The sequence below is a fragment of the Rathayibacter sp. AY1H2 genome (assembly GCF_002931985.1).
Lineage (GTDB): Bacteria > Actinomycetota > Actinomycetes > Actinomycetales > Microbacteriaceae > Rathayibacter.
In genome coordinates this window covers 1-56,365 of the sequence record NZ_PSUV01000001.1, presented here as the reverse complement: position 1 = coordinate 56,365, position 56,365 = coordinate 1, and the positions used below count along the sequence as shown (strand labels likewise).

Sequence of the window (56,365 nt, the reverse complement as noted above, 5' to 3'; positions counted from 1 at the left end):
GGAGTCGAGCGCGATGATCCGCAGCCCGTTCACGTCGTGCACGCGGTCGACCGGCTGCGTGGTCGGGAGCTGGTCGAGCAGCCCCGAGCGGAACGCGCCGCGGTCGTCGTGGTTGCCCATCACCCAGATCACCTCGGCGCCGAGGCGTGCGGCCGCGGGCTCGACGACGGCGCGCAGCTTCGCGTACGCCTCCGGCTCGCCCTTATCGGCGAGATCACCCGTGATGACGATGGCCTCCGGACGTCCGCCGGACGCCTCCAGCTCGTCGAACAGGAGCCGCAGCTGGGCCTCGCTGTCGACGTCGGAGCCGTACAGGCCGCCGTCTCCGGCGATGAAGTGGGTGTCGCTCAGGTGAAGGATGAAGTGGTTGGGCCGGGGGTACTCGGCCTGGCGGAGGGACATGATCCTCGGGTTCCACGATCGGCGGGAGCCGGATCACGCGACCCGGCGTCGGCACTTGCGCACTGCTCCAGCGGAGGCGACCCCGCTGCGATCAGTCCATCATCGCGGGGTGAACTCCGGGCCAACACCGGTCGGCGCGTCATCGAACGGTTCTCCCAGGTTGCCGGTCGCTGCGCGGTCCTCCCGGACCCCGGAGGACCGCCGCGATCAGAGCCGGGCGAGCAGCCGCGCGTAGAACTCGATGGCGCGCTCGAACTGGTCGGCCTCGACCGACTCGTCGACCCCGTGGATCCCGAGCTGCTGCCGCGGGCTGATCTCGAACGGGATGAAGCGGTAGACGTGGTCGCTGATGGCGTGGAAGTGCCGGGCGTCGCTGCCGCCGGTCTGCACGTAGGGGGCGACGACCGCGTCCGGGAACGACTCCTGGACGACCGCGCGGAGCAGGTCGTACGGCCCGCCGTCGCCGGGCTCGCCGGTGGGGGAGACGGGGGAGGGCTCGTGGGCGACCTTCACCTCGACCTCGACCTCCGGGTCGTCGATGACGGCGCGGATGCGCTCGACCACGCCCGCCACAGTGCCACCCGGGTTGATCCGCACGTTCGCGGTGGCGCTGGCGCTGGAGGCGAGGACGTTCGCTCCGGTGCTGCCGCGCAGCTCGGTGATCGCGACCGTCGTCCGCAGCATCGCGGCCGAGCGGTTGGAGTGGGCGGCGAGCGCGCCGACGACGGCGTCCGGGTGCTCGTGCGGGCGGGCGTACCAGACGGCGTGGGCCGCGTCCGCGTGGTCGGCCGCCGCGCGCACCAGCTGGGCGATCGGCTCCGGGAGGGTCGAGGGGAACGGGTTCTCGGTCAGGCGGTGGATCGCCCTCGCGAGCCGCTGGGTGGCGAGCAGCCCGGGCGGGGGCGGCGGAGCGGAGGCGTGGCCGCCGACGTCGCGGCAGGTCAGCTCGAGGTTCATGATCCCGCGCTCGGTGACGCCGATCACGGCGATCGGGGTGGTGACGCCGGGCAGGATGCCGCGCCGCACGTTCCCGCCCTCGTCGAGCACGAGGCGCGGGCGGACCCCGCGCGCGCCGAGCAGGGCGACGACCGAGGGGGCGCCGTCGCCCGCCGTCTCCTCGTTGTGCGTGGAGAGGAGGTACACGTCGTGCCGGGGCCGCTCGCCCCGCAGGACGGCCGCCTCGACCGCCTCGAGGAGGGCGACGAGGGAGCCCTTGTCGTCGAGGGCGCCGCGCGCCACGACGGAGGTGCGGCCGTCCGCGGCGACGATCGTCTCGGCCGCGAACGGGTCGTGCGACCACTCCGCCGCCGTCACGCTGACCACGTCGTAGTGGGCCATCAGCACGGCCGGCTCGCCCGGCTCCTCACCGCGCCAGCGCCAGAGGAGGGAGTGGCCGGCGACGGTCTCGGACTCCAGCGCCGCGTGCAGCGCCGGGTAGAGCTCGGCGACGAGCTCCCGGAAGGCGTGGAAGCGGCTCCAGTCGGTCGCCGACTCGTCCGAGTGGGACACGGTGTCGACGCGCAGCAGGGCCTGGAAGCGCTCGAGCGCGGTCGTCGTCACCGGGCTAGCCTACGACGGCGGTGCCGGGCCCCCGGCCCGTCGGAGCGGAGGTGCGCGGTGGGGCTGCCCGAGGTCTGCGTCGTCTACGTCCTCCGCGACGGCCCGCGGGGCGCGGAGGTGCTCCTCGGCTGCAAGCGCAGGGGCCTCGGCGAGGGCCGCGTGGTCGCCCCCGGCGGCAAGCTCGAGCCCGGGGAGTCGCCCGTCGACGCGGCCGTCCGCGAGCTGGAGGAGGAGGCGGGGCTGGTCGCCCTCCCGGCCGACCTGGAGCCGCGCGGCGTGCTCGACTACTCCTTCCCCCACCGGCCGGCGTGGAGTCAGCGCTCGCACGTCTTCCTCTGCCGCCGCGTCACCGGCGAGGTCACCGAGTCGAGCGAGCTAGCCGCCGCGTTCGTCCCGGTCGAGGAGGTGCCGTTCGAGCGGATGTGGGATGACGCCCGCCTCTGGCTGCCGGGCGTGCTGCGCGGGGGCGCGCCCGTGCGCCTCCGGGTCGAGTTCGGCGCCGACCTCGCGAGCGTGGCCTCGTGGGGGCCGGCCGACGCTCAGACGAACGTTCCCGCCACCAGCAGCGCCAGCAGCGAGATCACCGAGGCGATCGAGAGCGTCAGCGAGTAGGCGGTGAACGTGCCCCGCACGGTGAGGCCGAGCACGGACTTGAAGAGCCAGAACGCGTTGGCGTTGACCATCCCGAGGAAGAGCGCGCCGGAGCCGGCGGCCAGGGCGATCAGCGCCGGGTTCACGTCGAGCACGGGGATCAGCGGGGCGACGATGCCGACCGCGGTGATCGCGGCCGTCGAGACCGAGCCGATCGCCGCGTGCAGCACGGCCGCGACGACCCAGGTGAGCAGGATCGGCGAGAGGGCCCGCCCGTCGAAGGCGCCGGCGAGCGCGTCGCCGACCCCGGTTCCTCCGACCACGGCGGCGAGGCTGCCGCTGACCCCGGTCAGGACGACGATCGGGCCGCTGCGGGTCAGTGCTCCGCCCAGTGCCGTGGCCACGGCGCCCTTCGGGAGCGTCCGCAGTGCCGTCGCGTAGGCCAGCACCAAGCCGGCCAGCAGCGCGATGTGCGCGTCGCCGAGGAACCGCAGGAGGGGGACGTCGAGCTCGGCCAGCTGGGTGAGCGAGTTCGCGGCGATCAGCACGATGGTGAGGGCGATCGGAGCGACGGCCAGCGCGAGCGGCACCCGCCGCGTCGCGAGCGCCGTGCCTCCCGTGGCCGCGCCCGCCTCGGGCTCGAGAGCGGGCCCCGGGACCGCCCCGCCCTCGAGGTCGCGCTCGTCCCGCCAGCCGCCGCGCTTCACCAGGGCGCTGTACACCAGCACGGTCAGCACGATGGTGACGATGCCCAGCGGGGCGCCGATGGCGACCATCGACGGCAGGGGAGCGCCCGCGATGCCTGCCGTGGCCAGCGCGGCGGCTCCGGGGACGACGAAGACCACGCCCACGATCATCCCGACGATGGAGGAGCCGGCCAGCAGCCCGTAGCCACCGGCACCGAGCCCCCGCGAGGCCAGACGAGTCAGCGGTGCGCTCATCACGACCAGCACGTCGGAGTAGATCGAGGGGAAGGCGACGCCCAGGGTCAGCGCGTAGGCGACCGGGAGCGCGCGCCGACCGAAGCGCTTCACGAGCCAGCGGGCGAGCAGCGGGGCCACGCCCAGCGCCTCCAGGAGCGATCCGAGCAGCAGGCCGAGCGCGATCAGCAGGCCGATGTCGCCGAGGACCGCGCCGAATCCGGACGTCATCGCGGTCACAGTCCCCTCGCCGCCCTGCCCCGAGACGAGGCCGAGCCCGAGGGCCGAGACGAGGAGGGCGATCACCGGCTCGACCTTCAGCACGACGATCAGGACCACGACGGCCACGATCGTGAGCAGGATGAGGAGCGCGGGCCAGTAGTCGGTCATGGGCGGTCCTTCTGTCGAGGAGCGGGAGGGCCCGGAGACCGGGTCGCCGCGAGCCGTCCAGCCCCGGCCGTGGTGCGCCGCCAGACGGACGATCGCGCGGATCCGCGGAGCCGGGAGAACGCCGCGGAGATGCGGCGCGTCAGCGGAACATACCGATCCCCGACCCTGCTCCCCGACGTCGACGACTTCTTTCGTCATGCAGCGTCGCGAACACGAAGGGGCCGGATGCGCACCGTGCTACTTTCACCGGGCAGACGTCCTCGGGGGGAGGACGCAGCCGCATCTCTCCTCCGTGGTCACCCGCATCCGGACGGCCTCCGCCGTCCGACCCGCCAGGCGCCCTCCGTGGGGCGCCGCCGTCAGCGGGCCACACGACAGCGACGCGATCCGGCCCCGCCCGGACGCGCCCGAGCGCAGCAGGAGCACTACCCATGACGGCACAGATCATCGACGCGACCGATCTCGACGAGCTCCGGCGCGTCGGGCAGGAGCTCCGCGAGGGCGCGACCGTCATCGCGCAGACCGACACGAACTACGGCGTGTTCGCCAGCCCCTTCTCGCGCAGCGCCTGCTTCCGCCTCTACGACATGAAGAAGCGGGACGGCGCGAAGCCGCTCACCCTCTTCGTCTCCGCGCCCCGCGACTGGGCGACCTGGGCCTTCGCCCCGGAGACGGCCGACATGGACGCGCTCGTCGCAGCGTTCTGGCCGGGGCCGCTGAACGTCATCCTGCGCCGCAAGCCCGTCGTCCCGGACTGGGTCACCTCGGGCCAGGACACGGTGTCGGTCGTGCACAACCTCAGCGCCCCGATCAACCTGCTCTCGATATTCGCGGGCCTGCCGCTCGCGGCCACCTCCGCCAACATCAGCGGCACGGTGTCGACCGGACTCGTCGACTTCGACCTCGCCGCGGAGCACCTCGGCGGCGACAGCGACTACCTGATCCGCAGCACCACCGCCCCCGACTCCACGATGAGCAGCACGATCGTCTCCCTCGTGGGCGGCGCGTCGATCGTCCGTCAGGGCGACGTGGGCGCCGACGCACTGCGCGTCGTCGTGCCCTCCCTTGTCTGACCTCGGGCGCGGGGACGCCCCGCGCGGCCGCAGCGCCGCCGGGCTGATCACGGTCTACCGGATCGTCTCGCGCGCCTACTTCCACCTGCCCGTGGTCGCGGTGTTCCTGCTGGCGCGGGGCTACCCGATCCTGGCCGTGGCGCTGCTGCTGGCGCTCTACGGAGTGGTGGCGGCGCTCGCCGACGGCCCGCTCTCGCCGCTCACACGCCGCCTGTCCTCGGCGGGCGCGCTCGTCGTCGGCGAGGGCGTGAAGGCACTGGGCCTCGTCGTGATCGTGCTGGACGCGGATCCGGTCGCCGTCGTGATCAGCCAGCTGCTCGCCGGCTGCGGCTTCTCGCTGACGGCCGGGCGGGACGCCGCGCTGGCCTCCTCGCTGCGCGCCGGAGCCGATGCTCGCCGCCAGGAGACGCGGGTGCAGAGCGGAATGTTCCTCGCCTCCTTCGGCGCGGGAGTGCTCGGGGCCGCCTCGCTCGCGCTCTGGGACCGGCTGCCGTTCCTCCTCAGCGCGCTCGTGTCGTGCGCCGCGCTGGCCGTGGTGCTCCTTGCCCGCCTGCCGCTCGGCGCGAGCGCCGCCTCGGGAGTGGCGGCGCGCGCCGTGCGGCCGGCCGTCCTGCCCGCCGCGGTGCGCTTCTGGTCCCTCTACTACTCCGTGAACCGCGCCGTCCTGCTCGCCGCTTACACCTTCGTGATCCCGCTGCTGCTGTTCCAGGAGCTGCGTCTGACGCTGCCCGCGTTCGGCCTGGTGCTCGGCCTCTACACGCTCGCCGGCCTGGCCGCCGCCCGGCTCTCGCCGCTCATCGCCGGCACGCCCCTGGTCTTCCGGCTGACGGCGCTCACCCAGGTGCTGGGCCTCGCCCTGACCACCCTCGGGGTGCTCGGCGCCGCGATCGCCGGCCTGGCCCTGCTCGGGATCGCGGGCGGCTTCGTGCGGCCCGCGACGATGATCGCCCTGGCGCCGGCGATGAACGGGCTCGAGGACGGCGCCCGGGTCGCGGTGATGCGCGGACTGGAGCGCAACCAGGGGATCCTCCAGGCCGTCCTGCTCGTCGGCGCCGGGATACTCGTCCCCCTCACGGGAGGGACCGCGCCGACCCTCATCGTCCTCGTCGTCCTCGCGGTCCTCGCGCAGACGATCGGGGCCGTCTCGATGCGACGACAGGAGAGGAGGGCCGTCACCGCGGAAGCGGAGTGACAGAGGAAGTCCGGGACGAGCCCGCCGGCGGCGTCCCCCATCCACGTGCAAGGAGTGGAGCAATGCAGCCCATCTACACGTTCTCCGATTCCGACAGATCGACCCTCCAGCAGTCGCTGCTGGCGGTCGCCATCGACCCCTACAAGGACTACGACCGCTTCCGCGACGCGATCGCCGCGCTGATCGACAGCGGCGACGTCCCGCAGGGCTTCGTCGACGCGCTCGCCCGCATCCGGCGCGAGCGCGACGAGAAGATCACCTACGCGCACCTGATCTCGAACAACCCGGTCGACGACGAGATCCCCTGGCTCGACCAGGACGACGCGCTCGAGGACAAGTACCGCAAGAAGCTGACGTTCGTCGGCGAGGGCCTGCTCGAGCTGCAGTCGCAGTACCTCGGCTCGCCGCTGCTCGCGTACGCCACCCGCAACAACGGCGACTTCTTCCAGGACGTCTACGCCGACAACCGCTTCTCGAACACCCAGACGCAGAAGACCGACGGCGAGCTGTACTGGCACAACGAGCGGACCGCGCACCCGGTGCGCGCCGACTTCATCTCGCTCCTGGGACTGCGCACGCCCGAGACCGACCTCGTCTACACGAAGTACGTCGACGGCCGCGAGATCCTGCGCTTCATCTCACCCGAGAACCAGGCGCTCCTGCGCGAGGCGGTCTACATCACCCCGTTCGACGAGCTCTCGCGCGCCCAGAACAAGAACCAGATCGTGTCGGACCAGCACGCTCTGCTCGAGAACGAGCACAGCTTCCGCTACTACGACACCCGGACGGTGCCGGCCGACCCGGACGACCTGCCGCACCTGTGGGCGCTCTGGCAGTTCCGCGATGCGCTCTCGAAGGTCAGCGAGCAGTACCACCGGATCCGCGACGCGGACCTGCTGATCATCGCGAACCAGGACGGCCTGCACAGCCGTCAGCTCGTCGACGTCCAGGACCGCGACAAGACCCGCTTCCGCTGGCTGCTGAAGACGTACTCGTTCCGCGACGCGGCGACCGCGGACCGCCACTCCGACTACTGGCTCGACGGCGTCCGCGGCCGAGTCACCGACTGAGAGAGAAGGAGAACGACATGACCGATCTGACCAGGAGCACGCCCCCGCACCCGCTCGACTTCCTGCCCGCGACGGCGCCCCTGGAGGTGTCCAGCGACGACGTGACCGACGGCGAGCGGCTCGCCGAGGCCCAGGGGAGCGGCGACACCAGCCCGTCCCTGCGCTGGAGCGCCGGCCCCGAGGGCACGCAGTCGTACGCCGTGACCGTGTTCGACCCCGATGCGCCGACCCTCGGCGGCATCCACCACTGGGTCCTGGTCGACATCCCGAAGGAGGTCACCGAGCTGGCCGCCGGCTCGACGGAAGTGGGGCGCCCGGCGCTCAACGACCTCGGGTCGCTCGCCTACGCCGGTGCGGCCCCGCCGCCCGGTGACCGCCCGCACCGCTACCTCTTCACGGTGCACGCGCTCGGAGTGCCGACGCTGCCGGTCGACGAGTCGACTCCGGCCTCGCTGGTCGGCTTCCATCTGACCGTCAACACGCTCGCGCGAGGCTCGCTCACGGCCCTCGCCTGAGCCGTCCCGTCGGCGCGCGCGGCGCGGACGGGCGCGCACCGGGCACCGGAGTCGATCCGGAGCCCGGTGCGCGTCCGTTCGCGGCATCACCGCCGCGGACGACGGGAGGCGATCCGCTAGGCTTCCGCTCGGCCGGGGCCCCGCCCATGGCGTCTCTGGACACCACGAAAGGGAAAGAATGACCAGCACGACGGTGATCGAATGGCGTGAGCAGGCTCCTGCGGAAGCGGTGGACGCGCTCTACGCCCCCGGTGGACTGGTCGTCTGCGCGACCAAGGTCGGCTACATCCTGATGACGACCGACGGAGCGGGCCTCGAGCGCAAGTTCTCGGCCAAGCAGCGCAACCGCAACAAGCCGGGCGTCGTGCTCTGCTCCAGCATCGAGCAGCTCACCGAGCTCGCCGAGCTCAACGAGGAGGTCCTCGCCTTCTACCAGAAGCACTGGGACCAGGACGTCCTGCTCGGCTGCATCCTCCCGTGGAAGGCCGAGGCCGTCGACCTGATCGACGAGGACGCCCGCGAGCTGGTCCGCGACGGACGGGGCACCAGCTGCTTCGTCATCCGCTTCGGCCGCCCGGCCGAGCAGCTGGTCGCCACCATGTGGGAGCGCGACCGCACCCTCACCTTCGCCAGCTCGGCCAACCCCTCGGGCGTGGGCAACCGCGGCCGCGTCGCGAACATCGGCGAGCGGATCGAGAACGAGGCCGACGTCATCGTCTCGGCCGACTCCTACGTCTCCTCGATCCAGCCGGACAAGGACGAGGACTCCCGCCACGAGCAGGGCGTCATGGTCTCGATGGTGGACGCCTCGGGCGCCCTCATCCCCGTGCAAGGCGGCGAGCGCTCGATCACCCCGGGCCCCGTGCTGATCCGCCGCGGCCTCGACTACGAGCGCATCATGCTGAACCTCGCCGAGCAGTTCAACTCCTGGGACTACCGCCAGGGCGAGTACTACTGATCCGCTAGCGGATCGCGACGACGGCCGGGCCGGGGCTCGCCCCCGACCCGGCCGTCGTCGTCCCCGGCGTCAGAGCTCGAGCACGTCGCCGGGCTCGAGCGCGTGGTACTCCCCGCCCCCCTCGCGCACGGCCCAGCCGAGCCGGTCGTGGCCGAGCGCGCGTCCCGCCTCCGAGAGGACCTGCTCGTGGGTCGCGAAGGCGTGCCGCGGCGCGATCTCGAGCACGTAGTCCATCGCCTCGGCGATCTTCATCCACGGCGCGCCCGACGGGGCCGCGAGGACCTCGACGTCGACGCCCTCGGGGACGGTGAAGGAGTCGCCGGCGTAGTAGACGCGGCCGTCGACGAGGACGCCGACGTTGTCGATGACGGGGATGCTCCGGTGGATCACCGCGTGGCGGGCGCCGAAGAAGCGCAGCTCGAACGGGCCGACCGTCACCACGTCGCCGTCGGCGACCGTCTCGACGTCGAAGCCCTCGGCGGCGGCGGCGACCCCGGCCGGGCCGAGGATCCGCAGCGACGGGGCCGCGTCGCGCAGGCGCTGCAGCTGCTCCGGGGTCCAGTGGTCGGCGTGCTCGTGGGTGAGCACCACGGCGACGGTGTCGGTCGTCCCCTCGACGGGCCGGGTGAAGGACCCTGGATCGATCACCAGCCGGGCGCCGTCCTCCTCGATCAGGACGGCGGCGTGCTCGAGTTTCGTCAGTCTCATGCCCCGAGCCAACCGCCTCGGCGGGCGGCGGGCAAGGCCGGGGCCGAGCGGAGACCGGATGGGCCGGGCGCTCGATTTGCGTCGATGCGGATCCGTGTGCAACACTCTTCGAGTTGCAAAAACGCGGCCCCATCGTTTAGCGGCCTAGGACGTCGCCCTCTCACGGCGGTAACGCGGGTTCAAATCCCGCTGGGGTCACCACGGCAACACGAGAAGAACCCCCGGTCTGACCGGGGGTTCTTCTCGTTTAACACTCGGGTGCTCGCCACGCGGCACCCGCTCGACGCATCGCGCCGATCGCCTCGTTCCCGCTCCGCCTCCCCGGGGCCGCATCCCGCCGGATCGGCGCTAGGATCGCATCCGCGAAGGGGAGTATCCCGCCTTTCCGCTCCCGTCAGTACGCACCGCCCCTGCGCGGCGCCGGGGGCGGGACGGGTGACGCGGACCGGCACGGCCGTCCGCTCCCCGGGGAGAGACTTTCGGCCCCCACCCACTCGGAAGGCCCTCATGCTCGATCTGCCCGTCTGGTTCGTGATCGGCTCGTTCGTCGTCCTGAGCCTGATCCTCGCCGCCGACCTGCTGCTGGTCTACAAGCGCCCGCACGTGCCGAGCCTGAAGGAGTCGGGGCTGTGGGTCGGCTTCTACGTGTCGCTGGCGCTCGTGTTCGCGCTGCTGATGCTGATCCTCGGCGGCGGCGAGCTGGCCGGCCAGTTCGTCGCAGGCTGGCTGACCGAGTACAGCCTCTCGGTCGACAACCTGTTCGTCTTCGTCATCATCATGGGCCGCTTCGCGGTGCCGGCGAAGCTCCAGCAGGAGGTGCTGATGGTGGGCATCATCATCGCGCTGGTCTTCCGCGGCGTCTTCATCCTGCTCGGCGCGCAGCTCATCGAGAGCTTCAGCTGGATCTTCTACCTCTTCGGCGCGTTCCTGGTCTACACGGCCTGGAACCAGGCGTTCGGCGCGGAGGACGAGGACGAGGGCACCGACAACCTGCTCATCCGGCTCCTGCGCCGCCGCGTCAAGATCTCGGACTCGTTCGACGGCTCCAGGATCCGCACCACGATCGACGGCACGCGCCACTTCACGCCGATGCTGATCGTGTTCCTCGCGATCGGCTCGACCGACCTGCTCTTCGCGCTCGACTCGATCCCGGCGATCTTCGGCATCACCGAGAGCCCCTTCATCGTGTTCACCGCGAACGTCTTCGCGCTGATGGGGCTCCGCCAGCTCTACTTCCTGCTCGGCGGGCTGATCGACAAGCTCGAGTACCTCAAGTACGGGATCGCGTTCATCCTCGCCTTCATCGGCGTGAAGCTCGTCCTGCACGCCCTGCACGAGAACGACCTGCCCTTCCTCAACGGGGGCGAGCCGGTGCCGGTGTGGGACATCGACACGATCACCTCGCTCGTGGTCATCGTGCTGAGCATGACCGTGGCGACGCTGGCGAGCCTGGCGAAGATGCGCCGCGAGCACCGCCACATCCAGCTGCACGACGGGCACCCCGAGGTCGTCGCGGACGACGCCCGGTCCTCCGCCGAGGAGAAGTGATCCCGCGATGACGACGACCACGGTCGACCTGCCCCAGGGGGCGCTGCGGCTCGCCGTCAGCAGCAGCACCGACGTCGGCGCCGTCCGCCGCGTCAACGAGGACGCCCTCCTCGCCGACGAGCTGCTCCTGGCAGTCGCGGACGGGATGGGCGGGCACGCACGAGGGGACCTCGCGAGCGCAGCCGCCGTCGAGGCGCTGCGCGAGAACCGGCCGACGAGCCTGGGTCCGGTGGACGCGGTGTTCGACCTGGTGGAGGGCGCCAACACGGCCGTGCGCGCGCTCGACGTGGGCGGTGCGCTCTGCGGCACGACGCTGACCGGGCTGATGCTCGTGCTCCCCGAGCCCGCGGGCCCGGCCCGCTGGGCGCTGTTCAACGTCGGGGACTCCCGCGTCTACCGCTGGGACGGTGCCGAACTCCAGCAGCTGACGGTGGACCACTCCGCCGTGCAGGAGCTCGTCTCGGCCGGCCTGCTCACCCCCGAGTCGGCGGAGTCGCATCCCGACCGCAACATCGTCACCCGCGCCCTCGGCGCCGACGAGGAGGTCGAGACGGACGTCTGGACGCTGCCCGTCGTGCCGCGCGCCAGCTACCTGCTCTGCTCCGACGGGCTGACGAAGGAGCTCTCCGACCAGCGGATCGCCGCCCTGTTCGCCCGCCGCGACTCCGGCGACTCTGCCGACCTCGCTCAGGCGCTCGTGCGTGCGGCGGTCGAGGCCGGCGGACGGGACAACGTCACCGTCGTCGTCGTCGACGCCGTGCTCGACGCCCGCGCCTGAGCCGGGCGACTCCGTGCCTCGCCCGCCCGGGAGGCGGGGGAGCGCGGTGCTATTCTCGGTCCATGCTGAGTGGCCCGCGCCTCCTTCCGTGCCGCGACGAGACCTCGAACTGACGGCCTCCCTCGTCGCGGTGCCTCGCCCGGCCGAGCAGCGACTCCAGGAGGAGAAGGAACCGTCATGATCGAGACCACACCCGGCACAGCCGCGCCCGCGTCGAGTGGAGCAGGGACCGGCAGGAGAGCCGAGAAGCCGCGCACCCTCGCCGAGAAGGTCTGGGACGACCACGTCGTCGTCGCGGGCGAGAACGGCGCTCCCGACCTGCTCTACATCGACCTGCACCTGCTGCACGAGGTGACCAGCCCGCAGCCGTTCGACGGCCTGCGTGCCGCGGGGCGCCCGCTGCGCCGGCCGGACCTCACCATCGCCACCGAGGACCACAACACGCCGACCCTCGAGATCGGACGCCCCATCGAGGATCCGATCAGCCGCACCCAGATCGACGCGCTGCGCCGCAACGCCGGCGAGTTCGGCGTCCGCCTGCACTCCCTGGGCGACGTCGAGCAGGGCATCGTGCATGTCGTCGGCCCCCAGTTGGGCCTGACGATGCCCGGCGTCACGGTGGTCTGCGGCGACTCGCACACCTCCACGCACGGCGCGTTCGGCGCGATCGCCTTCGGCATCGGCACGAGCGAGGTCGAGCACGTGATGGCGACGCAGACGCTGCCGCTGCAACCCTTCAAGACGATGGCGATCACGGTCGAGGGCACGCTGAAGGAGGGGGTGACGGCCAAGGACATCATCCTCGCGGTCATCGCCCGCATCGGCACCGGCGGCGGCCAGGGCTACATCCTCGAGTACCGCGGCTCCGCGATCCGCGCGCTCTCGATGGAGGGCCGGATGACGATCTGCAACATGTCGATCGAGGCGGGTGCGCGGGCCGGCATGGTCGCGCCGGACGAGACGACCTTCGCCTACCTGCACGGCCGCCCGCACGCTCCGGCGGGCGAGGACTGGGACGCCGCGGTCGCCTACTGGCGGACGCTGCCGAGCGACGAGGGCGCCGTGTTCGACGCCGAGGTCGTGATCGACGCCGACGCGCTCGAGCCGTTCGTCACCTGGGGCACGAACCCCGGCCAGGGCGTCTCGCTCTCGCAGGCGGTACCGGACCCTGACGTCCTCGACGATCCGAACGAGCGCGCCAGCGCTCTGCGAGCGCTGGAGTACATGGCGCTGGAGCCCGGCACGCCGATGAAGGAGATCCCGGTCGACGTGGTCTTCATGGGCTCCTGCACCAACTCGCGGATCGAGGACCTGCGGGCCTTCGCTGCCGTCGTCGAGGGGCGCACCAAGGCCCCCGGCGTCCGCGTGATGGTCGTCCCCGGCTCCGCCCGGGTGCGGCTCGAGGCCGAGGCCGAGGGGATCGACCGGATCGTCACCGCGTTCGGCGCGGAGTGGCGCTTCGCCGGCTGCTCGATGTGCCTCGGGATGAACACCGACCAGCTCGTCCTGGGGGAGCGCGTGGCCTCCACGTCCAACCGCAACTTCGAGGGTCGTCAGGGCAAGGGGGCGAAGACCCACCTCGTCTCGCCCCTCGTCGCCGCGGCCACGGCCGTGCGCGGCACCCTCTCCAGTCCCTCCGATCTGGAGCCGGTCCGCGAGAGAGCAGGAGTCTGACCGTGCAGAAGTTCGAGACCGTCACCGCGATCGCCGCGCCCCTGAAGCGCGCCAACGTCGACACCGACCAGATCCTCCCCGGCATCTACCTCCGCCGCATCACGAAGACCGGCTTCGAGGACGCGCTCTTCCACGGCTGGCGGCAGGACGCGGACTTCGTCCTCAACCAGGAGCGCTACCGCGGCGCCGGCATCCTCGTCGCCGGCCCCGACTTCGCCATCGGCTCCAGCCGCGAGCACGCCGTCTGGGCGCTGCGCGACTTCGGCTTCCGGGTCGTCATCTCCCCCCGCTTCGGCGACATCTTCCGGGGCAACGCCGGCAAGCAGGGACTGCTCGCGGCCGTCGTCTCGGAGCCCGACGTCGAGCGGCTGTGGGAGATCATCGAGGGCACCCCGGGAATAGAACCGACGGTGGATCTGGTTGCGCGTACGGTCACCGCCGGTGGCGAGACCTTCGACTTCGAGATCGACGACTACACTCGATGGCGCCTGATCGAGGGCCTGGACGACATCGGCCTGACCCTGCGCGACGAAGCGCTCATTTCCGAATTCGAGACCCGCCGCGAGAGCTGGCGGCCCAAGACATTGCCGGTGAAATAGCGTGAACACACTTCTTCAGGACGCCAAGGCCCTGCAGGACGCAAAGGCGTCGGGAGCACGGGTGGGAATGACGACCGAGCGGATCACCATCAACGGCGGGCGACCGCTGGTGGGCCGGATCGAGCTCAAGGGGGCCAAGAACCTGGTCACCAAGGCGATGGTCGCGGCGCTGCTCGGCGAGACCGCCTCCACCCTCCGCGACGTGCCCGACATCAGCGACGTCCGCGTCGTGAAGGGCCTGCTCGAAGTCCACGGCGTCAAGGTGAAGCAGGGCGCCGAGGTGGGCGAGCTGATCCTCGACCCCTCCAACGTCGAGTCCGCGCACTTCGCCGACATCGACGCGCACGCCGGCTCCAGCCGCATCCCGATCCTCTTCTGCGGCCCGCTGCTGCACCGCCTGGGCGAGGCGTTCATCCCCGACCTCGGCGGCTGCCGCATCGGCGACCGCCCGATCGACTACCACCTCGAGGTGCTGCGCAACTTCGGCGCCGTCGTCGAGAAGCTGCCCTCGGGCATCCGGATGTCGGCACCCGAGGGCCTGCACGGCGCTAAGGTGTCGCTGCCGTACCCGAGCGTCGGAGCGACCGAGCAGGTCCTCCTGACCGCGGTGCGCGCCTCCGGCATCACCGAGCTCTCGGGCGCGGCGATCGAGCCCGAGATCATGGACCTGATCAACATCCTGCAGAAGATGGGCGCCATCATCTCGGTCGACACCGACCGCGTGATCCGCATCGAGGGCGTGGACCGGCTCACCGGCTACTCCCACCGCGCGCTCTTCGACCGCAACGAGGCGGCCTCCTGGGCGGCCGCGGCCCTCGCGACCGACGGCGACATCTTCGTCGGCGGCGCCCGCCAGCAGGAGATGACCACCTTCCTCAACGTCTTCCGCAAGGTCGGCGGCGCGTTCGAGATCGCCGAGGACGGCATCCGCTTCTACCACCCGGGCGGCGAGCTCAAGCCGGTCATCATCGAGACCGACGTGCACCCCGGCTTCATGACCGACTGGCAGCAGCCGCTGGTCGTGGCGCTCACGAAGGCCAAGGGCGTCTCGATCGTGCACGAGACCGTCTACGAGCAGCGCTTCGGCTTCGTCGACGCGCTCGTCGAGATGGGCGCGACCATCCAGATCCACCGCGAGTGCCTCGGCGGGCAGGCCTGCCGCTTCGGGCAGCGCAACTTCATGCACTCGGCCGTGATCTCGGGACCCTCGAAGCTGCACGGCGCCGACATCGTCGTGCCGGATCTGCGCGGCGGCTTCTCGCACCTGATCGCGGCGCTCTCGGCCGAGGGCACCTCGACGGTCTCGAACGTCGGCATCATCAGCCGCGGCTACGAGAACTTCCTCACCAAGCTCGAGCTGCTGGGCGCCGACTTCTCGCTCGACGCGTAGCCGCCCACCGGGACCCCGGTGCCGCTGAGGACGACCGTCCTCAGCGGCCCGGGGTCCTGTCGCGCCCGGGCGCGCCCCACGCGGGCGGTTCCGCGTCCTCCTCCAGGCGTCCCCGGATCCGCTTCTCGAGGAGCGCGAGCGTCGTCTCCGGCGCGGGCCGGAGGCTCAGCGGTCCGGGCGACTCGACCAGGACCAGCGTGAGGCGTCCGCGCCGCGTGCCGGCCAGGACGACCTCGAGGGCCTCGCGCGGACGCAGGCCCACCAGCACCCACCGGCGCTCCAGCCGCGCGATCCGCGCCCAGGGCACGACGACGCCCCAGTCGCCGAAGGAGACGGTCAGTCCCCGGCGGCGCGGCACGACCACCGCGTAGGGCCGCAGCGTCGGCAGCGGGAACCGCGGCTCGACACGACGGGGCCCGCTCCGAGCCGGCCGCGTCCGAGGACCGCGACGCCGCCGGTCGCCTCCGCCTCGACGTGGGCGAGCGGTGCCACCGCCACGCGCCAGAGGGCGTCGACCCCGCCGATCACGAGGGCGACGGCCGCCGAGCCGCCGACGAGGACCGCGAGCGTCAGCAGGAGGCCGTCGCCGAGCGCGGCCGCGTCGCGTCCGGCCTGCGTGGCGAGCAGCACGACTCCCCACACGAGCAGGAGCACCAGGCCGGACTGCGCGATCGGCGAGTCGGCGAGGCGGCCGAGCGCTCGGCCGACGGCTTCCCACGGCGACGGGCGGCGACGCGGACGGGGCGTGCCGGTACCGTACCCGGCGGCCGGGCCGCTCCTCCCACCGCGGGGCCCCGCTGCTCCCGGGCGTGGGGACGCGGCCCCTCCGATGCGGGATGCGAGGATGGGCGGGTGTCTGAGCGAAGCCGTCCGTCCATCTTCTGGTTCCTCGCGGCGGCGGTGATCCCCGTGATGACCGCCTCGGTCGACCTGCGGATCCGGAACGGCGACAGGATCCCGAGCACCGGAGCCTTCGTGTTCGCGCCGAACCACTACAGCGAGATCGACCCGATCATCACGGGCTGGACCCTGTGGCGCGCCGGCCGCGCACCGCGCTTCCTCGCCAAGGCCTCGCTGTTCTCGGTGCCCGTGCTCGGCTCGATCCTGCGCGGCTCCGGGCAGATCCCCGTCGAGCGCTCGGGCTCGGTCCGCGGCAGCGAGCCGCTGAAGACCGCCAAGGCTCTCGTGGACGAGGGCCGCTCGGTCATCATCTACCCCGAGGGCACCCTCACCCGCGACCCCGAGCTCTGGCCGATGCGCGGCAAGACGGGAGCGGTGCGGATGGCGCTGCAGTACGGCCTGCCTGTCGTCCCGGTCGCGCACTGGGGCGCGCAGCAGCTGATGGGCCGCTACTCCAAGCGGATCACCCTCTTCCGCCGCAAGCGCGTCGACGTGATCGTCGGCGACCCCGTCGACCTGTCCGCCTTCCGCGGACGCAGCCTCGACTCCGCCACACTCAACGAGGCCTCCGCGGTCGTGATGGCGGCGATCACCGCCCTGGTCGAGGAGCTGCGCGGCGAGGCGGCGCCCGAGAAGCGCTGGAACCCCTCCGAGCACAACCAGAAGGGCACGGGTCGCTTTGAGTCCGAGCAGTAGGAAGGCGCCCATCCCCGTGCCCCGCCGTGTCGCCGTCCTCGGCGCCGGCAGCTGGGGCACCACGTTCGCGAAGATCCTCGCCGACGGCGGCTCCGACGTCGTGATGTGGGCGCGCCGCGCCGAGCTGGCCCGCGAGATCACCGAGGCCAAGCGCAACAGCGACTACCTCCCCGGCATCAACCTCCCGCGCAACATCCGGGCCACGCCGCGCATCGAGGAGGCGCTGGAGGGCGCGGACCACGTCTACCTCTCCATCCCGTCGCAGTCGCTGCGGAGCAACCTCGAGGCGATCACGCCGTTCCTCACCGAGCGCACGGTGCTGGTGAGCCTGATGAAGGGCGTCGAGAAGGGCACCGGCCAGCGGATGAGCGAGGTGATCGCGCAGATGCTGCCGGTCTCTCTCGACCGGATCGCCGTCGCCTCCGGGCCCAACCTCGCCCTCGAGATCGCCAAGGAGCAGCCGACCGCGGCGGTCATCGCCTCCGAGAGCCTCGTCACCGCGCAGGAGGTGGCTCTCGCGGCGACCAACCGCTACTTCCGCTCCTACGTCAACACCGACGTGATCGGCACCGAGTTCGGCGGCGTGCTGAAGAACCTCATCGCCGTGGCGATCGGCATCGTCGACGGCGTCGGCTACGGCGAGAACACGAAGGCATCGATCATCACGCGCGGTCTCGCCGAGATGACCGACTTCGCGGTCGCGTACGGCGGACGGGCCGAGACGATGGCCGGACTCGCTGGGCTCGGCGACCTCATCGCGACGTCGAGCTCGTCCCTCTCGCGCAACAACACGGCCGGGCGCCTGCTCGGCCAGGGCTACAGCTTCACCGACGTGGTGAAGTCGATGCAGCAGACGGCGGAGGGGCTCGCCTCCGTCGCGCCGGTCCTCGAGCTGGCGCGCGCCAGGGGAGTCGACATGCCCATCGTCGAGCAGGTGTCGCAGGTGCTCGCCGGTACGCTCGATCCGAAGGACATCGCGCCGCACCTGACCACGGATTCGGACGAGCCACAGGGTGAGAGGAACCTCGATGACCAGCAAGCTCCGCGTGGCCGTTCTGTTCGGGGGGCGCTCCAGCGAGCACTCGATCAGCTGCGCAACGGCGGCCGGGGTGCTGCGGGCGATCGACCGTGACCGCTTCGAGGTGATCCCCGTCGGGATCACCTCCGACGGCGCCTTCGTGCTCGAGGAGGACCGTCCTGAGAAGTTCGCTCTCGATGCCGCGTCGCTGCCCCGCGTCGAGGACGACGGCTCCCGTGTGCGCTGGCCGGAGTCGGCCCTCTCGCGTGAGCTCACCGTGACGACCGAGGACGGCGCGACGCGCTCGCTCGGCGAGGTCGACGTGGTGCTGCCGATCCTGCACGGCCCGTGGGGCGAGGACGGCACCGTCCAGGGGATGCTCGAGCTCGTCGGGCTGCCCTACGTCGGCTCGGGCGTGCTCGCGTCGGCGCTCGGCATGGACAAGCACTTCACCAAGACGGTGCTGCGGGCCGCAGGCCTCGCGGTGGCGCCCTGGTACCTCGTGACCGAGGCGGAGTGGCGCGCCGACCCGGGCGACGCCTCCTCGGCCCTCGACGAGCTGGGCCTGCCCGCGTTCGTGAAGCCGGCGCGGGCCGGCTCGAGCGTGGGCGTCAGCCGGATCGACGAGCGCGAGCAGCTCGAGGCCGCGCTGGAGGAGGCGTTCGCGCACGACTCGCGGGTGCTGATCGAGTCGGGCATCGTCGGCCGCGAGGTAGAGATCGGCGTGCTCGGCGGCCGCCGCGGTGCTCCGGCCCGCGCCTCCGTCGCCGGCGAGGTGGTCGTCACCGGCCGCGGCTTCTACGACTTCGAGGCGAAGTACCTCGGGGCGTCCGGCATCGAGCTGGTCTGCCCGGCCGATCTCACCGACGGCGAGCTCTCCGAGATGCGGTCCCTCGCGATCCGCGCCTTCGACGCGATCGGAGCCGAGGGCCTCGCCCGGGTCGACTTCTTCCTCACCGCCGACGGCTTCGTCGTCAACGAGATCAACACCATGCCCGGCTTCACGCCGGTCTCGATGTTCCCGCGCATGTGGGGCGCGAGCGGCGTGGACTACCCGGACCTGATCAGCGAGCTGCTCGACTCGGCGCTCGACCGCGTCCCGGTCGCCGCCCGATGACGTCGGCGCTCGCGCTCCGCGTCGAGGCGGGCGCGGCCGCGGCGCCCTTCGAGCAGATCCGTGAGCAGATCACCGCTCTGATCGCCGCGGGCGAGCTGCCGGTCGGCACGCGGCTGCCGCCGGTGCGCGCGCTGGCCGAGACGCTGGGCGTCGCCGCGGGGACGGTCGCCCGCTCCTACCGGGAGCTGGAGTCGGCGGGCCTGGTCGAGACGCGCGGCCGTGCGGGCACGGTCGTCGCGGGAGGCGTGGACGCGCTGGAGCGCGAGCTGCAGGCCGCGGCCGCCGTGTTCGCGTCCCGCGCGCGCGAGCTGGGGGCGACCTCCGATGGTGCGCTCACCGCAGCGAGTCGAGCCCTCGGCGTCTGACGCTGAAGCTCAGCCGGTGGGCGTGTCCGTCGGATCGAGGGTGTCGGCGTCCGAGACGTCGGTGCACTCGCGCGTCTGCGGGACGTAGGAGACGGCGTTCGCCAGGTCGAGCGCGGCGGAGGATCCGGACGCGCGGCTCTGGTCGACGGTGATCTCCACCGCGGGATCGCGACCGTAGGTGGTCAGCGTGTAGATGTCCTCGTCCTTCTGCGTCTCGTCGATGATCCAGTCGACTCCGCTGACGTTCACGCAGAGGTCCGTCGTCGGGCCGGGCACCTCGACTCCGCAGTGGAGGATGACGGCGGCCGGGGTGCCCCAGGCGGCGGTGCCCTGAGCGTTCGTCTCGCGCTCGGGCTGCTCCGCGACCACGTCGGGCAGGCGCACCGAGACCTCCGCGCAGCCGGTGCTCGTCGCATCGGCGGCGGGCTCGAGGGCGACGCTGGCCGAGCAGCCCGAGAGCAGCAGGACGGCGGCGGCGGCGAGAAGGGGGGAGCGGAGTCGGCGGGGGGACATCGCCGTCAACGCTAGCGTGTGAACCATGGCAGAGGATCGGAGTCCCACCCTGGCCGAGCTCAGCGAGGGCGAGGTGCTCGCGAGGGTGCTGGCCCGGCTCGGCGGCCCGGGCGCGGAGACCCTGGTCGGGCCCGGCGACGACTGCGCGGTGCTGCGCGCTCCCGACGGCCGCTTCGTGGTGACCACGGACATGATGGTGCACGGCCCCGACTTCCGGCTGGCCTGGTCGCGCCCGGCGGACCTGGGCTGGAAGGCGGCGGCCTCGAACCTCGCCGACGTCGCGGCGATGGGGGCCCGTCCCACCGGGCTCGTCGTCGCGCTCGCGGCACCCCAGTCGCTGGGCGTCGACGTGCTGGAGGGGATCGCGGGCGGCCTCGCCGCCGGCTGCGCCGCGATGGCGCCGGGATGCGGAGTCGTCGGGGGAGACCTGTCCGCCTCCGCGACGCTGACGCTCTCGATCACGGCGTTCGGCTCGCTCGACGGACGACCGCCGGTGCTCCGCAGCGGTGCGAGGCCGGGGGACGTGCTCGCCGTGGCCGGTCCGCTGGGACGAGCGGGGCTCGGGCTGCGCCTGCTGTTCGAGCAGGCGCGGCGGGACGGGGAGCCGTCGGCCGACCTCGCCGCCCGGCTCCGCGAGCGGCATCCGTCCCTCCTCGAGGCGCAGCTGCGCCCGACCGCGCCGATCTCCGCGGGCGAGGCCGCGGGCGGGACCGCCACCGCGATGATGGACGTCTCGGACGGCGTGGTGCTCGACGCCCGTCGGATGGCGCGTGCGAGCGGAGTGGCGATCGACCTCGATGCCGCGGAGGTCGACGTGCACGCGCGCGGGCTCACGGGCGTGGAGGGCGTGGACCTCGACCTGGCGAGGGCGTTGGTGCTGGGAGGCGGCGAGGACCACGCGATGCTCGCGTGCTTCCCGCCCGCCGCGGCGCTGCCGGAGGGCTTCGTCCCGCTCGGGGTCGTCCGCGAGGGGGACCCGGAGGTGCGCCTGGGCGGGGTCGCGCTCGAGGGGCGCGGGGGCTGGGACCCGTACCTCGGCTGGGACGGCGCGGCGGGCTGAGGCCGGTCAGCCGGCCGCGGAGGAAGCGGGCGAGACGGGCGACGCCGGTGAAGCCCACCAGATCGTGGTCTCGCCGTAGTCCTTCCTCCGCTCCCGCTCCAGACCCGCGGGCCAGCGCGGCTCCGGGCTGCGGGAGCTCCGCTCCACGACGACCACCGCGTCCTCGCGCAGCAGCGGCAGCACGCCGGCGAGATCGGCGGCGAGGTCGTCCTCGCCGAGGTCGTAGGGCGGGTCGAGGAACACCGTGTCCGTGTTGAGGGCCGGGGACCCGTCGAGGAAGGAGCGGACCGAGCCGGTCACCACCTCGATCCGCGGGGCGGGCCGCTTGTTCTTGGCAGCCGCGGTCACGATCGCCCGTGCGTTCTCGCCCGCGGTCCGGGCGGCCTTCGGGTCGCGCTCGACCAGGACGACCGCGCTCGCTCCGCGGCTGGCCGACTCGAGCCCGAGGGCGCCGGAGCCCGCGTAGAGGTCGACCACCGTCGCGCCGTCGAGGGCGTCCCGGGCCTCGAGGGCCGAGAAGACGGCCTCGCGCACGCGGTCGCTGGTGGGGCGGGTGCCCGCGCGCGGGACCCGGAGGGTGAGCGAGCCGGCGAATCCGGCGATGATCCTGGTCACCGGATCGAGCATAGGGCGGCACCCCTGCCCACGGCGTCCGGCGGCCGCCGCGCGCTCCCGCCTGGCGGCACACTGCGAACTCTCGGAACCTGGACCCTTTTCCCGTCAGGACTGCGAGAATCCCTAGCTATGACGTCGCTCGAAGACACCCGCTCCGCTGTCGGCCGCCGAGCGGCTCCCGAGACGCCCCTGACCCGCGAGGAGTTCACGGCGCACTGCGGCGCCGTCCTCGGGAACCTCACCCGCGTGATCGACGGCAAGTCGGCCGAGGTCTCGATGGCGCTGACGGTGTTCCTCGCCGGTGGGCACCTCCTGATGGAGGACGTCCCCGGCACCGGCAAGACGGTCCTGGCGAAGTCGCTGGCGGCCTCGGTCGGCGGCAGCGTCGCGCGCATCCAGTTCACGCCCGACCTGCTCCCCTCCGACGTCACGGGGGTCTCGGTCTACAACCAGGCGACCCGCGACTTCGAGTTCAAGCCGGGCCCGGTCTTCTCGAACATCCTGATCGGCGACGAGATCAACCGGGCCTCGCCCAAGACGCAGTCGGCGCTGCTGGAGTGCATGGAGGAGCGCCAGGTCTCGGTCGACGGCACCACCCACCTCCTCCCGCGCCCCTTCGCCGTGATCGCGACGCAGAACCCGGTCGAGATGGAGGGCACCTACTCGCTGCCCGAGGCCCAGCGCGACCGCTTCATGGCCCGCCTCTCGCTCGGCTACCCCGATGAGCGCGCCGAGCTCGAGATGATCCGCACCCGCGACTCGGCCAGCCCGCTCGAGGAGCTGCGGCCCGTCGTGGGCCTCGCCGAGCTCGAGCGGATGATGGCCTACGTGCGCTCCGTGTACGTCGCACCACCCGTGCAGGAGTACGTGGTGGCGATCATGCAGGCCACGCGGGTCGACCCCGAGCTGCGGCTCGGGGGGAGCCCGCGCGCCACGCTCCAGCTGATCGCCGCCGCGAAAGCTCTCGCCGCCCTCAGCGACCGCGACTTCGTGGTGCCGGACGACGTCGACGCGCTCGCCGTCCCCGTGCTCGGCCACCGCCTCCTGCCCGCCACGCGCCTCCCCGGCCGCTCCGGCGCCGGATCCTCGCACTCGGTCACCGAGATCGTGCAGCGCATCGTCGCGGCCACCCCCGTCCCCTTCGGCAACCGTGGCGACTGAGGCCCGCGCCGCCGAGACGCCGTCGTCCCGTCTCGGCGGTCTGCCCGCGCTCCGCGGGGTCGCGCTGACGCTGCGCGGCTGGGCGCTCGTTCTGCTGGGCGTCGCGGGAGTGGTGATCGCGCCGCTGACAGAGTTCCGCGAGCTGCTGTTCGTCGGCCTGGTGCTGCTGGGCCTGCCCCTGGGCGCGCTCGTCTCCCTGCTCCTGGCGCCGGCGTCGTTCCGAGTGCAGCGCCGCTTCGCTCCCCAGACCGTCGCGGCCGGCGACGTGGTGGAGGTCGACGTGCTGCTCGAGAACCGCGGCCGCGCCGTCCGCAGCGGGGCGCGCGCCCACGACCGGCTCGAGCGCGTGGAGCGCGGGGTCGTCGTCGGCCGGCCGGTCGCCGAGGGCGTCTTCGGGCTGCCGGGCGTCCCGTCGGGCGGCCGCGTGCGCGCCCGCTACCGTCTGCCCGCCGAGCGGCGCGGGATCCACCGCATCGGCCCGCTGCGCCTGGTGCGCGGCGACGGCCTCGGGCTCGCGCTCCGCGAGAGCGTCGTGGGGGCTGCGCAGCCGTTCGTCGTGACTCCGCGGGTCGTGCCGCTCCAGAGCGACGTCCTGGACGCGCACGGAGCAGGCGGATCGAGCCCGGTCGCGCACGCGACGGCCGGCGCCGGCACGGACGACGTGATCCCGCGCGACTACCGCCCGGGGGACGCCATGCGCCGGGTGCACTGGCGGGCGAGCGCCCGCTCCGGTGAGCTCATGGTCCGCCAGGACGAGCAGAACACCGATCCGCACGCGTGGATCCTCCTCGAGACCCGGGCCGAGCGCGTGCTCGAGCGGCGCGGCGACGACCGGCTCGAGTGGGCGGTGTCGATGACGGCCTCCCTCGCCGTGCACCTGCTCGACCGCGGCTTCGAGACCCACCTCGTCGAGACGGGTGCGGACGGCGAGCCGGAGCACTCGGAGGACGAGCGCGAGGTGGCGCACGACGTGCTGCTGCGCCTGGCCGAGCTGGCGCCCTCGCGCGAGTCGGTCGACGCGGTGACCCGGATCTCGGCCGACATGCGCGACACCGGGGGAGTGCGACCGGTCTTCGCCGTCCTCACCCGACTCCTCGAGTCGGACCTCGACGCCCTCGGCTCCCTGGCCGCGCAGTCGCGCCCCGCGATCGCCTTCGTCGTCGCCGGCACCGCTGAGGAGGAGGCGGCTCTCGCCTCGCTCGGCTGGTACGCGGTGTCCGTCGACCCGAGTGCCTCCGTCGAGGAGGCGTGGGCGCAGGCCCTCGCTCTGCGGGTGGTGGCGTGAGCCGCCGCGTCGAGAGCGATCCGCGCGCCGGGTCGGCTCCTCTGAGCGGTCTGCTCTTCCTCGCGATCACGGCCGCCGCCGCCGGGATCGGGCGGCTCCTCGTCGGCGTCGACTGGCTGGTGCTCCTCGCGAGCGCGGTCGCCGTGGTGCTCGGCGTCCCGGCCGCCGCCCGGGCTCTGCGCGTGCACCCCGTCGTCCCGCCGATCCTCGGCACGCTGACGATGGTCGGCGTGCTGACCGCGATGTTCGTGCCCGGTCGGGCCCTGCTGTTCGTGATCCCCACGCCCGGCGCCGTCGCGCAGGCGGAGGCGCTCGCGCAGGGCGGCTTCCAGTCCATCGCCCAGCAGGGGCTCCCGGCCATCGCCGACGACGGCATCTCGTTCCTCCTGATCGGCGGGGTGGTCGTGCTCGCCTGGGCGGCCGACCTGTTCGCCTTCTCCGTCCGCCTCCCCGCCCTGGCCGGTCTGTTCCCTGCGGCGCTGCTCGCGGTGCCGGCGATCGTGGACCCCTCCGAGGTGTCCTGGGCGAGCCTCGTCGTCACTGCGCTCGCCTACGCGGGCGTGCTCGCCGCCACGGCCGCCCCTCGCCGCCCGAGCGGCCCGAGCGCGGCCGCGGCCGTGCTGCCCGCCTTCGCGGCCGTGACCGTCGTCGTCCTGGGCGCGGGAGTCGTCGCCGGGTCGGCGGCAGGCTACGCGCGCACCACCGCCCCCTCGGGCGTCTCCGGCAGCCTCTTCAACGGCGCGATCGACCCGGTGGTCGCTCTCGGCGCGGACCTGCGCCGCCCGAACCCCGTGACCGTGCTGCGCTACGCCACCGACTCCGACCTGCCCGTCTACCTCCGCGTGCTGACCGTCTCGGACTTCGACGGTGACGACTGGGCGCCGAGCGAGACGGAGCAGACCGCTCCGATCGAGGCGCCGATCGCGCCCGAGGGGCTCTCCGAGAGCGTGCCGCGCGAGGCGGAGGAGGTCGACGTCTCGGTGGAGACGCTGCGGAGCCAGTGGCTCCCCGTGCCGTATCCGGTCTCGTCGCTGACGGGCGTCGGCGACGGCTGGCTCCAGGACGTGCAGGACGGCTCGATCCGCGGCGACGCGACGACCCGCTCCGGAGACGACTACCAGGTGCAGGCGCTGCGGCTCGAGCCCGACCCGCAGCAGCTGCTCGCCGCGCCCGCGCCGTCCGGCGTCGACCGGTACCTCTCGCTCCCCGACGACGTGCCCGAGATCGTCCGCACCACCGCCGAGGAGGTCACGGCGGAGGCTCCGACCGCCTACGACCGGGCGCGCGCGCTGCAGACGTACTTCCGCTCGTCCGAGTTCCGCTACTCCGAGGACACCCCCGCGGAGGAGGGCTACGACGGCGACGGAGTCGGCGTGCTCTCGGCGTTCCTGACGACGAAGGAGGGCTACTGCGTCCACTTCGCCTCGGCGATGGCGGTGATGGCGCGCGAGCTCGGGATCCCGTCGCGGCTCGCCATCGGCTACCAGCCCGGCTCCGTCGTGCCCTCCGGCGGCAGCGACCTGACCACCTACCGCGTCCTCTCCTCCGACCTGCACGCCTGGCCCGAGCTGTACTTCGAGGGAGTCGGCTGGCTGCCCTTCGAGCCGACGCCCAGCCGCGGCGCTCCGGCCTCCTACACCCTGCCGAGCGCGACGGCGTCCTCGGGCCCCACCGCCCCGGGCTCGACCGCGACCACCGCGCCCGGTGCGACCAGCGCTCCCGCCGCGACACCCACTCCGACGGCCGCGTCGGCGACGCCGACCCCCGGTGCCGTCGGCGCCTCGAGCACCACGGCGGCTCCCGCGGCCACGCTCTGGGTGCTGCTCCTGCTGCTCGTGCTCGTCCCCTGGCTGATGCGCGCCGTCCAGCGCGCGCTGCGGCGCCGGTCCGCGCGCTCCGGCTCCGTCGAGGCCGCGTGGGCCGAGCTGCTGGCGACCGCCCGCGACCTGGGCGTCCCCGTGGAGGACACGGAGTCTCCGCGCGCGCAGGAGGCCCGCATGGCTCCCGCCCTCGACCCCGGAGCGGCGGCACGTCTGCAGGGGCTCCGGGAGCGCGTCGAGCGCCGGCGCTACTCGCCGTCCGCGAGCGAGTCGGAGGCGTGGGACGACGCGACCGCCGTGGCCGCCGCGCTCCGCGGCTCCGCGAGTGCCGGTCGTCGGGTGCTCGCGTCGGTCGTGCCCCGCTCGGCGCTGGACCCGGTCGCCCGGCTCGCGCGTCCGAGGTCCGACCTATGATCGCTAGGTGATCCCGGACCCCCTCGACGCCTCGCTCGCGCCGCTGATCGGGCCGCGCACGGCGAGCGCGGTCGAGAAGGCCTTCGGGTACCGCACGGTCGGCGAGCTCCTGGGCCACTACCCGCGCCGCTACGCGAAGCGGGGCGAGCTGACGGCGCTCTCGCGTCTCCCCGTGGGAGAGAGCGTGACGATCGTGGCGGAGGTGCGCGAGGTGCGCGAGCGGCCGATGCGCAACCGGCGCGGCACCCTGCTCGAGGTCGTCATCTCGGACGGCTCGGGCACGCTCTCGCTGACGTTCTTCGGACAGCCCTGGCGCGCGGCGAAGCTCCACCGCGGCGTGCGCGGGATCTTCGCGGGCACGGTCTCGATGTTCCGCGACACCCCGCAGCTCACGCATCCCGACTACCGCCTGTTCGACGACGAGGAGGCCGCAGCGACGGAGACGGGAGGCGGTGAGCTCGCGAAGGACTGGGCCGAGCGGCCGATCCCGATCTACCCGGCGACCAGCGCGATCTCGAGCTGGCAGCTCCAGGCCGCGATCGGCGTGCTGCTGGACGGCTTGCGCGACGTGCCCGACCCGATGCCCGAGCAGGTGCGCGCCGGCCGCTCGCTGCTGGGCCTCGGCGAGGCGCTGGAGCTGATCCACCGCCCGCAGCGGGAGGGCGAGGAGGCGCAGGCGCGCGAGACGCTCCGCTTCCACGAGGCGTTCCTCCTGCAGCTCGCCCTGCTCGAGCGCCGGGCCTCGGCGCGCAGCAGCCCCGCGACCGCCCGCGTGCCCGGCCCCGGCGGGCTGCTCGAGCGCTTCGACGCCGCGCTGCCCTTCGCCCTCACCGGGGACCAGACCGCGGTGGGGCACGAGATCGCCGCCGATCTGGCTGCCGAGAGCCCGATGACCCGGCTGGTGCAGGGCGAGGTCGGCTCCGGCAAGACCCTCGTCGCGCTCCGGGCGATGCTCGCCACGGCCGAGAGCGGCGGGCAGGCGGCGCTGCTCGCTCCCACCGAGGTGCTCGCGGGGCAGCACCTCCGCTCGATCGCGAGGACCCTCGGCCCGGAGCTCGCGGCCGAGCTGGTGCCGACCCTCCTCACCGGCGGGCTGGGGGCGGCGCAGCGCCGCGCGGCCCTCCTCCGGATCGTCTCGGGCACGGCGAAGATCGTCGTCGGCACGCACGCCCTCCTCGGCGACGCGGTCTCCTTCTACGACCTGGGCCTCGTCGTGATCGACGAGCAGCACCGCTTCGGCGTGGACCAGCGGGACGCTCTGCGCCGGAAGGGCGCCACCCCGCCGCACGTGCTGGTGCTGACGGCCACGCCCATCCCGCGGACCGTCGCCATGACGGTCTTCGGCGATCTCGACACCTCGACCATCCGCGAGCTGCCCGCCGGGCGCCCCGGCATCACGAGCCACGTGGTCCCGCTCGCCGACCACCCCGCGTGGATCGCGCGGGCCTGGGAGCGCGCCGAGGAGGAGATCCGCTCGGGGCACCAGGTCTACCTCGTCTGCCCGGCGATCGAGCCGGGGGAGCCCGCCGAGGGCGCGCAGCCGCCCGAGGAGGACGCCGCCGCGCCGCTCACGACCGTCGCGGCCACGCTGGAGGGCGTGCGCGCGCATCCGCTGCTCGGGAAGCGGCGGTCGGCCGCGCTGCACGGGCGGATGACGACGGAGGAGAAGGACGCCGTGATGCGCTCCTTCGCCGCGGGGGAGATCGACGTCCTGGTGTCGACGACGGTCATCGAGGTCGGCGTGGACGTGCCGAACGCCTCGATGATGGTCGTGCTCGACGCGGAGCGGTTCGGGGTCTCGCAGCTGCACCAGCTCCGCGGGCGCATCGGGCGCGGCGGCGTCGCGGGGGTGTGCCTGTTCGTGACGGCGGCGGAGGCGGGGACGGTCGCGCGCGAGCGGGTGGAGGCGGTCGCCGCGACGCTCGACGGCTTCGCGCTCGCCGAGGTCGACCTCGAGCTGCGCCGCGAGGGCGACGTGCTGGGCGACTCGCAGTCCGGCGGGCGCTCGTCGCTCCGCCTGCTGCGGGTGGTGCAGGACGCGGACGTGATCGTGGAGGCGCGGGCGCTGGCCGAGCGGCTCCTCGCGGAGGACCCGTCGCTCGCCGCGCACGACCGGCTCCGTGCCGCGCTCGCGCGCCGCGTGCAGGACCGCGACCGGGAGTTCCTCGCCAAGAGCTAGGCGGTGCCCGCCCGCTACTCTGTCGGCATGGCCCGCATCGCCGTCGTCCCCGGCTCCTTCGACCCCGTGACCCTCGGTCATCTCGACGTGATCGAGCGGGCCGCGCGCCTGGTCGACGAGCTGCACGTCGTAGTGGTGCACAACCCCGCCAAGACCGCGCTGCTGCCGATCGCCCAGCGCGTCTCGCTCATCGAGCAGTCGATCGCGGAGGCGGGCGTCGAGGGACGGATCGTCGTCGCCTCGTGGAGCATGGGCCTGCTCGTCGACTACTGCACCGACGTCGGCGCGAGCATCCTGGTGAAGGGCATCCGCTCGCAGGTCGACGTGGCGTACGAGACCCCCATGGCGATCGTGAACCGCAACCTCGCGCACGTCGAGACGGTGTTCCTCCTGCCCGATCCCGCGCACGCCCACGTGTCGAGCTCGCTGGTGCGGCAGGTCTCCTCCCTCGGCGGCGACGTCGCCCCCTACGTGCCGCCCGCGGTCGCCGCGTACCTCGCCGCCGGCTGAGGCGCCGCCGATGGTCCACTCGGGTGATCTCGGGCCGTGGACCCGTGCGCCCGCGGCAGCCGGGAGAATGGACCGGTGAGCGAGACGCGCGTGCAGGCCTGGGCCCTCGACGGCATCCCGGAGGTGACTCCCGGTGACGACCTGCTCGAGCTGATCCTCGCGGCCGTCGCCGCCGCCGCCGAGGAGGACCGGCCCGCGGACGGCGACATCCTCGTCGTCACGAGCAAGATCGTCTCGAAGGCGGAGGGGCGCGTCGTCGCCGCGGCCGACCGCGAGGACGCGATCACGGCCGAGACCGTCCGCGTCGTCGCCACCCGGGCGCACGGCTCCGGCGTCACCCGCATCGTGGAGAACCGCCTCGGGATCGTGCAGGCGGCGGCCGGAGTCGATGCCAGCAACGTCGCGGAGGGGACGGTCCTCCTCCTCCCCGTCGACCCGGACGCCTCGGCGCGGGCCCTCTGCGCGGGCCTCCGGGAGCGGCTCGGCGTGGAGGTGGGCGTGCTCGTCAGCGACACCCTGGGCCGCGCGTGGCGGGTCGGGCAGACCGACGCGGCCATCGGGGCCTCCGGCGTCCTCGTGATCGACGACCTCCGCGGCGGAGTCGACGCCCTGGGGCGCACGCTGGGAGTGACCATGCCGGCCGTCGCGGACGAGATCGCCGCGCTCGGCGACCTGGTGAAGGGCAAGGCGAGCGGACGCCCCGTCGCCGTCGTCCGCGGGCTCGCCCGCCTGGTGACGGGAGTCGAGAGCCCGGGTGCCCGCACGCTGACCCGCACGGGCCCCGACGACATGTTCCGCCTCGGCGCCGACGAGGCCTTCGCCGAGGGCTTCGCGGCCGGAGCAGCCTCGCGCGAGGAGCGCGCGTGACCGGCTGGAGCGCGGTCGTCGTGTTCAAGGGCCGCGGCGGCTCGAAGACGCGCCTCGACGTGCCGGGCCGCGCGGCGCTGGCCGAGGCGTTCCTCCTGGACACGCTCGCCGCCGTGGCCGCCGCGGAGCCGGTGGCGAGCCTTCTCCTGGTCACCTCCGACGCCGGTGCGGCCGACCGCGCACGGGCGGAGCACCCGCAGCTGGTGGTGGTGCCCGACCCGGGGACCCTCGACGCCGCCGTGTCCGGGGGGGCCGAGGCCGCCCTCCACCGCCGGCCGGGCGCCCCGGTGATCGTGCTGACCGGGGACCTGCCCGCCCTGCTGCCGTCGGACCTCTCCGAGGCGCTCGCGACGCGGTCGCTCCCGGCCGTCGTCCCGGACCGCGAGGGGAGCGGCACCACGGCGCTCCTGCTGGCGGCCGGAGCCCTCGTCGCTCCGGCGTTCGGCTCGGGCTCGCTGGCCCGGCACCGCGACGCGGGCTGCGCGGTCGTCGTGCTGCCCGGCTCGTCGACGCTGAGGCTGGACGTCGACACGCTCGCCGATCTCGAAGACGCGGAGGAGGCCGGCGTCGGCCCGCACACCTCCCGCGCGCTGGCCGCAGCGGCCTGACGCGCAGGGAGTCCGAGCCGCGGACGCGGTCAGCCGGCGAGCAGCCCCGCCTCGAACGCCGCCGTCAGGCCGGCGTCGATCGCGAGCGGTGCGCCGTCGACCGAGCGGACGGGGATCGCCCGCCGGGTGCTCGACACCAGCCACGCCGCATCGGCACCGGTGAGCGCCGAGACCGGCAGCTCGCGGCGCGACGACGCGAGCCCGCGGCGCTCGCCCAGCGCGAGGACCCGCTCGACCGTCGTGCCGGCGAGCACGCTGCCCGAGAGCGGCGTCGCGAGCACCCCGTCGCCGAGGAGCACCAGGCTCGACGTCGCTCCCTCGAGGAGCAGCCCGTCGCTCGTGCGCCAGACCACGTCGTCCGCGCCCCGGGACGCCGCCTCGCGCAGCGCCGCCCGGGTGACGGCGCCCGAGGTGGTCTTGACGCCCGGGAGCAGCCACGGCGCGAGCGGACCGCTCGCGTACCCGCGGTCCAGCACGACGACGGCCGCGCCCTTCTCCCGGAGCGCGCTCGAGTCGGGAGTCGGAGCCGCGCGCACGGTGCACCGGGCGGAGTCGCTCGAGCCGTGGGCGGCGATGAAGCGGACCGTCAGGTCGTCGACCCGGTCGTGCTCCGCCACGGCGAGGTCGACCGCTCGGGACCAGAGGGGCGCCTCCGGGATCGTCAGCCCGACGGCCCGGGCCGATCCGGCCAGCCGCGCGAGGTGCTCGCCGAGCGCGCGGGGACGTCCGTCGAGGACCGCGACGGTCTCGAAGACCCCGTCGCCGCGGAGGTAGCCCGCCTCGTCGACGCGGACGAGCGGACCCTCCGGGTCGCGGAGGACGACGGCGCCGGAGGTGATCTCGACCAGGACGGGGGTGCTCATCCGCCCATCCTGCCCCCGGCGGAGCCTCAGCGGGGGAGGAGGCCGCTCGCCACGTCGGACGGCTCGACGATCTCGCGCCACGGCTCCGGCCGGAGTCCTGCCGAGCCGAGCACGTCGGCCCCGGCGAGGAGATCCACGTCGAGACCGGTCAGCTCGCCGATCGCGGCGACCGGCAGCTGGAACGTCCTGAAGCCGCCGAGCGGCACCAGGCCCTCGCGCACCCGCTCCACGAGCTCGCTCTGGTCGAGCAGGTACGCGCTCGTCGCGAGCGTCGATCCGTCCGGGCTCCACGCCGCGATCTTCCAGAAGTGGCGGGGGATGCCCGTACCGCGGTAGACCGGGTCGTCGTCCGCGAGCACGGGCCCGGTGAAGACGCTCAGGCGCGTGCGCCAGGTCTGCGCGTACTCGAGCACCAGCGTCTCGAGCCCGAGCCACAGCTCCTGCGACTGGTTGAAGCCGCTCGCCTGGGGCGCGGCGTTCGTGTAGCAGAAGCTGTCGCGGTTGGCCGCGGCGGCCTCGTCCCGGTCGCCCCAGACGGGGTCGCGGCGGCGGACCAGGTGGCCGCGGTCGAGGTCGTTGCGGGCGTACACCTCCGGCCCGGTCTGCTCGGAGGCGGGGATGCGGTCGTCGAGGTGCCAGTCGTCGCCACGGCCGAGCTCGACCAGGCGCGCGCCGTCGATGTTCACGGCCGTCGAGACGGCCAGGCGCCGCTCCGGATCCAGCAGCACCTCGAAGTGCGTGTACGGCAGGAGCCGCACCGGGCGCTCGACCCTCAGGCGCGGCGCACCCGCGGGGACGCCGAGGAAGTCCGCGTCGAAGCTCACTCCTCGACCTCCGCCGTCGGAGTCGCCGTGGCTGTCGCTGTCGGGGTCGCCGTGGGCGTCGCCGGGGGAGCCTCGGTCGCGGGGACTCCCGTGCCGGTCGGAGCCGGAGCCGGTGCCTGGGTGGCGGGAGCCGGGACCTGCGAGCCGTTGCTGATCAGCAGGGCGATGTCGGAGTAGCGCGCGACGGTCGTGCCCGCGGCCGGGTCGGTGCCCGCCACCACGCCGGCCGGGAGCGACGAGTCGATGGTCGCCCCCTCCTCGACGTCGAAGCCGAGGTCCTCCAGCGCCTCCGTGGCGTCGTCGACCGAGCGGCCGGAGACGGTCGGCACGGCGATCTGGCGGCCGTTCAGCAGGGCGCTGCTGGGCTCCTCGAAGTCGTCTCCGCCGTACTTCTGGTCGGCGCGGGTCATCACCGAGTTCCAGATGTAGTGGCGGATGTTGGAGGCGTACGGGCGGCTCTCGAGCTCCGAGTTCGGGAAGCGGACCTCGCGCATCGAGGTGTGGCCGTCGATGTTGCCCACCCAGACCACGGTCGCGACGCGCGAGCTCGCCCCGTCCATCCAGGTCGATTCCGCGTTGTCGGTGGTGCCCGTCTTGCCGATGTGCTCGATGCCGTCGTCCGGGTCGGACTGGGCGGCCGTGCCGCCGGTGACGACGCGCTGCAGGGCGTAGTTCGCGACCGCCGTCAGCTCGGGGCTGAGGGCCTGGTTGCAGGTGGAGGTCGGCGGCTGGACGGCGGCGCCGGTCGCGTCGGTGATCGAGTCGATGGCGATCGCGGAGCAGGCGGTGCCGTTGTTGGCGAAGCCGGCGAAGGCGGTGACCATCGAGAGGGGGGAGATGAGCGTGTCCGAGCCGAGGACGGCGGACGGCTTGTAGTCGACCTCGCCGCCGTCGGCCGCCTTCACGCCGAAGCCGACCGCGCGATCGCGGATCGCGCAGAGGTCGAGCTGCTGCGCCATCGAGACGTAGACGGTGTTGATCGACTGCATCGTGCCGGTCAGCACGCTGTAGCTGCCGTTCTCGCTGTCGTCGTTGTTGACCTCGTAGGAGGTGTCGAGCTCGCCGCCCGGTGCGCAGCTGGCGGGGAAGCCCGAGAAGGTGCGCTCGCGGCCGTTGATCGTCTCGTTCAGGGTGCGTCCGCTCGCGAGCCACTGCGCGAGCGTGAACACCTTGTAGGTCGATCCGACCTGGAACCCGGCGGAGCCGCCGTAGGCCGTGTCGGTGTTGAAGTTGACGGCGGAGAAGTTCGCGCCGTTCACGGCGCCGGCCGCGTCGTAGTCCTTGTTCTGCACCATCGCCAGGATCCGGCCGGTACCGACCTCCATCGAGACGGTCGCGCTGCCGATGTTGGTGTCGAGGGTGGGGACCTTGGGGACGGCGTTGTTCGTCGCGTTGGCCGCGGTGTCCTGCAGGTCGCGGTCGAGCGTCGTGTAGATCTTGTAGCCGCCGCGCTGGAAGTTGGCGAGGCGGGTGTCCGCGTCGTCGCCGAACGCCGGGTCGTTCTGGACGACGCGGGTGATGTAGTCGCAGAAGAAGGCCGCGTTGCCGGCGGTCTGGCAGCCGGTGGGCGTCTGCGTGATCGCGGGGACGACCTCCTCGGCGACGGCGGCGTCGTGGTCGGCCTGCGAGATCTTCCCCTCCTGCAGCATCTGGTCGAGGACGTAGTCGCGGCGGATCTTGTTGTCCGGGATGTTCTCGGGCTGGTCGATCCTGAGGCCGTTGGGGTTGTTGACCGTGGCGATCAGGCTGGCGGCCTGCGCGAGGCTCAGGTCGGCCGCGCTGGTCGAGAAGTAGTACTCGGCCGCCGCCTGAATGCCGTAGACCTGCCCGCCGAAGCCCGCGATGTTGAGGTAGCCGAGGAGGATGTCGTCCTTGCTGTACTTCTTCTCGAGGTCGACGGCGAGCTTCATCTCCTTGAGCTTGCGGCTCGGAGTGGTCGCGGTCGCCTCCTCGTAGGCGGCCTCGGAGGCCGCCTCGTCGGTCGCGCTCAGCGACTCCGCCTTCTGCACGAGGACGTTCTTGACGTACTGCTGAGTGATGGAGGATCCGCCCTGGAGGTCCCCGCCGACGATGTTGCTGAGCACCGCGCGGATCGTGCCCTGCAGGTCGACGCCGCCGTGGTCGTAGAAGCGCGGGTCCTCGGTCGAGACCGCCGCGTCCTTCACGGACTGGCTGACCTGGTCGAAGGCCACCTCCTCGCGGTTCTGCGCGTAGAAGGAGGCGAGCAGCTCGTCCGAGCCGTCGGTGCGCTTCGCGTAGATCTCGGTCTTCTGGGCCAGCTGGCCGAGCTCGAGGTACTCGGGCACCGTCTCGAACAGCCCGATCGGGTTGTTCTCGGCGAGACCGGTGACGGCGAGGGCGGGAGTGACCCCGACCGTGATCAGCAGGCCCCCGGCGAGGCTGGCTCCGACGATCCCGAGGACCCGGGCGAGCACGCCGCCGCGGGCGGTTCCTTGCGCAGACATGGCTACGAGAGTAGGCGACGAGTCTGGATCCGTCGTGCGGCCGCGCTCGGGGGCCCTGATGCCCGCCCTCCCGGCCCCGGGAGCGGCGGCCGCCGGTACGGTGAGCGGGTGACCAGAGCCCGAGCATGACCGCCTCCGCCGACTCCGCCGAGACGCGCCGCCGCGCGGTGCTCGTGGTGGCCGTCCTCGCCTCCTTCGTCGCCTTCCTCGACGGCACCGTCGTCAACGTCGCCCTGCCCGCGATCACCCGGGAGCTCGGCGGCGGGCTCGCGGTGCAGCAGTGGGTGGTCGACGGGTACCTGATCACGCTCGGCGCGCTGATCCTCGTGGCCGGCTCGCTCGCCGACCGCATCGGCCGGGCCCGCAGCATGACCATCGGCCTGATCGGCTTCGGCGTCACCTCGCTGCTGTGCGCGCTGGCCCCCACCGCCGAGGTCCTCATCGTGGCGCGGATGCTCCAGGGTGCCGCCGGCGCGATCCTCGTGCCCAGCTCGCTCGCCCTCATCATCGCGACCGTCCACGGCGCCGCGCAGGCTCGGACCATCGGTGCGTGGACGGCCTGGACCGGCACGGCGACGATCGCCGGGCCCGTGCTCGGCGGCCTGCTGGTGGACGCGGGCTCGTGGCGGTACGTCTTCGCGCTCAACCTGCTGCCGATCGCGGTGACGCTGGTCCTGCTGCGCAGGCTCGGCGCGGTCGACTCGGGGACCCGGGTGCCCATCGACGGCGTCGGCGCGGTGCTCGGGGTGATCGGCCTGGGAGGGCCGGTGTTCGCGCTGATCGAGCAGGAGCGGCTCGGGATCCAGCATCCGCTCGTGCTGACCGCCCTGATCGGGGGAGTCGCCGCCCTCGTCGCGTTCGTCGTGTGGGAGCGGCGCGCGGCGCATCCGATGCTGCCGCTGTCGCTGTTCGCGTCGCGGAACTTCACCGTCGGCAACGTCTCGACGGCGTTCGTCTACGGCGCGCTCTCCTTCGGCTTCTTCGCGCTGGGCCTGTTCCTCCAGCAGACCCTGGGCTTCTCGGCGACCCTGGCCGGGCTCGCGACGCTCCCGCCGACGATCCTGCTGCTCCTGCTCTCGCAGATCTCCGGGTCGCTGTCGGCGCGGTTCGGCCCGCGGCTCTTCATGGGCGTCGGACCGCTGATCGCCGCGGCCGGGTTCCTCCTGCTCTCCTTCGTCGACGAGGGCGCCGACTACGCCACGCAGCTGATGCCGGGGATCCTCCTCTTCGGCTTCGGCCTCGCGGTGACGGTCGCTCCGCTGACCTCGACGATCCTCGGCGCGGTGGAGGACGGGCACAGCGGAGTCGGCTCCGCCGTGAACAACGCCGTCTCGCGCATCGCCGGGCTGGTCGCCATCGCCGCGACCTCGCTCGTGGTCGGCGACTCGCTCGATGTCGAGGGCTTCTCCCGTGCCGCCGTCGCGACCTCCGCCCTCCTGGTAGCCGGGGGCGTCGTCTCCCTCCTCGGCATCCGCAACCCGGCTCCCGCCGACCGCTGACGACTGCTCGGGGAGCGTCTCCGACCCCCGTCCGGGGTGCGGCGCTCCGTGTTCACGCGGTGTCCGCCGATCCTTCGACGGAACGTGGATGAAATAGTTGTCGCTACATGGAATACTGATCGACGTCGATGCGCTTGCATACATCGGACGGGGACGCTCTCCCCGCGACGACCGTCACACTCGAGGAGAAACCATGACCGACACCGTCACCATCCCCGGCTACAAGGCCGGCACCTGGGTCATCGACCCCACCCACAGCGAGGTCGCGTTCAGCGTCCGCCACCTGATGATCAGCAAGGTCAAGGGCAAGTTCGAGCGCTTCACCGCCACGTTCACCACCGGCGAGAACCCGCTCGACTCCAAGGTCGAGGCCACCGCCGAGGTCGCCTCCGTCAACACCAACGAGCCCAACCGCGACGGCCACCTCCGCACCGGCGACTTCTTCGAGGCCGAGAAGTACCCGGAGATCCACTTCGTCTCGACCGCCGTCCGCCCGAACGGCGACGACTTCCTCGTCGACGGCGAGCTCACCATCAAGGGCACCACCAAGCCCGTCACCTTCGAGGTGGAGTTCGGCGGCTTCGGCACCGACCCGTACGGCAACTACAAGGCCGGCCTCACCGCCAAGGCCACCATCGACCGCACCGACTTCGGTCTGACCTACAACGCGGCCCTCGAGACCGGTGGCGTGCTCATCGGCGAGAAGGTCACCATCACCCTCGACCTGCAGGCCGCCCACCAGGCGTAGTCCGAGCCGATCGACCGGAGCCGTCCCTCCCCCCGGGGAGCGGACGGCTCCGTCGTTCCCGGAGCCGGTCCGGGATCAGAGGATGCCGAGCTCCGTCAGCTGCTCGGAGATGCCCGCGCCGTCGGGCGCGAAGACCCAGGTCGTGCCGCTGGTCAGGGAGCGGTCCTCGGCCTTGGAGCGGCCTCCCGCGAGCACCGCCTCGCCGGTGGAGAGCTGGCGGATCGCGATCGCCGCGACCTTGTCGGGGTGCTCGTCCGCGAAGTCGGAGTAGATCTCCTCGTCGTGCTGCCCGTCGTCGCCGACCAGCAGCCAGCGCACGTCCGGGAACTCGGCCGCGAGTCGGCGGAGGTTCATCTCCTTGTGCTGCTTGCCGCTGCGGAACCAGCGGTCGTGCGTCGGGCCCCAGTCGGTCAAAAGGAGCGCTCCGGCCGGGTACAGGTGCCGCGACAGGAAGCGGGTGAGCGCCGGGGCGACGTTCCACGCGCCGGTGGAGAGGTAGATGACCGGGGAGCCCTCGTACTGCCGGGCGAAGCGGTCGAGGAAGACCGCCATGCCGGGCGTGGGCATCCGGGCGTGCTCGTCGAGCACGAAGGTGTTCCAGGCGGCGACGAAGGGGCGGGGGAGCGCGGTGACCATCACCGTGTCGTCCACGTCCGACACGACGCCCAGCCGCGCCTCCGGACGCACGATGAAGACGGGCGCCTCGACGGGCTTCGAGCCCGCGGTCGAGAAGGTGATGGTGTGCCAGCCGGGCTCGAGCGTGATCGGGAGGTCCGCGTCGACGACTCCGCCGCGGTCGGCCGTCACCCGGTGGGTCTGCCCGTCGGCCTCGACGGTCACGACGGCCCCGCTCACGAAGACGCTGGTGAAGCTCCGCCAGCCGCGCACGCCCTCGACGGGGCGGACCTCCTCGACCCCGGGAGGGGTCGGCCGCGTGTAGAGGACGCGGGCCAGGACGCGCAGCTGCGTCGTCGAGCCGTAGCCGGTGTAGGGGATGACCCTCGGGACGTAGCCCTTGCGCTTCACGCGCCTCATCCGGAAGGAGTGGAGTCGGTCCTCGAGGCGGGCGGCGCGGTGCATGACCTCCGCCTTGCCTGCGCTCAGGGGCTTGCTCTCGGGCGTCAGCGGCATCCGCCCAGTCTGTCAGACCGGATGCCGGACCGCGGATCGCGCTCTCACGCGATCGTCAGGCTCCGGTGGGCTCGATCAGGTCGGGGCCGTTCGCCGAGACGGAGCCCACGGCTGCACCGACGCCGTGCACCTCGAGCTCCTCTGCCAGCTCGGCCGCACCCTCGGCGGCCGCGCGCAGCAGCTCGCCGTCCCCGGGGGACGCCGGGTCCAGCCAGTCCTCGATCAGCTCCGGCTGCAGCAGCACGGGCATCCGCTCGTGCACCTCGGCGAGCGGCCCGGCGGAGGGGCGGGTGAGGACCGTCGCCGAGAGCAGCCACGGAGAGCCCGGCTGGGCCGAGCGCCACCACTCGTAGAGACCGGCGAAGAGGAGGAGCGAGCCCTCGCCCGGCGAGACGTAGACGGGGGCCTTCGCCCCGTCCGCGCCGACCCGCCACTCGTACCAGCCCGAGGCGGGCACGATCGCGCGCCGGGAGGCGTAGGACTCGCGGAACGACGGCTTCTCGGCGACGGACTCGATCCGCGCGTTGAACAGCGGCGGCCCCGCGGACGGGTCGGCGGCGGAGCGGGGCACCAGGCCCCAGCGGGCTCCGGCGAGCCGACGCCGCGGCGGGCTGCCCTCCTCGACCCCCTTCATCGACTCCGCGACGACGGCGATCCGCTGGGTCGGCGCGATGTTCCAGGACGGCTCCGGAAGGTCGGCGCCCGGCTCGTCGATGTCGAAGAGCGCCACCAGGTCGGCGGTGGTCTGCGAGAGGACGAAGCGTCCGCACATGGTTTCTCCCGGGTGGATCGGACCCGCGGAGCCGTCGCCCTTCCGGGGGCGCGAAACACGAGGGACTTTCGATGAGACGACCCCGACCGGCGGTCGCCGTGCGTACGATTGTAGGAACCACGACCGAAGGAGCCCGCCGTGCCTCTTGGAAACCTCGTCGATCGACCGTTCGGTGAATCGTCCCAGGTCCGCAACGAGCCGGTGCAGGTGCGCAGCGCCGCCCGTCTCGCCTCGCTGCTCGACGCGGCAGCCGCCGTCGTCGACGAGGTCGGCTTCGACCGCCTGACCACGGCGATGGTCGCCGAGCGCGCGGGAGCCGCGATCGGCACGGTCTACCGCTACTTCCCGGACCGCATCGCCGTCCTCCAGGCGCTGCGCGAGCGGGCTCTCGAGCGCTTCCGCCGCCGCGTCATCACCGAGATCCGCGACACCCACCCGGGCAACTGGTGGGGCGCGGTCGACTGCGCGATCGACGCCTTCTGCGAGATGCACCGCAACGAGCCGGGCTTCCGCTCCATCCGCTTCGTCGACACGATCCACGCCCCCGAGGTCGCGGGCGAGGCGTTCGAGGCCGGCTTCTTCGCCCGCCGCTTCGCCGAGATCCTCGCGTCCGAGTACGGCCTCCCGGGCGGCGCGCAGCTGTCCTTCCGCCTCGAGGTGACCATCGAGGTCGCGGACGCGCTGCTCACGCGCGCGTTCCTCATCGACCCCAACGGCGACCAGCGCTTCATCGATGAGAGCCGCTCGCTGCTGCGCCACTACATGACCTCGCACTACGGAGCCGTCGAGGAGTCCTGACCGGCTAGGACTGTCAAGGCCCTAGTCGCTCCCGGAACATCCCGCAACACTTCGCGGTCCGGGTTGGCAGGCGGCTGCTATTGGTGTTTTCCTTGCCGCCTGGCCCCGTTCGGGGCCGCGGGCCGTGCAACGGCCGGACGCGCGGAGCGAGAGCGGGCACAGTCGTGGACCAGGGACAGATCGGCGCGCACACCGCCGGACGGCGGGCGGCCTCGTGATCGAGTTCCGCAACGTCAGCAAGCAGTACCCGGACGGCACGCGGGCGGTCGACGACTTCTCGCTCGTGCTGCCCTCCCGGCAGACGACCGTCTTCGTCGGCTCCTCGGGCTGCGGGAAGACCACGATCCTCCGCATGATCAACCGGATGATCGAGCCGACCTCCGGCACCATCGAGATCGACGGCGAGGACATCTCGTCCCTGCCCGCCGTCGCGCTCCGCCGCCGCATCGGCTACGTGATGCAGAACTCCGGCCTCCTGCCGCACCGCAAGGTCATCGACAACATCGCGACCGTGCCGCGGCTGAACGGGGTCGCCAAGAAGCAGGCGCACGCCCGCGCGCTCGAGCTGATGGACACGGTCGGACTGGACCGTGCGCTCGCCGCCCGGTACCCCAGCCAGCTCTCCGGCGGCCAGCAGCAGCGCGTCGGTGTGGCGCGCGGCCTGGCGGTCGACCCGAACATCCTGCTGATGGACGAGCCGTTCGGCGCGGTCGACCCTCTCGTGCGCGCCGACCTGCAGCGCGAGACCCTGCGGCTCCAGGACGAGCTCGACAAGACCGTGGTCTTCGTCACCCACGACATCGACGAGGCGTTCCTCCTCGGCGACCAGGTCGTCATCCTCGAGAAGGGCGGCCGGATCGCGCAGAAGGGCTCGCCCGCCGAGATCCTGGCGAACCCCGCGAGCGAGTTCGTCGCCGGCTTCGTCGGCGCCGACCGCGGCAAGCGCTCGCTCCGGATCGAGGAGCGCGACGGCGCCCGCATCGTGGTCGACGGCGACGGGCGCCCGACCGGAGTGCTGCGCGCGCAGGACGGCCCCGCCGCGTGAACTGGGTCGTCAACAACACGGACGCGATCGTCGCGAACCTGCTGGCGCACCTGGCCCTGTCGGTCCCGCCGATCCTGCTCAGCTTCCTCGTCTCGCTGCCGTTCGGCTGGTTCGCGAACCGCTACCGCTGGAGCCGCGGCACCCTGCTGACAGGGCTCGGCGTGCTCTACGCCATCCCCTCGCTGGCCATGTTCATCCTGCTGCCGGTCCTGCTGGGCATCCCGCTCCGCTCGACCGCCAACGTGATCACGGGCCTCACCCTCTACGGTGTCGCGCTGATGGTCCGCACCACCTCGGACGCACTGGGCGCGGTGTCGGACGACGTCCGCCAGTCGGCGACCGCGATGGGCTACTCCGGCTGGGCGCGCTTCTGGCGGGTCGAGTTCCCGCTGGCCGGTCCGGTCCTGCTCTCGGGCCTGCGCGTGGTCACGGTCAGCACGGTCAGCCTGGTAACGGTCGGCGCGGTGCTCGGGATCCAGAGCCTCGGCCTGCTCTTCACCGACGGCTTCCAGCGCGGCATCACCGGTGAGATCGTCACGGGCATCGTCCTCACGATCGTCCTCGCGCTGGTACTCGACGGACTGCTGGTGCTGATCGGCCGTCTCCTCATGCCCTGGACGGCTCTGGACCGCACGCGCCGCTCGCGCAGACCGGTCACGGTCGAGAGGGCGGTGACGTCGTGAACCTCATCGCCGAGGCCTTCGCCTGGATCGCCGACCCCGCGCACTGGACCGGGGTCTACGCGATCCCGACCCGTGTCGCCCAGCACGTCGGCATCAGCCTGCTGGTGCTCGTGATCGCGGCCGCGATCGCGATCCCGATCGGCTACCTGATCGGGCACACCGGGCGCGGCAAGGGCATCGCCGTGCCGGTCGCAGGCGGTCTGCGCGCCCTGCCGACGCTGGGCGTGCTCGTCCTCGCGGCGATGAGCCTGGGGCTCGGCCTCGGCGCTCCGGTGATCGCCCTCGTCGTGCTCGCGATCCCGTCGGTGCTCGCCGGCGCGTACTCCGGGCTCGAGGCGGTCGACCGCCGCACGGTCGACGCGGCGCGCTCGATGGGCATGACCGAGTGGCAGATCCTGACGAAGGTCGAGATCCCGCTGGGGCTGCCGCTGCTGATCGGCGGGCTCCGCTCGGCGGCGCTGCAGATCATCGCGACCGCCACGCTCGCCGACTACATCGGCGCCGGCGGCCTCGGGCAGTACATCTTCCGCGGAGTGAAGTCGGGGGACTACCCGCAGATGCTCGCCGGCTCGATCCTGGTGATCGTGCTGACGCTCCTCAGCGAGGTCCTCTTCGCCCTCCTCCAGCGGCTCGCCGTGCCGCGCGGAGTCGTGCTCGGCCTGGCCGGCACCGCCGGCCGCACAGGTTCCCGCGCTTCGTCGCCCCGACGACGCGCGGTGATGGGAATCCCCATCGAAGAAGGGAAATAGCAATGTTCACAGCACATTTCACGAAGGGCCGTGTCGCGCTCAGCGCACTCGCGGTCGGTGCCGTCGTGGCACTGGCAGGGTGTTCCTCGAGCGATCCGCTCGATGAGGGATCGGGTGCGACTGCGGGCAGCGAGACCATCGTGGTCGGCTCGCAGGACTACTACTCGAACGAGATCCTCGCCGAGATCTACGCGCAGGCGCTGGAGAACGACGGCTTCACCGTAGACCGCCAGCTGCGCATCGGCCAGCGCGAGATCTACCTGCCCGAGATCGAGAGCGGATCCATCGACGTCTTCCCGGAGTACGACGGCAGCCTCCTGCAGGCGCTCGAGCCCGACGCGACGGCCACCACCGCCGACGACGTGTACTCCGCGCTCGGCGACGCGCTGCCCGACGGCCTCCGCGCCCTCGACGCCGCCGAGGCCAGCGACCAGAACTCGTACACCGTCACCCAGGCCTTCGCCGACAAGTGGGACCTGACCGACATCGCGTCGCTCAAGAACGTCACCGACCCGATCGTGGTCGGCGGCAACTCCGAGCTGCAGACGCGGCCCTACGGGCCCGACACCCTGCAGTCGAAGTACGGCATCACGACCACCTTCCAGGCGATCGAGGACAGCGGCGGATCGACCACCGTCGACGCGCTCACCAGCGACCAGATCCAGCTGGCGAACGTCTACACGGCCGACCCGAACATCCAGAAGAACGACCTCGTCGCTCTCGAGGACCCGGACGGACTGTTCGTGGCCGACAACGTCGTGCCGATCGTCTCGAGCAAGATCACGGACGACGCGGCCGAGGTGCTGAACGCGGTCAGCGCGAAGCTCACGGCGGACGACCTCGTCGCCCTCAACTCCGAGAGCGTCAACGAGCAGAAGTCCGCGTCCGCGATCGCGGGCGAGTGGCTGAAGTCGGCGGGTCTCGTCGACTGATCCTCCCCGGATCCACGCCCGGAGGCGCGTCACTCGTCGAGGTGACGCGCCTCCGCTCTGTTCAGGAGCTTCTTCCCGAGGAGCACGAGCAGGGCGAAGACGACGATGACGCCCACGAAGACGTAGCCGGCGCCGTGCAGGCTCTCCGAGAGCTCCCGGTAGCTGCCCGCCGCGGCCGCGCCGACGCCGACGTAGGCGGACGACCAGAGCACGCACGCCGGGATCGTCCAGGCCATGAAGGTCCGATAGCGCATCCCGCTCATCCCCACCGTCAGCGGGATCAGCGAGTGCAGCACCGGCAGGAAGCGCGAGAGGAACACGGCGAACCCGCCGCGCCGCGCGAGGTAGCGCTCGGCCTTCAGCCAGTTCTTCTCGCCGAGCCGGCGTCCCAGGCGCGACGCGCGGATCCGCGGCCCGAACCAGCGGCCGAGGTAGAAGCCGACGGACTCGCCGCAGAGGGCGCCGATGACGACCGTGACGGCCAGCGCCGCGAACTGCAGCGGGCTGGTCACGCCGGTCGCGCTGACGATCACGATCGTGTCGCCGGGGACGACGAGGCCCGCCAGGATCGTGGTCTCGAAGAAGATCGCGAGTCCGGCGAGGAGCGTCCGCCAGACCGGGGGGACGCTGACGACGAAGTCCAGGATCCCGGTGAGGGTGTCGTTCACCGGGCGCCCCCGCCCGCCGGGGACTCGATCGGGGGCTGGGGCCGACGGCGGCTCCGGATGCTCGGCATGGCTCGATCGTAGGGGCGCACGGCTGGGCGGCGGCAGGGCTGCGCCCGGGAGGCCGGTGGACGCCGGGCGGTCAGGGGACGGCGACGAGCGCGGAGGCCGCCGGGCCGGTGCCGTTCGCCGTGACCGCCTGCACCGAGAGGGTGTAGCTGCGGCCCGGGACCAGCTTCGTGAAGGTCTGCGAGCGCTTGGTCGCGGCGACCACGGCGCTCCAGGCTCCGGCTCCGCTCGTGTCGGAACCGTCGCGTGACACCCGGTAGCCGGTGACCGCCGAGCCGCCGGTCCCCGCGGGGGGCGACCACGCGAGCGTCGCCGTGCCGTCCGAGCCCGCCGTGGCGGTGACGGCGGTCGGAGCGCCGGGGAGCCCGGCGGAGACGAGGGTCGCGGTCAGCGTGGTGCTGCTCCCGGGAGTGACGACGCTGTGCGAGGCGGCGCCGCCGTCCGACCAGGACGAGAACCGGTAGGCCGTGCCCGACGCGTCGGTCTGGTCCGGGACCTCCAGCTGAAGGGCCGAGCCCGCCCACGAGACGACGGTCGTGCCTCCGGCGACCTCGGTGCCGTTGACGACGACCGTCCGGCCGGCGGGAGCGGTGGCCAGGGTGGCGGACACCTTCTGCGGGGAGAACGTCCGAGTCGCCGTCGTCGACACTCCGCTCGAGTCCGTCGCGGTGACGCTGATCAGGAGGTCGCTGTCCGCGGCGGCGGCGAGGTCCTCCGGGCCGGGGGCGACGAAGGAGAGGTCGTTCCCCGTCAGCGGCCCGAGGAAGGGATGCGTGTGCTGAGCGTGGCGGCGCTGGACGGTCCAGGTGAGCGCCGAGGCGGGCAGGACGCCGTCCTCGGCGTCGGTCGCCGTGGCGCGGAGGCCGTAGCTCCGGCCCGTGACGAACATCCCTCCGTCGGCGGGTGCGGTGATGCTCACCGTCGGGGCACTGTCGCCCGAGGTGATCCTCGTCGTCGCGGGGGCGGAGACGGCTCCCTTCGGATCGCGGACGCGGAGGGACGCGGTCCAGCTGCCGGCGGCGTAACTGTGGGTGAAGGTCGGGCCGGTCGTGATGCGGTCGGGGGTGCCGTCGCCGAACGACCACAGGTAGGTCAGGGCACCGCCCTCCGGGTCGCTGCTGCCCGAGCCGTTCAGCCGCGCGGCGAGAGGAGCCGCGCCGGAGGAGGGGGCGGCGGTGAGGGCCGCGGTCGGAGCGCGGTTCGCCGCGGCGGTGTAGGCGAGGCGCCGGACCTCGCCGCCGTTCGCGTAGCTGGTGTAGAAGAGGTCCTGGGTCCCGCGCGAGGGACCGAAGGCCATGGCGACGGCGCTGCTGCCGCCGAGGCCGGTCACGAGGTCGCCGGCCGCGCCGGTGCGCCCGAGGGTCCGGATCTTCCCGCACACGTAGTCGCCGAAGAGGTACGCGCCGTCGTAGGCGGCCGGCCAGACGCCGCGGGGGACGTAGGCGCCGCCCGTGATCGAGGCGCAGCCGCTGCTGTGCGCGTAGTCGTGGACCGGGTCGGTGAGCCCGGCGGGCGCCGCGGCTCCGCAGTTCGAGGCCGAGCCGGTCTTCGCGCAGTGGCCCTCACGGGTGTTCCAGCCGTAGTCGGCGCCGGCGACGCCCTGGTCGATCTCCTCCCAGGCGTCCTGGCCCACGTCGTTGATGCGGAAGACGGTGCCGGTCGCGTTCGGGTCGAAGGCCATCCGGAACGGATTGCGCAGGCCGCTCGCGAAGGTCTCGCGGCAGCGCAGGCCCTCGGCGGCCGGGGCGAGCCGGCAGGAGGCGGTCCCGGTGCCCAGGTAGGGGTTGCCGGCCGGGACGCCGCCGGTGAGGGTGATCCGGAGGATCTTGCCGTTCAGGATGTTCGGGTCGCGGGCGGCGTCGTTCCGGCCGCCGCAGCCGCTGCCGCCCGGCGAGCCGACTCCGCCGCGGTAGTCGCAGCCGCCGTCGCCGACGCTGACGTAGAGCAGGCCGTCCTTGCCGATGGCGAGGTCGCCGCCGTTGTGGTTGCTTGCGGGGGAGTAGATGCCGTCGAGGAGGACGCGCTCGGAGGCCGGGTCGATGCGGTCGTCGGTGCCGAGCTGGAACGAGGAGACGCGGTTGCGCGGGGCTCCCGCGGGGTTCACCGTGCCGCCGGCGTTGGTCGGGCAGGAGGAGTCGGAGCCCTTCGCGGTGTAGTAGACGACGACGGTGCGCGAGCCCGGTGCCGGGTCGACCGCGAGGCCGAGCACACCGCGCTCGCCGTTGGCGCAGACCTTCGAGCGCAGGTCGAGGGCCGGAGTGGCGACCAGGCCGCCGGCGCGGATCACCCGGATCGCTCCGGTCTGCGAGGAGACGAGGGTGCGCCCGTCGGTCGTGAAGGCGAGGGCGGTCGGCGCGGGGACGGCCGCCACCCGGGAGTCGGTGAAGCCGGCGGGCACGACGGGAGCGGCGGACGCCGGACCCGCGGGCCCGGCGACGAGCGCGGCGGCCGTGATCGCCAGGACGGTGAGCAGGGCGAGACCGCGGGGGCGGATCCTCGAGCGGGGCATCGGTGACTCCGAGACGGTCGGCGCTGCTGAGCGAGCGGCGGTCTGCGGCGGTGCAGAGGGCGCTGTCGGCGATGACGCGGGGCCAGGATAGGCGCGCGCGGCGGAGGGGCCGTGTCCCCCTTCAGGGTCAACACTGGGGGCTCCGGGCGCGGTGTCCCCGGGCCGCTCACGTCGAGCGGGGCTGCAGTGCGTCGGCCCGCCGGTTCACTCCAGAGCGGGCAGGACCACCGCGCGGACCGCCTCCGAGAACCGGGCGTAGCCGGCCTCGTCGAAGTGCAGGCCGTCGTCGACGAAGAGGGAGGGGTCGACAGAGCCGTCGGAGGTGACGAGCGCGTCGGCGGTGGGGACGAAGGTGACGCGGTCGTCCGTCTCGGCGTAGGCGCTGACCGCGGTGTTGGCGGCGCGGACCTCGGCGCCGACGGAGGCGCGGGCGGGCGTCTCCGCGATCTCGACGTAGAACAGCTCGGCGTCGGGGGCGACCTCCTCCACGCGCTGGAGGTACTCGACGACGGCGCCGGCGGTCTGGGCGCCGGTGCGCGAGCCCTCCTCGCCGCTGATGTCGTTCGCTCCCACGTACACGATCACGGCGCGGGGATCGAAGGGGACGACCATGCGGTCCAGCCACGCGAGGTGATCGGCGACGGTCGTGCCGCCGATCCCGATGTTGTAGGTCTCGAGCGGACGCAGGTCCTCCTTGGAGGTCGTCCAGCGGCCGATCGTGGAGCTGCCCGTGAGGACGATGCTGTGCTGCGGGAACCCGGCGGCGAAGCGCTTCTCGAGACCGGCGACGCGCTCGGCCATGTCGACGGAGGAGGTCGGGCCGGGGTCGGGGGAGCTCGCGGCCGGAGCGCCCGCGCCTCCGCTCCGCGAGGCGAGCGAGAGGGCGATGCCCGCGCCGGCGAGGACCAGCGCGAGCACCAGCAGCGCGACCAGGAGGCGGAGGCGGATGCGGCGGGGGCCGGGGGCGGAGCCGGAGGGCGTCGCTCGAGTCATGGCTCGATCCTCGGGCATCGGCGGGGGCGCGTCGTCCACGAGGAGGCCGTCCGAGGACCCGCGCACCCGGTGGCCGTCTCTCCGTCACCGGATCGCCGTGATCGAATACGCGCAGAACATCACAGAGGATGCACAGCCGTGCGACACTTGCACATCGCCATCGCCATCGTCGCCGCCGGCCGACTTCCGATGGACGATCACGACGAGGACTCATGGCACGCGCACGCATCACCTGGGTGGACACGGCGAAGGGCATCGCGATCATCCTGGTCGCCCTGGCCCACTCCGTGCAGTGGACCACGACGGCCGGGATCGCCCCCGACTCGTGGAACGAGATCAACCTCCTCCTCATCACCTTCCGGATGCCGCTGTTCTTCCTCGCCTCGGGGCTGTTCGCCGGCTCCGTGCTCACCCGGTCGTGGCCGGAGCTCTGGCGTTCGCGGCTGAGCCTGCTGGTCTGGGCCTTCCTGCTCTGGTCCGTGGTGCGGTTCCTCTTCTTCCTGGTGGTGCCCAACCCGGGCGGCACCGACGAGTCCGACCCGCTCGCGCTGCTCCTCCAGCCGGTGATGCCGCACAACGGGCTCTGGTTCCTCTACGCGCTCACGATCTTCTTCGTGGCCGCCAAGCTCGCGCAGGGCCGGATCGACTGGCGGGTGCAGATCGGCATCGCGACCGCGATCGCCGTGGTCTGGTACGCCGTCCGCTCCAGCACCTCCGAGGGCACCGGGAACATCGCCTGGGACGGCATGGCCCGCTACCTGATGTTCTTCCTGCTCGGCCTCTACCTGCGGAACGCGGTGATCGCGTTCGTGGAGCGCCGCGGGATCCTCAGCGGAGTCGGCTTCGGCGTGCTGTTCCTCGTGCTCGCCGGCGTGATCCTCGCCGTCCGCGCCCGCTTCCCGCTGCTGACGATCGGGCTGGTCCTGGTGAGCGTGCTGGCGGTCCTCGCCGGGCTCGTGGTCGCCCGCTTCCTCTCGAACCGGCGCGGCGCGGGCTGGATCACCTTCATCGGCCGCAACACGCTCCCGGTGTACGTGGTGCACGTCCTCTTCGTCTCGCTCGCCACGAGCGCCCTGCTGCTCTTCGACGGAGAGCGCTGGCTCGACGTCATCGGGCCGGTCGTGCCGCTCCTGGTCTGCGGGATAGGCGTCGCGGCAGCACTGGGCTACTGGCGCCTCACCCGCGACCTGCCCGTGCTGAAGTACGGCTTCCAGGCGCCCGCCTGGTTCTCCGGCTCCCGCTCGCGCGTCGACGCCGGCTGACCGCGGGGCGCCCGCCGACGGCGCCTCGGCATCGGCCCCGGGAGTCTCTTGAACGGTTTCCCAGAGCCGATCTCGCGGATGTGCGCCTGGGAATCCGCTGAAGGCCTGTGAGAGGAAGTCTCAGCGCTCCGTCGCCCGCCTGATCGCTCGGCGTCGAGAGGCCGGCGGCGGCTGGTCCGACGGAGGCGAGCCCCGCTCGGCAGTCGCCGCGCGGTGGACTCCCTCGACGTCGAGAGGGACTGTCTCGACGTCGAGCGACCGGTCGGCGGGAGCGCTCGGAGGGGCGTCCGGGGCCACCCCGGAAAGGGTGCCGCCAGGAGCTCGCGGAAGGCCGCACATCCGCCCCAGTACTGGGATCGGAGGCCGTCGGACCCCTTCCGCCGACCTACTCTCGGAGCTGTGAACGAACTCCTGGACCCGCTCCTGCTGTCGAGATGGCAGTTCGGTCTGACGACGATCTACCACTTCCTGTTCGTGCCGCTCACGATCGGCATGGCGCTCACCGTCGCGATCTTCCAGACCTGCTGGGTGCGCACCGGGAAGGTGCACTACCTGCAGCTGACGAAGTTCTTCGGGAAGTTCTTCCTGATCAACTTCGCGATGGGCGTCGTGACCGGGATCGTCCAGGAGTTCCAGTTCGGGATGAACTGGAGCGACTACTCCCGCTTCGTCGGCGACGTCTTCGGGGCCCCGCTGGCGTTCGAGGGCCTGCTCGCCTTCTTCCTCGAGGCGACCTTCATCGGCCTCTGGATCTTCGGCTGGGACAAGCTGCCCGAGAAGCTGCACCTGGCCTCCATCTGGCTGACCACGCTCGGCACCACGCTCTCGGCCTACTTCATCATCGCCGCGAACGCGTTCATGCAGAACCCGGTCGGCTTCCGCATCAACGAGACCAAGGGCCGCGCGGAGCTCACCGACATCTGGGCGCTCCTCACCAACAAGGTCGCTCTCGCCGCGTTCCCGCACACGATCTTCGCCTGCTTCATGGTCTCGGCTGCCGTCATCATCAGCGTCGCGGCCTACCACCTCTCGCGGAACCAGCACCTCGAGACCATGCGCCCCGCGCTGAGGTTCGGCGCCTGGATGATGCTCGTCAGCGGCGGCCTGACCCTGTTCACCGGCGACTCGCTCGGCCTCGCGATGGTCGACACGCAGCCGATGAAGATGGCGGCCGCGGAGGCGCTCTACAGGACCTCCACGGGCGTCGACGCCTCCTTCTCCGTCTTCACCTGGGGCACGCCGGACGGCTCGAGCGAGCTGTTCTCGATCCGCATCCCCTACCTGCTCTCCTTCCTCTCGACGCACACCTTCACCGGCACGGTCGAAGGCATCAACGACCTCCAGGCGCAGTACACCCAGGTCTACGGACCCGGCGACTACACGCCGATCATCTGGGTCACCTACTGGTCGTTCCGCTGGATGATGGCCCTCGGCGTCCTGGCCATCGGCATCGCCGCGGCCGGCCTCTGGTTCACCCGGAAGGGCCGCGAGCCGAAGCAGTGGATGTGGAAGGTCGCGATCTGGGCCGCCCCGCTGCCGCTGATGGCGATGATCGTGGGCTGGGTCTTCACCGAGATGGGCCGCCAGCCGTGGCTCGTGTTCGGACTGCTGAAGACCGCCGACGGAGTCTCGCCCGGAGTGAGCGGCCTCGAGGTCCTGATCTCGCTGCTCGCCTTCACCGCGATCTACGGCACGCTCGCCGTGGTCGAGTTCCGCCTGATCAAGCGGGCCGCGCAGGCCGGCCCCGACGACGCTCCCGAGGTCGACGAGGAGAGCGGTCGCCCGCAGCTCGTCGGCACCGTCTACTAGGAGGCACCCCTCATGGATCTCGCCGTTCTCTGGTTCTGGATCGTCGCGTTCTTCTTCATCGGCTACTTCGTCCTCGACGGGTTCGACTTCGGCGTCGGCATGTCGCTCCCGTTCCTCGGGCGCGACGACACCGACCGCCGCGTGCTGATCAACACGATCGGCCCGGTGTGGGACCTGAACGAGACGTGGGTGATCGTCGCCGGCGCCGCCCTGTTCGCCGCGTTCCCGGAGTGGTACGCCACGCTCTTCAGCGGGTTCTACCTGCCGCTTCTGCTCATCCTGCTCGCGCTGATCGCCCGCGGCGTCTCGTTCGAGTACCGTCACCAGCGTCCGGAGGCGCAGTGGAAGCGGCGTTTCGACACGATGATCGTCGTCGGCTCCGCGGTGCCCGCCTTCCTCTGGGGCGTGGCCTTCGCGAACATCGTGCAGGGCGTCCCGATGGACGCCGACCACAACTTCACCGGCACCGTCCTGGACCTGCTGAACCCCTACGCGCTCCTGGGCGGAGCGACGACCCTCCTGCTCTTCTTCACGCACGGAGTCGTCTTCGTCGCCCTGAAGACGGAGGGGGGTATCCGCGAGCGTGCGCGCCGCCTGGCGACCCGCGCGGGGCTGCTCACCGTGGTCGTCGCCGCGGTCTTCCTGGCCTGGACCAACCTCGGCCAGGGGAGCACCGCCTCCTGGGCGCTCTCGGCGGGCGCGGCCGCGACCCTCGTCGGCGGCTGGCTCGCCATCACGCGGGGCCGGGAGGGACGCGCCTTCGCGCTGCTGGCCGGCACCATCGCGCTCGCCGTGCTCGCCCTCTTCGCGACGCTGTTCCCCGCGGTGATGCCGGCCTCGAACGTCCCCGCCTACGGGCTGACGATCGAGAACGCCTCCAGCACGCCCTATACGCTGACGGTCATGAGTTGGACCGCCCTGGTGTTCGTGCCGCTCATCGTCGGCTACCAGGCCTGGACCTACTGGATCTTCCGCAAGCGCATCAGCCGCGCGCACATCCCGGTCGACGCCCACTGACGTGAAGCCCCTCGATCCGCGCCTGCTCCGCTACGCCCGGGCGGCCCGCGTGTTCCTCCTGCTCGGCGGGGTGCTCGCGCTGGCGAGGACCCTGGCGATCGTCGCCTTCGCGTGGCTCGTGGCGCAGCTGGTGGCCGGTGCGGTCGACGGGAGGAGCGCCGACGATCTCGCGCCGCTGCTGGCCGCCCTGCTCGCGGTCGTCGCGGCGCGGGCGGCTCTCGCCTGGGCGACCGAGGTGAACGCTGTGCGCGGAGGAGCAGGAGCGAAGGCGCAGCTGCGGCAGGCGGTCCTCGCCGCACTGGTCGAGCTCGGCCCGGCGGGCCGCTCCGAAGGGGGCTCGGGCGGGGTCGTCGCGCTGCTGGGCGGCGGACTGGACTCCCTCGACGGCTACTTCGCCCGCTACCTCCCGCAGCTGATCGCCACCGCGGTGGCGACGCCGCTCCTGACACTCGTGGTCTTCCTCGCCGATCCGCTCAGCGCGGTGTTCCTGGTGGTGACCCTGCCGCTCATCCCGGTGTTCATGGTGCTGATCGGCTGGGCGACCCAGGCCGTGCAGGCGCGGCAGTGGGAGCGGCTGCAGGCGCTCGCGTCCGGCTTCGTCGACACCGTCGGCGGCCTCGCGACGCTCAAGATCTTCGGGCGGGCCGAGCGGCAGGCGACGCGGATCCGCGCGCTGACAGAGGACTACCGCGTGCACACGATGAAGGTGCTGCGGGTGACCTTCGTCAGCGGCTTCGTGCTGGAGCTCGCCGGCTCGCTCTCGGTCGCGCTGGTCGCCGTCTCGATCGGGCTGCGGCTCGTCGACGGCTCGCTGGGGCTGGCCGTCGGGCTGTTCGTCCTGGTGCTGGCGCCGGACGTGTTCCTGCCGGTGCGCCAGGTCGGTGCCGAGTTCCATGCGGCGGCGGACGGGGTGCAGGCGGCGGACCGCGGCTTCGCCGTCCTCGAGCGCGCGGCGGCCCTGCCCGCTCGCGGGAAGGCCCCGGCGGCGACGGGGGCGCTCGAGCTGCGGGGTCTCGCGGTCGACGACGGACGCGGGCGGACGCTCGCTCCTGTCGACGCGGTGCTCCCCGTCGGGTCGATCACCGTGGTGACCGGGCCCAGCGGGTCCGGGAAGTCGACGCTGCTCGCCGCGCTCGCGGGCTTCGTGCCCTTCTCGGGCACGCTGCTGCTCGGCGGGTCGCCGGTCGCGGATCTGCGGTCGACGCTCGCCTGGGCGGGCCAGCGGCCCGACCTTCTCCCGGGGAGCGTCGCCTCCGCCGTCGGGCTCGGAGCACTCTCGCCGGACCCCGAGCGCGTGCGGCGGGCCCTGGCGATCGCCGCCGTCGACGTGGACCCCGAGCGCCGGCTCGACGCCGAGGGGACGGGCCTCTCCGGCGGGCAGAGCGCCCGTGTCGCCGTCGCCCGCGCCGTGCACCGCCTGCTCGAGCGCGGGTGCGCGGTGCTGGCCCTGGACGAGCCGACCGCCGCCCTCGACGACGAGTCCGAGCGGGCGCTGCTCGCCGGACTCAGGTCGCTGGCGGAGAGCGGGACGATCGTCGTCGTCGCCAGCCACCGGCCCGCGACCGTCGCGGCGGCCGACGCCGTGATCGCCCTGGCGCCGGCGGAGGCGGTCGCGAGGTGAACCGCTCCGACGTCCTCCGCGCCGCGATGCCCGGGCCGCGCCGCTTCCTGCCGGGTCTGTCCTTCGGGCTGCTCTCCTCCTCCGCCGTCGTGGCGCTGCTGGCCTGCTCCGCCTGGCTGATCGTCCGCGCGGCCGAGCAGCCGCCGATCCTGTTCCTCTCCATGGCCGTCGTGGGCGTGCGGGCCTTCGCGCTGGCGCGGGCCTTCTTCCGCTACCTCGAGCGGCTGACCGGCCACGACGCCGCCTTCCGCGCGCTCGCGGAGCTCCGGGCGGGCGTCTACGAGCGCCTGGTGCCGGTCGCGCCGGACGGGCTGGGCCGCGTGCGCCGCGGCGACCTGGTCTCCCGGGTGGTGGCGGACGTCGACGCCCAGCAGGACGTGCCGCTGCGCGTCGTGCAGCCGCTGGTCGTCGCGGCGCTGGTCGCTGCGGTCTCGGTGGTCGGCGTCTGGCTGCTGCTGCCGGCGATGGGCGCCGTGCTGCTGGCGCTGCTGGTCCTCGCCTTCGCCGGTGGGGCCCTGGGCGCCGGCCGGCTCTCCGCGCAGGCGGATCGCGAGCTGGCGCCGCTGCGCGGGGAGCTCGCCGAGCGCCTCAACCTGCTGGTCACCCGCCTCGACGTGCTCATCGCCTTCGATGCGGCGGGTGACGCTCTGGCGGACGTGGCACGCGCGGAGGAGTCGCTCGCCCGGGCGGCGCGTCGGCGGGCGGCCTCCGCCGGACTGGCCGCGGCCGTCCTCGCCCTCTGCTCGGGCGGTGCGGTCTGGGCGGGCCTCGCGCTCGGGATCCCGGCGATCGGCGACCTCGGCGGTCCGGCGCTGGGAGTCGTCGCGCTCGTGCCGCTCGCGGTCTTCGAGGTCGCCGCCGCCGCGCCGCTCGCCGTGCAGGCGGCGCGCACCGCGCTCTCGAGCGCTCAGCGCCTGGCCGATCTGGACGCCGAGGCGGCGTCGCCGGCGCTCGCGACCGACGCGGACGTGGACCCGGATGCCCCGGCTCCCCGGGGCGCCGGCATCGTCCTGCGCGATCTGTCGGTGAGCTGGCCCGGCGCGCACACGCCCGCGCTGCGGGGCGTCTCGCTCGACCTGCCGGAGGGTGCGCGCGTCCTCGTCACCGGCGGCAGCGGCTCCGGGAAGACGACGCTCGCGCACGCTCTGGTGCGCTTCCTCGACCACTCCGGCAGCTACCTCCTGGGCGGGGTCGAGGCGCGGACGCTGCCGCAGGCGGAGGTGCGGAAGCGGGTCGGACTCGTGGAGCAGCAGCCGTACCTCTTCGACGACACGATCCGGCAGAACCTCCTCTTCGCGCGGCCCGAGGCCGATGGCGCCGTGCTCGAGGCGGTGCTCGAGCGGGTCGGGCTCGGGCCCTGGCTTGCTGCACGCGGTGGGCTCGACGCGCGGGTGGGGGAGCGGGGCTCGCTCGTCTCGGGCGGCCAGGCTCAGCGGATCGCCCTCGCACGCGCACTCCTGGCCGACTTCCGCGTCCTGGTGCTGGACGAGCCGACGGCGTCGGTGGACGCTCCCGTGGCCGACGCTCTGCTCGGGGATCTGCTCCGCGCCGCCGAGGGGCGGACGGTGGTCCTGATCGCGCACCGGGTCGATCCCGGCCTGGAGTTCGACACGCGGATCCGGGTGGCGGACGGCACGGCGGCTCAGGAGCACCGGGCCGCCTGAGCAGGCGCCCGGCTCCGCGGGGCGGTCGGTCCGAGCGGCCGTTCAGCCGTGCTCCGTCGGGACCGAGGCCCGCGCCAGGGAGGCCGCGCGCGCCAGGCGCCCGCCCTCCGCCTCCCAGCGGTCGAGGACCGCGTCCGCCCGGGTCCGCGCCGCACCAAGCAGCCCTGCCAGGAGCGGAGCGACGACGTCGCGGGCCAGCGGGTCGCTCAGCTCGTCCACGCGGGAGTCGCGGACGAAGCCCTCGAGCCGGGTGAGGTCGGAGCCGCGCAGCCACTCGGCTCGGGACTGCAGCAGCACGACGGCCGCCAGCCGCGGCTCGAACACCGCCGGCTCCCACAGCTCGGAGGAGAGGGCTGTCACGTCGTCGTGCTCGAGCGAGCGGAACTTCCTCAGCGCGTCGCGGACGGTGCCGCGGACCGCCCCGACCGAGGCGCCCGTCGAGCCGAGCCCTGCTCCCAGCCGCTCGCGCACGTCCTGCGCGCGCCAGACGTCGCCCTCGTACTCCAGGGCCGAGCGGATAAAGTCGCCGGGGTCGCTCACCCCTCCATCATGCGTCGCGCGTCAGCCCCGGCTGGCCCAGACGGCCCGTCCGATGCCGTCGTACTCGACGAGGCGGCCGTCGTCCTGCAGCACGAGGCGGTAGGGCGCGACGACGCCGGTCTGGCCGATACCGAAGGAGATCCTCGGGAACCGCAGCCAGAGGATCCGGGAGTCGGCCACGTCGAGCCGGCCCTCGGAGCTCATCGAGAAGGCGGCACCGGAGGCGGAGGAGGTGTTCGTCGCCCAGTCCGCGCCGTTCGGCCCGTAGACGACGAAGTTGCCGTCGCGCTGCATCTCGGCCCGCCACTGCCCGCTCGCCGAGGTCAGCCGCGTGCCCGCGACGACGAGGCCGCTCGGGGAGAGCGAGTCGCGCACGACGAGCGCAGCACTGCTCCAGAGGACGCCGGAGTCGTCCGCGATCCGGAGATCGCCCTCGCGGAGGACCATCGTGGCGCCCGGCTCGCCGGACGTGTCCGAGGCCCAGACGGGCGCGCCGTCCGCGGTGTAGACCACGGCGTTCCCGTCGTCCTGCATCCGGAGGACGTTGCCCCGGCCGCGGGTGCCGCTCGCCCAGAGAGCCCCGCCCTGCCCGTAGACGACGAGGTTGCCGTCCGCCTGCATCACCGCCGTGGTGCCTCCCGGGGTGGCGAGCCGGTTCCCCGCGTAGAGGGTGCTGCCGCGGCGGAGGGTGTCGGTGCGCGGCTCGTCGATCCGGCCGCCGATGCTGCTGGCCCAGGCGGCCGAGCCGCTGCGGCGGTAGATCACGAGATTGCCGTCGTCCTGCATCCGCAGCTCGCCGCCCGGGTCGGCCACCGTGCCGCTCGCCCAGACCGGGCGCCCGTCCGCGGCGTACACGACGAGGTTGCCGTCGTCCTGCATCCGCAGGCTGTCGCCGCGCCCCTGCGTGCCCGAGGCCCAGGTGGGACGGCCGCCGGCGGCGTAGACCACGGCGTTGCCGTCGGTCTGCATCACGAGGGAGGAGGCGCCGTCGGGGGACACCAGGCGCTCGCCGCGCGCGAGCTGCTCGCCGGCACGGAGGACCGCGGCGGAGGCGACGGCGGAGGACGCCGAGGGCGGGGCCTCGATCGCGGAGGCGGGCAGCGAGCCCAGCAGGAGCGCGCCCGTGGCGGCGAGCGCCGCGAGGGAGGCGGTCAGGGAGCGGCCGGAGGGGAGGTGCGTCATCGCAGGGGTCCTGTCGGGGAGGGCGGCGG

General features: G+C 72.9%; 53 protein-coding genes and 1 tRNA gene (1 of these 54 cut by a window edge). 36 read left to right on the top strand and 18 right to left on the bottom strand.

Annotated features, from left to right (window positions below; genetic code table 11):
• Together C5C29_RS00270 and C5C29_RS00265 are read right to left on the bottom strand one after the other, a co-directional pair.
• Window positions 1-402, bottom strand: the 5' portion of a protein-coding gene (locus C5C29_RS00270; protein ID WP_104249612.1) for a phosphodiesterase. It extends 552 nt beyond the left edge of the window; 402 of the gene's 954 nt are visible here — the first part of the coding sequence; the start codon lies at window positions 400-402; its stop codon lies beyond the left edge, outside the window.
• 207 nt (window positions 403-609) lie between these two features.
• Window positions 610-1,962, bottom strand: coding sequence for a M20/M25/M40 family metallo-hydrolase (locus C5C29_RS00265; RefSeq protein ID WP_104249613.1), 1,353 nt, complete (start codon window positions 1,960-1,962; stop codon window positions 610-612).
• A gap of 57 nt (window positions 1,963-2,019) precedes the next feature.
• Between C5C29_RS00265 and C5C29_RS00260 the strand changes: the two genes are divergently transcribed.
• Window positions 2,020-2,574 carry an 8-oxo-dGTP diphosphatase gene (locus C5C29_RS00260; RefSeq protein WP_181128716.1) on the top strand — a complete coding sequence of 185 codons (555 nt, stop codon included), beginning with the start codon at window positions 2,020-2,022 and terminating at the stop codon, window positions 2,572-2,574.
• On the opposite strand, the gene C5C29_RS00255 is transcribed toward C5C29_RS00260, so the two are convergent.
• Window positions 2,502-3,863: a GntP family permease gene (locus tag C5C29_RS00255; protein WP_104225615.1), complete on the bottom strand. Its 1,362-nt coding sequence runs from the start codon at window positions 3,861-3,863 to the stop codon at window positions 2,502-2,504. The genes C5C29_RS00260 and C5C29_RS00255 overlap by 73 nt on opposite strands.
• 431 nt (window positions 3,864-4,294) lie before the next feature.
• Here C5C29_RS00255 and C5C29_RS00250 point away from each other — a divergent pair, with 431 nt between their 5' ends.
• From C5C29_RS00250 to C5C29_RS00230, 5 genes are all read left to right on the top strand, one after another.
• On the top strand, window positions 4,295-4,936 hold the full coding sequence (locus C5C29_RS00250; protein ID WP_104225616.1) for an L-threonylcarbamoyladenylate synthase: 642 nt from the start codon (window positions 4,295-4,297) through the stop codon (window positions 4,934-4,936).
• Window positions 4,929-6,128, top strand: coding sequence for a hypothetical protein (locus C5C29_RS00245; RefSeq protein ID WP_104225617.1), 1,200 nt, complete (start codon window positions 4,929-4,931; stop codon window positions 6,126-6,128). The genes C5C29_RS00250 and C5C29_RS00245 overlap by 8 nt, the downstream gene beginning before the upstream one ends.
• 62 nt (window positions 6,129-6,190) lie before the next feature.
• Window positions 6,191-7,198, top strand: a complete 1,008-nt coding sequence (locus C5C29_RS00240) for a TauD/TfdA family dioxygenase (protein WP_104223082.1) — start codon at window positions 6,191-6,193, stop codon at window positions 7,196-7,198.
• Window positions 7,199-7,215: 17 nt separating this feature from the next.
• Window positions 7,216-7,713, top strand: coding sequence for a YbhB/YbcL family Raf kinase inhibitor-like protein (locus C5C29_RS00235; RefSeq protein ID WP_104223083.1), 498 nt, complete (start codon window positions 7,216-7,218; stop codon window positions 7,711-7,713).
• Window positions 7,714-7,891: 178 nt separating this feature from the next.
• Window positions 7,892-8,671, top strand: a complete 780-nt coding sequence (locus tag C5C29_RS00230; RefSeq protein WP_104223084.1) for an L-threonylcarbamoyladenylate synthase — start codon at window positions 7,892-7,894, stop codon at window positions 8,669-8,671.
• A gap of 69 nt (window positions 8,672-8,740) precedes the next feature.
• Here C5C29_RS00230 and C5C29_RS00225 read toward each other — a convergent pair whose 3' ends face one another.
• The gene (locus C5C29_RS00225) at window positions 8,741-9,379 is read right to left on the bottom strand and encodes an MBL fold metallo-hydrolase (RefSeq protein ID WP_104307892.1); all 639 of its coding nucleotides are present in this window, start codon (window positions 9,377-9,379) and stop codon (window positions 8,741-8,743) included.
• 125 nt (window positions 9,380-9,504) lie between these two features.
• Between C5C29_RS00225 and C5C29_RS00220 the strand changes: the two genes are divergently transcribed.
• The 6 genes from C5C29_RS00220 (at window position 9,505) to murA (ending at window position 15,368) form a co-directional block, all read left to right on the top strand.
• A tRNA-Glu gene (locus C5C29_RS00220) sits at window positions 9,505-9,580 on the top strand.
• Between the two features lie 306 nt (window positions 9,581-9,886).
• Window positions 9,887-10,927 carry a TerC family protein gene (locus C5C29_RS00215; protein WP_104223086.1) on the top strand — a complete coding sequence of 347 codons (1,041 nt, stop codon included), beginning with the start codon at window positions 9,887-9,889 and terminating at the stop codon, window positions 10,925-10,927.
• Window positions 10,928-10,934: 7 nt separating this feature from the next.
• Window positions 10,935-11,705, top strand: coding sequence for a PP2C family serine/threonine-protein phosphatase (locus C5C29_RS00210; protein ID WP_104307891.1), 771 nt, complete (start codon window positions 10,935-10,937; stop codon window positions 11,703-11,705).
• Between the two features lie 177 nt (window positions 11,706-11,882).
• Window positions 11,883-13,379, top strand: a complete 1,497-nt coding sequence (leuC, locus tag C5C29_RS00205) for a 3-isopropylmalate dehydratase large subunit (RefSeq protein ID WP_104223088.1) — start codon at window positions 11,883-11,885, stop codon at window positions 13,377-13,379.
• Between the two features lie 2 nt (window positions 13,380-13,381).
• A complete protein-coding gene (gene leuD / locus C5C29_RS00200) occupies window positions 13,382-13,978 on the top strand; it encodes a 3-isopropylmalate dehydratase small subunit (protein WP_104223089.1) in 597 nt (198 codons plus the stop codon).
• 67 nt (window positions 13,979-14,045) lie between these two features.
• On the top strand, window positions 14,046-15,368 hold the full coding sequence (gene murA, locus C5C29_RS00195; protein WP_181067970.1) for a UDP-N-acetylglucosamine 1-carboxyvinyltransferase: 1,323 nt from the start codon (window positions 14,046-14,048) through the stop codon (window positions 15,366-15,368).
• 40 nt (window positions 15,369-15,408) lie between these two features.
• On the opposite strand, the gene C5C29_RS00190 is transcribed toward murA, so the two are convergent.
• Both C5C29_RS00190 and C5C29_RS00185 read right to left on the bottom strand, forming a co-directional pair.
• Window positions 15,409-15,726 carry a hypothetical protein gene (locus tag C5C29_RS00190; protein WP_146082227.1) on the bottom strand — a complete coding sequence of 106 codons (318 nt, stop codon included), beginning with the start codon at window positions 15,724-15,726 and terminating at the stop codon, window positions 15,409-15,411.
• The gene (locus C5C29_RS00185) at window positions 15,705-16,022 is read right to left on the bottom strand and encodes a hypothetical protein (protein ID WP_104223092.1); all 318 of its coding nucleotides are present in this window, start codon (window positions 16,020-16,022) and stop codon (window positions 15,705-15,707) included. Before C5C29_RS00185 ends, C5C29_RS00190 begins: the two co-directional genes overlap by 22 nt.
• Before the next feature lie 258 nt (window positions 16,023-16,280).
• Here C5C29_RS00185 and C5C29_RS00180 point away from each other — a divergent pair, with 258 nt between their 5' ends.
• Genes C5C29_RS00180 through C5C29_RS00165 form a run of 4 tightly spaced genes read left to right on the top strand, consistent with a single transcriptional unit; the run spans window position 16,281 to window position 19,464 of the window.
• A complete protein-coding gene (locus C5C29_RS00180; protein ID WP_104307916.1) occupies window positions 16,281-16,964 on the top strand; it encodes a 1-acyl-sn-glycerol-3-phosphate acyltransferase in 684 nt (227 codons plus the stop codon).
• 16 nt (window positions 16,965-16,980) lie between these two features.
• Window positions 16,981-18,096 carry an NAD(P)H-dependent glycerol-3-phosphate dehydrogenase gene (locus C5C29_RS00175; RefSeq protein ID WP_181027083.1) on the top strand — a complete coding sequence of 372 codons (1,116 nt, stop codon included), beginning with the start codon at window positions 16,981-16,983 and terminating at the stop codon, window positions 18,094-18,096.
• A complete protein-coding gene (locus tag C5C29_RS00170) occupies window positions 17,993-19,099 on the top strand; it encodes a D-alanine--D-alanine ligase family protein (protein WP_104223094.1) in 1,107 nt (368 codons plus the stop codon). Before C5C29_RS00175 ends, C5C29_RS00170 begins: the two co-directional genes overlap by 104 nt.
• Complete coding sequence (locus C5C29_RS00165; protein ID WP_104223095.1) at window positions 19,096-19,464, top strand: GntR family transcriptional regulator; 369 nt, start codon at window positions 19,096-19,098, stop codon at window positions 19,462-19,464. The genes C5C29_RS00170 and C5C29_RS00165 overlap by 4 nt, the downstream gene beginning before the upstream one ends.
• A 9-nt stretch (window positions 19,465-19,473) precedes the next feature.
• On the opposite strand, the gene C5C29_RS00160 is transcribed toward C5C29_RS00165, so the two are convergent.
• Window positions 19,474-19,977 carry a DUF3515 family protein gene (locus C5C29_RS00160; RefSeq protein ID WP_104223096.1) on the bottom strand — a complete coding sequence of 168 codons (504 nt, stop codon included), beginning with the start codon at window positions 19,975-19,977 and terminating at the stop codon, window positions 19,474-19,476.
• A gap of 25 nt (window positions 19,978-20,002) precedes the next feature.
• Here C5C29_RS00160 and thiL point away from each other — a divergent pair, with 25 nt between their 5' ends.
• Window positions 20,003-21,037: a thiamine-phosphate kinase gene (gene thiL, locus C5C29_RS00155; protein ID WP_104223097.1), complete on the top strand. Its 1,035-nt coding sequence runs from the start codon at window positions 20,003-20,005 to the stop codon at window positions 21,035-21,037.
• Window positions 21,038-21,043: 6 nt separating this feature from the next.
• Here thiL and C5C29_RS00150 read toward each other — a convergent pair whose 3' ends face one another.
• Complete coding sequence (locus C5C29_RS00150; RefSeq protein WP_104223136.1) at window positions 21,044-21,652, bottom strand: RsmD family RNA methyltransferase; 609 nt, start codon at window positions 21,650-21,652, stop codon at window positions 21,044-21,046.
• A 129-nt stretch (window positions 21,653-21,781) separates the two neighbouring features.
• Between C5C29_RS00150 and C5C29_RS00145 the strand changes: the two genes are divergently transcribed.
• From C5C29_RS00145 to cofC, 7 genes are all read left to right on the top strand, one after another.
• The gene (locus tag C5C29_RS00145) at window positions 21,782-22,813 is read left to right on the top strand and encodes a MoxR family ATPase (protein ID WP_104223098.1); all 1,032 of its coding nucleotides are present in this window, start codon (window positions 21,782-21,784) and stop codon (window positions 22,811-22,813) included.
• Window positions 22,803-24,098, top strand: a complete 1,296-nt coding sequence (locus C5C29_RS00140) for a DUF58 domain-containing protein (RefSeq protein WP_104223099.1) — start codon at window positions 22,803-22,805, stop codon at window positions 24,096-24,098. The genes C5C29_RS00145 and C5C29_RS00140 overlap by 11 nt, the downstream gene beginning before the upstream one ends.
• On the top strand, window positions 24,095-26,332 hold the full coding sequence (locus C5C29_RS00135) for a DUF3488 and transglutaminase-like domain-containing protein (protein WP_104223100.1): 2,238 nt from the start codon (window positions 24,095-24,097) through the stop codon (window positions 26,330-26,332). The genes C5C29_RS00140 and C5C29_RS00135 overlap by 4 nt, the downstream gene beginning before the upstream one ends.
• Window positions 26,333-26,339: 7 nt before the next feature.
• Entirely contained in the window at window positions 26,340-28,511 is a 2,172-nt protein-coding gene (locus C5C29_RS00130) for an ATP-dependent DNA helicase RecG (RefSeq protein WP_374953258.1), read from the top strand.
• A gap of 27 nt (window positions 28,512-28,538) precedes the next feature.
• Window positions 28,539-29,021, top strand: a complete 483-nt coding sequence (coaD, locus tag C5C29_RS00125; RefSeq protein WP_104223138.1) for a pantetheine-phosphate adenylyltransferase — start codon at window positions 28,539-28,541, stop codon at window positions 29,019-29,021.
• 75 nt (window positions 29,022-29,096) lie between these two features.
• Window positions 29,097-29,888 (top strand): coenzyme F420-0:L-glutamate ligase, encoded by a 792-nt coding sequence (locus tag C5C29_RS00120; protein ID WP_258062224.1) that lies wholly within the window; start codon window positions 29,097-29,099, stop codon window positions 29,886-29,888.
• On the top strand, window positions 29,885-30,496 hold the full coding sequence (gene cofC, locus C5C29_RS00115) for a 2-phospho-L-lactate guanylyltransferase (protein WP_104223101.1): 612 nt from the start codon (window positions 29,885-29,887) through the stop codon (window positions 30,494-30,496). The genes C5C29_RS00120 and cofC overlap by 4 nt, the downstream gene beginning before the upstream one ends.
• Window positions 30,497-30,525: 29 nt before the next feature.
• Here cofC and C5C29_RS00110 read toward each other — a convergent pair whose 3' ends face one another.
• The 3 genes from C5C29_RS00110 to C5C29_RS00100 are packed head-to-tail and all read right to left on the bottom strand — an operon-like array spanning window position 30,526 to window position 34,648.
• Window positions 30,526-31,359 carry an aminotransferase class IV gene (locus C5C29_RS00110; RefSeq protein WP_104223102.1) on the bottom strand — a complete coding sequence of 278 codons (834 nt, stop codon included), beginning with the start codon at window positions 31,357-31,359 and terminating at the stop codon, window positions 30,526-30,528.
• 26 nt (window positions 31,360-31,385) lie between these two features.
• A complete protein-coding gene (locus C5C29_RS00105; RefSeq protein ID WP_258062225.1) occupies window positions 31,386-32,183 on the bottom strand; it encodes a DNA/RNA non-specific endonuclease in 798 nt (265 codons plus the stop codon).
• Window positions 32,180-34,648 (bottom strand): transglycosylase domain-containing protein, encoded by a 2,469-nt coding sequence (locus C5C29_RS00100; RefSeq protein WP_104223103.1) that lies wholly within the window; start codon window positions 34,646-34,648, stop codon window positions 32,180-32,182. The genes C5C29_RS00105 and C5C29_RS00100 overlap by 4 nt, the downstream gene beginning before the upstream one ends.
• Before the next feature lie 125 nt (window positions 34,649-34,773).
• Between C5C29_RS00100 and C5C29_RS00095 the strand changes: the two genes are divergently transcribed.
• Together C5C29_RS00095 and C5C29_RS00090 are read left to right on the top strand one after the other, a co-directional pair.
• Entirely contained in the window at window positions 34,774-36,147 is a 1,374-nt protein-coding gene (locus C5C29_RS00095; protein WP_104223104.1) for a DHA2 family efflux MFS transporter permease subunit, read from the top strand.
• Between the two features lie 193 nt (window positions 36,148-36,340).
• Complete coding sequence (locus C5C29_RS00090; protein WP_104223105.1) at window positions 36,341-36,895, top strand: YceI family protein; 555 nt, start codon at window positions 36,341-36,343, stop codon at window positions 36,893-36,895.
• Window positions 36,896-36,970: 75 nt separating this feature from the next.
• Here C5C29_RS00090 and C5C29_RS00085 read toward each other — a convergent pair whose 3' ends face one another.
• Both C5C29_RS00085 and C5C29_RS00080 read right to left on the bottom strand, forming a co-directional pair.
• A complete protein-coding gene (locus tag C5C29_RS00085; protein WP_244229442.1) occupies window positions 36,971-38,026 on the bottom strand; it encodes an App1 family protein in 1,056 nt (351 codons plus the stop codon).
• Between the two features lie 55 nt (window positions 38,027-38,081).
• Window positions 38,082-38,798 (bottom strand): SOS response-associated peptidase, encoded by a 717-nt coding sequence (locus tag C5C29_RS00080; protein WP_104223106.1) that lies wholly within the window; start codon window positions 38,796-38,798, stop codon window positions 38,082-38,084.
• A 138-nt stretch (window positions 38,799-38,936) separates the two neighbouring features.
• Here C5C29_RS00080 and C5C29_RS00075 point away from each other — a divergent pair, with 138 nt between their 5' ends.
• The 5 genes from C5C29_RS00075 (at window position 38,937) to C5C29_RS00055 (ending at window position 43,005) form a co-directional block, all read left to right on the top strand.
• A complete protein-coding gene (locus tag C5C29_RS00075; RefSeq protein WP_104223107.1) occupies window positions 38,937-39,596 on the top strand; it encodes a TetR/AcrR family transcriptional regulator in 660 nt (219 codons plus the stop codon).
• A 214-nt stretch (window positions 39,597-39,810) separates the two neighbouring features.
• A complete protein-coding gene (locus C5C29_RS00070; RefSeq protein WP_104225631.1) occupies window positions 39,811-40,641 on the top strand; it encodes an ABC transporter ATP-binding protein in 831 nt (276 codons plus the stop codon).
• Window positions 40,638-41,324 carry an ABC transporter permease gene (locus C5C29_RS00065; protein WP_104307890.1) on the top strand — a complete coding sequence of 229 codons (687 nt, stop codon included), beginning with the start codon at window positions 40,638-40,640 and terminating at the stop codon, window positions 41,322-41,324. The genes C5C29_RS00070 and C5C29_RS00065 overlap by 4 nt, the downstream gene beginning before the upstream one ends.
• Window positions 41,321-42,073 (top strand): ABC transporter permease, encoded by a 753-nt coding sequence (locus tag C5C29_RS00060; RefSeq protein ID WP_104225632.1) that lies wholly within the window; start codon window positions 41,321-41,323, stop codon window positions 42,071-42,073. Before C5C29_RS00065 ends, C5C29_RS00060 begins: the two co-directional genes overlap by 4 nt.
• A 2-nt stretch (window positions 42,074-42,075) precedes the next feature.
• Window positions 42,076-43,005 carry an ABC transporter substrate-binding protein gene (locus C5C29_RS00055; RefSeq protein ID WP_104223111.1) on the top strand — a complete coding sequence of 310 codons (930 nt, stop codon included), beginning with the start codon at window positions 42,076-42,078 and terminating at the stop codon, window positions 43,003-43,005.
• Window positions 43,006-43,034: 29 nt separating this feature from the next.
• Here the strand turns inward: C5C29_RS00055 and C5C29_RS00050 are convergent, their stop codons facing one another.
• The 3 genes from C5C29_RS00050 to C5C29_RS00040 all read right to left on the bottom strand — a co-directional run bounded on the left by C5C29_RS00050 (window position 43,035) and on the right by C5C29_RS00040 (window position 47,241).
• Entirely contained in the window at window positions 43,035-43,673 is a 639-nt protein-coding gene (locus C5C29_RS00050; RefSeq protein WP_104223112.1) for a DedA family protein, read from the bottom strand.
• 139 nt (window positions 43,674-43,812) lie between these two features.
• The gene (locus tag C5C29_RS00045; RefSeq protein ID WP_181128714.1) at window positions 43,813-46,248 is read right to left on the bottom strand and encodes a PQQ-dependent sugar dehydrogenase; all 2,436 of its coding nucleotides are present in this window, start codon (window positions 46,246-46,248) and stop codon (window positions 43,813-43,815) included.
• A 204-nt stretch (window positions 46,249-46,452) separates the two neighbouring features.
• Window positions 46,453-47,241 carry a GDSL-type esterase/lipase family protein gene (locus tag C5C29_RS00040; RefSeq protein ID WP_181065445.1) on the bottom strand — a complete coding sequence of 263 codons (789 nt, stop codon included), beginning with the start codon at window positions 47,239-47,241 and terminating at the stop codon, window positions 46,453-46,455.
• A 212-nt stretch (window positions 47,242-47,453) separates the two neighbouring features.
• On the opposite strand from C5C29_RS00040, the gene C5C29_RS00035 reads away from it, so the two are divergent.
• The 5 genes from C5C29_RS00035 (at window position 47,454) to cydC (ending at window position 54,614) form a co-directional block, all read left to right on the top strand.
• Entirely contained in the window at window positions 47,454-48,503 is a 1,050-nt protein-coding gene (locus C5C29_RS00035) for an acyltransferase family protein (RefSeq protein WP_104348320.1), read from the top strand.
• A gap of 399 nt (window positions 48,504-48,902) precedes the next feature.
• On the top strand, window positions 48,903-50,312 hold the full coding sequence (locus C5C29_RS00030; protein WP_104307889.1) for a cytochrome ubiquinol oxidase subunit I: 1,410 nt from the start codon (window positions 48,903-48,905) through the stop codon (window positions 50,310-50,312).
• A gap of 12 nt (window positions 50,313-50,324) precedes the next feature.
• Window positions 50,325-51,329: a cytochrome d ubiquinol oxidase subunit II gene (gene cydB, locus C5C29_RS00025; RefSeq protein ID WP_104223117.1), complete on the top strand. Its 1,005-nt coding sequence runs from the start codon at window positions 50,325-50,327 to the stop codon at window positions 51,327-51,329.
• Between the two features lies 1 nt (window position 51,330).
• On the top strand, window positions 51,331-52,950 hold the full coding sequence (cydD, locus tag C5C29_RS00020) for a thiol reductant ABC exporter subunit CydD (protein WP_104307888.1): 1,620 nt from the start codon (window positions 51,331-51,333) through the stop codon (window positions 52,948-52,950).
• Window positions 52,947-54,614: a thiol reductant ABC exporter subunit CydC gene (gene cydC / locus C5C29_RS00015; RefSeq protein ID WP_104307887.1), complete on the top strand. Its 1,668-nt coding sequence runs from the start codon at window positions 52,947-52,949 to the stop codon at window positions 54,612-54,614. Before cydD ends, cydC begins: the two co-directional genes overlap by 4 nt.
• Before the next feature lie 42 nt (window positions 54,615-54,656).
• Here the strand turns inward: cydC and C5C29_RS00010 are convergent, their stop codons facing one another.
• Window positions 54,657-55,154, bottom strand: a complete 498-nt coding sequence (locus C5C29_RS00010) for a DNA alkylation repair protein (protein WP_104307886.1) — start codon at window positions 55,152-55,154, stop codon at window positions 54,657-54,659.
• A gap of 21 nt (window positions 55,155-55,175) precedes the next feature.
• A partial coding sequence (locus tag C5C29_RS00005) for a hypothetical protein (RefSeq protein WP_219813755.1) occupies window positions 55,176-56,365 on the bottom strand: 1,190 nt, incomplete at its 5' end.

Bases quoted from the DNA above. Each gene is read 5' to 3' on its own strand.
- C5C29_RS00240 (WP_104223082.1), top strand. From the start codon at position 6,191: ATGCAGCCCATCTACACGTTCTCCGATTCCGACAGATCGACCCTCCAG.
- C5C29_RS00170 (WP_104223094.1), top strand. From the start codon at position 17,993: ATGACCAGCAAGCTCCGCGTGGCCGTTCTGTTCGGGGGGCGCTCCAGC.
- C5C29_RS00110 (WP_104223102.1), bottom strand. From the start codon at position 31,359: ATGAGCACCCCCGTCCTGGTCGAGATCACCTCCGGCGCCGTCGTCCTC.
- coaD (WP_104223138.1), top strand. From the start codon at position 28,539: ATGGCCCGCATCGCCGTCGTCCCCGGCTCCTTCGACCCCGTGACCCTC.
- C5C29_RS00160 (WP_104223096.1), bottom strand. From the start codon at position 19,977: ATGTCCCCCCGCCGACTCCGCTCCCCCCTTCTCGCCGCCGCCGCCGTC.
- C5C29_RS00255 (WP_104225615.1), bottom strand. From the start codon at position 3,863: ATGACCGACTACTGGCCCGCGCTCCTCATCCTGCTCACGATCGTGGCC.
- C5C29_RS00215 (WP_104223086.1), top strand. From the start codon at position 9,887: ATGCTCGATCTGCCCGTCTGGTTCGTGATCGGCTCGTTCGTCGTCCTG.
- C5C29_RS00080 (WP_104223106.1), bottom strand. From the start codon at position 38,798: ATGTGCGGACGCTTCGTCCTCTCGCAGACCACCGCCGACCTGGTGGCG.
- leuC (WP_104223088.1), top strand. From the start codon at position 11,883: ATGATCGAGACCACACCCGGCACAGCCGCGCCCGCGTCGAGTGGAGCA.
- C5C29_RS00035 (WP_104348320.1), top strand. From the start codon at position 47,454: ATGGCACGCGCACGCATCACCTGGGTGGACACGGCGAAGGGCATCGCG.
- C5C29_RS00225 (WP_104307892.1), bottom strand. From the start codon at position 9,379: ATGAGACTGACGAAACTCGAGCACGCCGCCGTCCTGATCGAGGAGGAC.
- C5C29_RS00180 (WP_104307916.1), top strand. From the start codon at position 16,281: ATGACCGCCTCGGTCGACCTGCGGATCCGGAACGGCGACAGGATCCCG.
- C5C29_RS00235 (WP_104223083.1), top strand. From the start codon at position 7,216: ATGACCGATCTGACCAGGAGCACGCCCCCGCACCCGCTCGACTTCCTG.
- C5C29_RS00250 (WP_104225616.1), top strand. From the start codon at position 4,295: ATGACGGCACAGATCATCGACGCGACCGATCTCGACGAGCTCCGGCGC.
- C5C29_RS00045 (WP_181128714.1), bottom strand. From the start codon at position 46,248: ATGCCCCGCTCGAGGATCCGCCCCCGCGGTCTCGCCCTGCTCACCGTC.
- C5C29_RS00165 (WP_104223095.1), top strand. From the start codon at position 19,096: ATGACGTCGGCGCTCGCGCTCCGCGTCGAGGCGGGCGCGGCCGCGGCG.
- C5C29_RS00095 (WP_104223104.1), top strand. From the start codon at position 34,774: ATGACCGCCTCCGCCGACTCCGCCGAGACGCGCCGCCGCGCGGTGCTC.
- C5C29_RS00230 (WP_104223084.1), top strand. From the start codon at position 7,892: ATGACCAGCACGACGGTGATCGAATGGCGTGAGCAGGCTCCTGCGGAA.
- murA (WP_181067970.1), top strand. From the start codon at position 14,046: ATGACGACCGAGCGGATCACCATCAACGGCGGGCGACCGCTGGTGGGC.
- thiL (WP_104223097.1), top strand. From the start codon at position 20,003: ATGGCAGAGGATCGGAGTCCCACCCTGGCCGAGCTCAGCGAGGGCGAG.
- C5C29_RS00085 (WP_244229442.1), bottom strand. From the start codon at position 38,026: ATGCCGCTGACGCCCGAGAGCAAGCCCCTGAGCGCAGGCAAGGCGGAG.
- C5C29_RS00055 (WP_104223111.1), top strand. From the start codon at position 42,076: ATGTTCACAGCACATTTCACGAAGGGCCGTGTCGCGCTCAGCGCACTC.
- C5C29_RS00090 (WP_104223105.1), top strand. From the start codon at position 36,341: ATGACCGACACCGTCACCATCCCCGGCTACAAGGCCGGCACCTGGGTC.
- C5C29_RS00145 (WP_104223098.1), top strand. From the start codon at position 21,782: ATGACGTCGCTCGAAGACACCCGCTCCGCTGTCGGCCGCCGAGCGGCT.
- cydB (WP_104223117.1), top strand. From the start codon at position 50,325: ATGGATCTCGCCGTTCTCTGGTTCTGGATCGTCGCGTTCTTCTTCATC.
- C5C29_RS00100 (WP_104223103.1), bottom strand. From the start codon at position 34,648: ATGTCTGCGCAAGGAACCGCCCGCGGCGGCGTGCTCGCCCGGGTCCTC.
- C5C29_RS00210 (WP_104307891.1), top strand. From the start codon at position 10,935: ATGACGACGACCACGGTCGACCTGCCCCAGGGGGCGCTGCGGCTCGCC.
- C5C29_RS00040 (WP_181065445.1), bottom strand. From the start codon at position 47,241: ATGACTCGAGCGACGCCCTCCGGCTCCGCCCCCGGCCCCCGCCGCATC.